This is a genomic window from Proteiniphilum sp. LBM24028 (assembly GCF_056629195.1).
Window position 1 is genome coordinate 1,845,488 of the sequence record NZ_CM152817.1, and the last position, 57,671, is coordinate 1,903,158.

34 protein-coding genes (2 of these 34 running past the window's edge) are annotated in these 57,671 nt (G+C 41.9%); 1 reads left to right on the plus strand and 33 read right to left on the minus strand.

Features of this window, described 5'->3' with window-relative positions; translation table 11 throughout:
• The 33 genes from AC1HCU_RS07225 to AC1HCU_RS07385 form a co-directional block, all read right to left on the minus strand.
• A protein-coding gene (locus AC1HCU_RS07225) for a sulfatase family protein (RefSeq protein WP_480370870.1) crosses the window boundary here: on the minus strand, positions 1-438 show its 5' portion. The gene continues 939 nt to the left of window position 1, outside the view; only the first 438 of its 1,377 coding nucleotides appear in the window; it begins with the start codon at positions 436-438; its stop codon lies beyond the left edge, outside the window.
• Positions 439-566: 128 nt separating this feature from the next.
• Positions 567-2,711: a glycoside hydrolase family 2 protein gene (locus tag AC1HCU_RS07230; RefSeq protein WP_480370873.1), complete on the minus strand. Its 2,145-nt coding sequence runs from the start codon at positions 2,709-2,711 to the stop codon at positions 567-569.
• 226 nt (positions 2,712-2,937) lie between these two features.
• Complete coding sequence (locus tag AC1HCU_RS07235; protein WP_286860858.1) at positions 2,938-3,873, minus strand: BT_3987 domain-containing protein; 936 nt, start codon at positions 3,871-3,873, stop codon at positions 2,938-2,940.
• Positions 3,874-3,925: 52 nt separating this feature from the next.
• Complete coding sequence (locus AC1HCU_RS07240; RefSeq protein WP_480370876.1) at positions 3,926-5,728, minus strand: RagB/SusD family nutrient uptake outer membrane protein; 1,803 nt, start codon at positions 5,726-5,728, stop codon at positions 3,926-3,928.
• Positions 5,729-5,743: 15 nt separating this feature from the next.
• Positions 5,744-8,746, minus strand: coding sequence for a SusC/RagA family TonB-linked outer membrane protein (locus tag AC1HCU_RS07245; RefSeq protein WP_480370879.1), 3,003 nt, complete (start codon positions 8,744-8,746; stop codon positions 5,744-5,746).
• 30 nt (positions 8,747-8,776) lie between these two features.
• Positions 8,777-10,552, minus strand: a complete 1,776-nt coding sequence (locus AC1HCU_RS07250) for a RagB/SusD family nutrient uptake outer membrane protein (protein ID WP_286860866.1) — start codon at positions 10,550-10,552, stop codon at positions 8,777-8,779.
• A gap of 24 nt (positions 10,553-10,576) precedes the next feature.
• Positions 10,577-13,723 (minus strand): SusC/RagA family TonB-linked outer membrane protein, encoded by a 3,147-nt coding sequence (locus AC1HCU_RS07255; protein WP_286860869.1) that lies wholly within the window; start codon positions 13,721-13,723, stop codon positions 10,577-10,579.
• Positions 13,724-14,281: 558 nt separating this feature from the next.
• Entirely contained in the window at positions 14,282-15,802 is a 1,521-nt protein-coding gene (locus AC1HCU_RS07260; protein ID WP_480370884.1) for a sulfatase, read from the minus strand.
• Between the two features lie 64 nt (positions 15,803-15,866).
• Entirely contained in the window at positions 15,867-17,420 is a 1,554-nt protein-coding gene (locus tag AC1HCU_RS07265) for a sulfatase family protein (RefSeq protein ID WP_286860872.1), read from the minus strand.
• 14 nt (positions 17,421-17,434) lie between these two features.
• Positions 17,435-18,880, minus strand: a complete 1,446-nt coding sequence (locus tag AC1HCU_RS07270; protein ID WP_480370887.1) for a sulfatase — start codon at positions 18,878-18,880, stop codon at positions 17,435-17,437.
• Between the two features lie 15 nt (positions 18,881-18,895).
• Positions 18,896-19,969 carry a glycoside hydrolase family 43 protein gene (locus tag AC1HCU_RS07275; RefSeq protein WP_480370890.1) on the minus strand — a complete coding sequence of 358 codons (1,074 nt, stop codon included), beginning with the start codon at positions 19,967-19,969 and terminating at the stop codon, positions 18,896-18,898.
• Positions 19,970-20,005: 36 nt separating this feature from the next.
• A complete protein-coding gene (locus AC1HCU_RS07280; protein WP_480370892.1) occupies positions 20,006-20,944 on the minus strand; it encodes a glycoside hydrolase family 43 protein in 939 nt (312 codons plus the stop codon).
• A gap of 457 nt (positions 20,945-21,401) precedes the next feature.
• Positions 21,402-22,982: a calcineurin-like phosphoesterase C-terminal domain-containing protein gene (locus AC1HCU_RS07285; RefSeq protein WP_480370895.1), complete on the minus strand. Its 1,581-nt coding sequence runs from the start codon at positions 22,980-22,982 to the stop codon at positions 21,402-21,404.
• Positions 22,983-23,008: 26 nt separating this feature from the next.
• Entirely contained in the window at positions 23,009-24,433 is a 1,425-nt protein-coding gene (locus AC1HCU_RS07290; protein ID WP_480370898.1) for an arylsulfatase B, read from the minus strand.
• Between the two features lie 41 nt (positions 24,434-24,474).
• Positions 24,475-26,163, minus strand: a complete 1,689-nt coding sequence (locus tag AC1HCU_RS07295; RefSeq protein ID WP_480370901.1) for an arylsulfatase — start codon at positions 26,161-26,163, stop codon at positions 24,475-24,477.
• A 25-nt stretch (positions 26,164-26,188) separates the two neighbouring features.
• The gene (locus AC1HCU_RS07300) at positions 26,189-27,550 is read right to left on the minus strand and encodes a sulfatase family protein (RefSeq protein WP_480370903.1); all 1,362 of its coding nucleotides are present in this window, start codon (positions 27,548-27,550) and stop codon (positions 26,189-26,191) included.
• A 206-nt stretch (positions 27,551-27,756) separates the two neighbouring features.
• A complete protein-coding gene (locus tag AC1HCU_RS07305) occupies positions 27,757-29,163 on the minus strand; it encodes a sulfatase (RefSeq protein ID WP_480370906.1) in 1,407 nt (468 codons plus the stop codon).
• Positions 29,164-29,243: 80 nt separating this feature from the next.
• Positions 29,244-30,860: a sulfatase gene (locus tag AC1HCU_RS07310; protein ID WP_480370909.1), complete on the minus strand. Its 1,617-nt coding sequence runs from the start codon at positions 30,858-30,860 to the stop codon at positions 29,244-29,246.
• A 214-nt stretch (positions 30,861-31,074) separates the two neighbouring features.
• The gene (gene lacZ, locus AC1HCU_RS07315) at positions 31,075-34,194 is read right to left on the minus strand and encodes a beta-galactosidase, LacZ type (protein WP_480370912.1); all 3,120 of its coding nucleotides are present in this window, start codon (positions 34,192-34,194) and stop codon (positions 31,075-31,077) included.
• A 249-nt stretch (positions 34,195-34,443) separates the two neighbouring features.
• Positions 34,444-35,610, minus strand: coding sequence for a purple acid phosphatase family protein (locus AC1HCU_RS07320; RefSeq protein WP_286860903.1), 1,167 nt, complete (start codon positions 35,608-35,610; stop codon positions 34,444-34,446).
• A 40-nt stretch (positions 35,611-35,650) separates the two neighbouring features.
• The gene (locus AC1HCU_RS07325) at positions 35,651-39,103 is read right to left on the minus strand and encodes a glycoside hydrolase family 2 TIM barrel-domain containing protein (RefSeq protein ID WP_480370915.1); all 3,453 of its coding nucleotides are present in this window, start codon (positions 39,101-39,103) and stop codon (positions 35,651-35,653) included.
• A 273-nt stretch (positions 39,104-39,376) separates the two neighbouring features.
• Positions 39,377-40,804 (minus strand): hypothetical protein, encoded by a 1,428-nt coding sequence (locus AC1HCU_RS07330; protein WP_286860909.1) that lies wholly within the window; start codon positions 40,802-40,804, stop codon positions 39,377-39,379.
• A 5-nt stretch (positions 40,805-40,809) separates the two neighbouring features.
• Positions 40,810-43,785 (minus strand): family 43 glycosylhydrolase, encoded by a 2,976-nt coding sequence (locus tag AC1HCU_RS07335; protein WP_480370919.1) that lies wholly within the window; start codon positions 43,783-43,785, stop codon positions 40,810-40,812.
• 116 nt (positions 43,786-43,901) lie between these two features.
• On the minus strand, positions 43,902-46,442 hold the full coding sequence (locus tag AC1HCU_RS07340) for an outer membrane beta-barrel protein (protein ID WP_321722057.1): 2,541 nt from the start codon (positions 46,440-46,442) through the stop codon (positions 43,902-43,904).
• A 40-nt stretch (positions 46,443-46,482) separates the two neighbouring features.
• On the minus strand, positions 46,483-47,703 hold the full coding sequence (locus AC1HCU_RS07345) for an anaerobic sulfatase-maturation protein (protein ID WP_480370922.1): 1,221 nt from the start codon (positions 47,701-47,703) through the stop codon (positions 46,483-46,485).
• A gap of 350 nt (positions 47,704-48,053) precedes the next feature.
• Positions 48,054-50,243 (minus strand): DUF349 domain-containing protein, encoded by a 2,190-nt coding sequence (locus AC1HCU_RS07350; RefSeq protein WP_286860923.1) that lies wholly within the window; start codon positions 50,241-50,243, stop codon positions 48,054-48,056.
• Positions 50,244-50,452: 209 nt separating this feature from the next.
• Entirely contained in the window at positions 50,453-51,766 is a 1,314-nt protein-coding gene (gene der, locus AC1HCU_RS07355) for a ribosome biogenesis GTPase Der (RefSeq protein ID WP_286860925.1), read from the minus strand.
• A gap of 50 nt (positions 51,767-51,816) precedes the next feature.
• The gene (gene era, locus AC1HCU_RS07360; RefSeq protein WP_286860927.1) at positions 51,817-52,710 is read right to left on the minus strand and encodes a GTPase Era; all 894 of its coding nucleotides are present in this window, start codon (positions 52,708-52,710) and stop codon (positions 51,817-51,819) included.
• Between the two features lie 11 nt (positions 52,711-52,721).
• The gene (locus tag AC1HCU_RS07365) at positions 52,722-53,726 is read right to left on the minus strand and encodes a beta-ketoacyl-ACP synthase III (protein ID WP_286860928.1); all 1,005 of its coding nucleotides are present in this window, start codon (positions 53,724-53,726) and stop codon (positions 52,722-52,724) included.
• Between the two features lie 91 nt (positions 53,727-53,817).
• Complete coding sequence (rpmF, locus tag AC1HCU_RS07370; RefSeq protein ID WP_286853978.1) at positions 53,818-54,003, minus strand: 50S ribosomal protein L32; 186 nt, start codon at positions 54,001-54,003, stop codon at positions 53,818-53,820.
• A 28-nt stretch (positions 54,004-54,031) separates the two neighbouring features.
• Positions 54,032-54,613, minus strand: a complete 582-nt coding sequence (locus AC1HCU_RS07375; RefSeq protein ID WP_286860931.1) for a YceD family protein — start codon at positions 54,611-54,613, stop codon at positions 54,032-54,034.
• Between the two features lie 85 nt (positions 54,614-54,698).
• The gene (locus AC1HCU_RS07380; protein WP_480370928.1) at positions 54,699-55,799 is read right to left on the minus strand and encodes a phosphotransferase enzyme family protein; all 1,101 of its coding nucleotides are present in this window, start codon (positions 55,797-55,799) and stop codon (positions 54,699-54,701) included.
• Between the two features lie 59 nt (positions 55,800-55,858).
• Positions 55,859-56,506, minus strand: a complete 648-nt coding sequence (locus AC1HCU_RS07385; protein WP_480370931.1) for a carbohydrate-binding family 9-like protein — start codon at positions 56,504-56,506, stop codon at positions 55,859-55,861.
• 493 nt (positions 56,507-56,999) lie between these two features.
• Between AC1HCU_RS07385 and AC1HCU_RS07390 the strand changes: the two genes are divergently transcribed.
• Positions 57,000-57,671 carry the beginning of an IS1634 family transposase gene (locus AC1HCU_RS07390; protein ID WP_480366937.1) on the plus strand. 1,110 nt of this gene lie beyond the right edge of the window, so 672 of the gene's 1,782 nt are visible here — the first part of the coding sequence; it begins with the start codon at positions 57,000-57,002; its stop codon lies off the right edge, out of view.

Genomic DNA, 57,671 nt, shown 5'->3' on the forward strand with positions numbered 1-57,671 from the left:
AAAACCAGGTATTTCTTCAAAGTCATAAACTGATTTAGGCGTGGTGTGTTGCTTACCGGTTCTGCCCACTCTGTATCCTATATCTGGTAAATAGTGCGTCACACTTTTGATATTGGAATACGACGTCTTATGATTCTGAAAAGAACCATGTCTGGCAGGATATAGTCCGGTATATAGTGATGCACGTATGGGCACACTCATTGTTGCAGAGGCATAATTATTTCCCAACAAAATACCCTCGTTGGCAAGCCTGTCAATATTTGTAGTTTTAACATTCTTCCCGCCATAGCAACTCAACTCATTTGTAGCCAGGTCATCGGCCATGATTACTACAATATTGGGTTTCTTTTGAATATCATTTTCCGCTTTGGTCACCTCACACGAAAAAGTCAAAGGAACGCCTGGTATTAACAGAGATAAAAATTTTATTGACTTCATTGTACTTTTATTTAAGGGATTATACACCTATTAATTATAAAATTTTAAATTTGCAGATAAGCAATATAAGTTGCCTATCTGCAAATTAAAAATCCAGTTATCTTAAATAGATAATACTAGGCTATCTGCTAATAGCCAAATAATCCATAATCAAATACGGCATTTTGTTCAAAAGGACCACACTCTACCGCAAGAGTATTCTCTCCCTGTCTCAACAACGAGACAAATTCACTTATATTGATATCTTCATAGTGTCTTTTGCCTATTATCTTTTTATCTACCACCAGGCTACCGTTGAGATAAACCTTTACATCACCATAGGCAAGAATATGAAGGTAAATTCCTTCAGGGAGGTCATTCAGAGTAAAATGGCTTAGCGAGTATACCGGTTTCTCTTTGAGCACACTTACAGGACCATTTACTTTTTGAAACTTATTTGCATTTCGGCTCGTTTGCCAGTTATCTTCGGGTTGAACATGAGAAATATAGAGCTGTTGAGCATCAATTTCCGAATCAGCAATAAGTTTCTTCACGTCTCTTGTATCTGTTCCGTACAAAGGATGATGCAATATTCTTAATAGCTCAGGATCTATTTTGATCACTTTTCTGTCGTAAGTTAAAAGTCCGTTTACCTCACCTTCCACGTCTGTAGTCTGAGTATATACGGCGGCTGACAATCCATTATATCTTAATGGATACAGATTATGCATTAATTTTGTATACTCTTTTATCAGATCCGGAGAATTTGTATATGTCCGGTATCCCCAGTTTCGCATGGAAGGATCCCACAAATGATTTTCCACAGGAAGTCCTAATCCTCCGAATTCACCCAGCACAACCACACGACCGGGGTTCTGGGCAGCAGGTTCCATACCGGGACCCGGATATTGATGAGAGTCGATCATATGACCGCATTTTCTGTCTGTCCAGCCGCTAACGCCGTTAATTATTCGTGTTTTATCATATTGCATACTCCAGTCCACAACCCGTTTTGTATCGTATTGTCCCCATCCTTCATTGAAAATTACCCAGGTAACAATACTTGGAAAAAATTTCAACTGGTCGATCATTGTTTTCAATTCGTACTCGAACTGCACGGCAGATTCATGAGGTCGGTTCCAATCGTGCGGGGCATCCCAGTTTACATGTTGCTCCGATCTTTTGGCTGTTTCAAAACCTGAGACCATATCTTGCCAGAGAAGTATTCCAAGAGAATCGGCATAATAATAATAAAGCCATGGCTCTACTTTTATGTGTTTCCTCAACATATTGAAGCCCATATCCTTTAGTACTTCCATATCATAACGCATGGCTTCTGCAGAAGGTGGAGTCAGTAATCCATCAGGCCACCAGCCCTGATCCAGTGTTCCATATTGAAATAATGTCTTATTGTTAAGCTGTATTCTTTGATATCCTTGTTGATCTTTTACAATTGAAACCTTACGCATGGCAAAATATGAATCCACCACATCAAAGATCTTGTTATTTTTCTGTAATGACACCTCTAACCTGTAAAGGTCGGGTGATTCTGGTGTCCACAATTTCGGTTCCGCAATATTTAGTACAATTTCCTCAGAAGCAGAATAATTCTTATTCAACACCAACCGGTCACCGTCAAAAACTTTTACAGAGAGCATCTCACCCCCTTTTGTCCCGATCAGGTCAGTATTTAATATAACCTGGCTTTTATCAATATCCGAGACAGGATATAAAGAATTTATACGGATTTTATTCACAGGTTCAAGCCAAACAGTTTGCCAGATTCCACTAACAGGCGTATACCAGATTCCACGTGGGTCGAGCACCTGTTTTCCTCTTGCCTGACTATCCGTATCTGTAGGATCCCAGACCGATACAACTACTTCCTGTACACCCTTTCCCAGGTATTTTGTAATATCATATGAAAAAGCAGTGGAGCCTCCTTTGTGTATGCCAATTTGCTTTCCATTGACCCATACCGTTGTTTCCCAGTCTACAGCCTGAAAATGCAATAAAATATTTTGTCCGTTCCACTCTTTGGGTAACTCAAAAGTTTTTCTATACCATATCTTCTGATCGGGCTGAAGAATTTTCCCTACGCCGGACAAGGCGGATTCAACTGCAAAAGGAACTAATATTTCCCCCTGGAAATCCTTAGGTCTTGCCGCCTCTTTAGAAACGATAGCATAGTCCCACATACCGTTTAGATTTTTCCACTCACCTCTTTTTAATTGTGGGCGGGGGTATTCGGTCCATGCATTTTCAGGGGTAACCTTTTCTCCCCAGGTTGTCATAATTTTACCTTTTACAGGCTCATAAGACCGGGCCTCAAGATGAGCACTTATACCCAGTACTATTCCTAACAAAATTAGAGTAACTCTTCTATACATTTTAATAATTTATTTTGAATTGTTTAATTTCTTTCAACAATCTATATCGAATTTCACTTTCTTTATTCAGGATTTGTTATCCTGACCCTTCTAATTTTAAAGGGTAGCTGAGGTAAAAAATCTCTGAGTTTCACCACCGCCATTCATTTATATATAATCCATTGTCCTGTACATCACGAATTCTGTTCCGGAAAATGAGGTCTTCCAATACTTCACATACCGTTCCATCGGGCAAAGTATACTTGTATGACAGATGAAAAGTTCTGTTTTCAGCATCGTAGGTACAGTCGCCATTAGAGTGTACTGCAACGGGCGAATCCGGATGTGGCGAAATTGTTACGGCACCACTGCCGTTCGTCGGGACTTGCAGTAAAAAGATAAAATCTTTTGCCGGATCCGCACTATTCTTTTGGTCGTAGCGCACTGCGAAAGAGGTAGGCCCGTATGTCTGTAAAAAGCGAATACTATTTGTTTCAGTAGAAATGTTTTTGTAATTCACCACGTCATCTGTTGTACCATTTTTCCGCTTGGTAACACTCCCTGAGTAGTTGTAATATCCATGCTGTTTGGCAAAGTAGCTGACAGAGATACGAATATGGTTGGTAGCTTCAGGAATTGAATCCACATCGGGAGATGAAATGATTCGGAGTGGTAATATATATTCCCCTGTCAGCGATTTAGGATCTTTCAGAAAGGCAGTCGAGTCAATGATAATAGGCAGGTAACCTTTTAATTTACCTTTGGGTATCACAATTTGCGAAGCATGTCCAAGAGTGTAATATGAAGGGGGCAATACCGATTTATTGCTTGAGGTTACCAGCGAAGGGTCTACTACATATTCCACAATCCGGTCTTTCTTATTGTCGATCATACCAGCAAAAGTAATGCCTGCTTCAATTTGCAAACCTTCCCCTACTACTATGTTCCGGTTATAGTCCTGATAGACGAACAATGCCGAAGTATATGGGTAAATATCTTCTCCATCCTCAAAGCTGCAGGATACCAGAAATAAAATGGCAAAAGTGACAGCAATACCGTAAAGGGCTGAAAAATAAAGATTTTTCATATTTCTCATCTGTTTATATTTATTCAATTTTCAAGTAATTCAAATCGTAAACTTATTCCCATCCCGCATTTTGTACCAGCGAGGCATTGTATAACTCCATGTATGGGATTGGTTGCCAAGGGGACTTGAAATCTCTCTTTTCAAGTAAAATACGTTCATAAGAGAAAGTTCCGTCATTATTTTTTGTTATTTTCGTGCCATATATCTCTACATTGAGGGCATCAGGTTTTCCGTCGGGTATCCAGCGACGCAGATCATAATATCGATGTTCTTCAAAACTCAGATCCAACCGCCTCTCGTTGCGTATATAATCCCGGAACTTATTCTGATCGTTTCCGATAACATTATTTAAATATTGATTGCCAGCCCCATATTTCAGATGTAGTTTCTCGAGTACTGCTTTGGCTGTGAAACCAAATTGATGAGGATCTCCAGTCACTCCCCATGCTTCATTGGCTGCTTCCGCAAAGTTGAGATACAACTCAGGTTTGCCAAGGATAATGCGTGTCCGCTGGGTGGCTGCCGCCGTTGCTCCAGGTATCAGTGATACAGTTTTCGGACGCAATAACTTACGCAGGTAATACGAAGTGCGGGATGTATTTCTCAAGGGACTGTAAGCATCAGTCCCGCTTGTATGGCTTTCTATAGTATAATAATTGCCAGGTCCCATTTTAGAACCATTAAAAGCAACATACAGCGCCAATCTGGGATCTCTGTTGTCATAAGGTTTATTTTCATCATAGACTGAACTTTCTGTGATTGGATAACCATTTTTATCTGGAAAAGCATCTACAAAGTTCTGAGAAGGATTGTTAAGTGCGGCGCCATACATAGATGGAGGATAGTTCTCGTTTTCATATAGTTTGTTTCCGGTCAATACAGCGGCCCGGAAAAATAAATCTCGTCCGTTACTATTCCAGTCCTTATTTTGTAACTGACTAAAATAATATGCATTACCAATATCTTCCGTAGCACTGGAGACAGGTGCATTCACAAGATTCTGAAAACCTCCCTCTACTGATCTGATGGCTTCACCAGCAGCAATAGCAGCATCTTCCCACAGTTTGACATCGTTTACCGGATTAAAAGCAGGGCTGGCTGCATACAGCAATACCCTAGCCTTTAACGCCCGTGCACTGATGCCAGAGGCTCGTCCATTCATACTGGCACCAATTACGCGATCGGTACCTTTGTATTCAACCGGCAGATATTTTATCGCGGTGTCGCAGTCATTGATAATGGCTTTAACGCAATCGGCATATGACGCACGAGGAATTTTCAAATCATCGGTCACTTCCAACACACGGTCACCTACAAGAGGAATACCAAGTATCTCGTTATTCGCGGTTGTTCCTCCGAAATTTCTCAATAATTCAGAATAATAATAGGCACGCAGAAAAAAAGTTTCCCCATAGAGTCTCCAATATTCCCGTACATTGTCAATACTATCTTGTCTGGTAGCAATTTTGTAGAAGCGCACAGGCGTGGGGATAGCAGCTTCAGGATTAAACTCCATTTTTGAAAGGAATTGGTTCAAACGACGGATCTGTCTATAACCATCCACCCAATTATTTAATGGATTACGATCAGGGCTTAGAGCACCTGTCGCGCAGAGATAGTAATCACCGGAAAGATTACGGGACACTGAATTGTCGGTCATATTGTCCATTGCAATATCATAACTGTCCGTCAACGCATCATAAGCGTCCATCAGCGGTCCGCAAAAATAGGCGGCATTAGCAAACACAGCGTCTTCACTCATCGTATTGTCTGTCTGAGGTTCCAAAAAGTCGGAACAGGAATACAAACAGATCATCATTGCCGATAAAACTGATAAATATCTATTTTTCATCATTCTGCTTTTAAAAGATTAAAAAGATACGGATACTCCTCCGGTTATTGTTTTTCCCAGGGGAAAATTTCCTACTCCAGCGTCCAGGTTTTCAGGGTCAAGATCTTTTATTCTCGAGATGGTAAAAAGGTTGGTACCTCTGACAAACACTTTCACCTTCCCGATATTGATTCTTTCCGTAAGCATGTAAGGCAGGGTATAACCCAATTCCACATTTCTCAATTTGAAGTAACTTCCATCCACTACCCAATAGTCAGAGGTAATAAAATTATTGTTCCTGTATTCAGGACTAAGTACCGGGTGGGGATTTCCGTTAGGTAATCCGTCAATCAACACATTGGAGTATTTTCGATCACCATAAATTTGATAATATTTATTGTCCAATATACGATCGAAACCACTCAAGCCGTACCCTAACACATCTAGATTGAAGCCTTTATATTCAACACCGAAAGTAATACCATATTCCATAGATGGCGTAGTATTTCCAATCACTTCTCGGTCACCGCTATTCACCGTGCCATCTTTATTTGTGTCAACATATTTGAGGTCTCCGACATTCACACGACCAAAACTCTGTCTTGGCGAATTACTAATATCCGAGGGATCTGTGAAAACTCCAGAATACCGATATCCAAGCACATCTCCCACTCTCTTGATTTTACGCAATCCCTTCAATTCTTCAGGATAATCGGGTTCGGCTTCGATTAGTATTTCGCTTGTTCCATAAGTGAGATTGGCGCCGGCAGAAAATTTTAAATCTCCCACTCTTCTTTCATACATCGCTTCGGCCTCCCATCCCGTACTTTTATATTTCTTAAAATTTTGCATCATCAGTACGGCGTTTTTTCCGCTAACACCCGGCGTCATGTCGGAAAGATTTGACAATACGCCATCGAGCGTTTTTGCAAAATAACCCACAGATGCCCTGACTGAACGAAATAACAGAAAATCAATACCGGCGTTCAGTTCATATGTTTTTTGAAAACCTACATTTGGATTACCTGTTTGGATTTCTCTGGCAATATTATTGAAGCCAGATACTCCATTATATGATCCTCCTGGTTCCCACAAATCGCGGTAAAGATAGGTGGAAAACAAACCATCAGAGTTATAAGAGGTAGAGCCCAAAATACCATAGGAAGTCCTTAATTTCAAATAATCCAGCCAGGTTATTTCACGCATAAACGGTTCTTCACTCATAATCCAACCAGCTCCGAAGGTTGGGAAAATACCAAATCGTTTTGATGGAGCAAACGAAGCAACGCCCACACGGTTTAAACTGACTTCGGCTGTATACCGATCATTGTACATATAGTTCACCATTCCACCCAAATTCAACCGTTTCAGATCCTGGGCCTGCGTATTGTATTCTTTCCGTTGCTGGAAATACACCAAATGCGAATTGATGTCATGTTTTCCGAATATCCTGTTGTAAGTAGCCACCACATTGAAAGCATAGTTTCGGTTCGTGTTAGCGCCACTCCGCGACATGCTTGTAGCCCGTGTTTCCTGCCCCCAGGAGGTATAGGATACCGGATAATCAGAATTTCCGGTCGCCAGCGGCTCCCATACCACATACGTTGCGTCCTGTGTGGATGTGAAGTAATTATACATGTCAAATGTAAACATGGGTTTTATAGACAATCCTTGTATCCATTTATTCAGATCGATGTTCAACATGAAATCGCTTTGGATATAAGAATATTCACGTTCAGCATAACCACCATTCATTAATGCTCCGTAGGGATTGTTGCGATTAATGGAGGTGCCGCCCAGCACATATTCTTTTTCAGGTTGTCCAATATTTTCACCCGGAATAAAAATGGGAAATTCATTCGGACGTGTATCGGACAGCATATTAAAAAATCTCTGGGTAGACAGATTGGGCCATGATTTATTTTGTAAGGCAGCATTAAATCCGGCAGAGAAAGTGATAAAATTCAAAATCTCATTATCCACGTTGCCTCTGATGGTGAACACCCTGTCGCGGTTAGGATAATTGGTATATTTTTCCAGGCCGCCATTGGTCTGGTAACCTACATGTGTAAAAAATCTCGTTTTTTCATTTCCTCCTGAATACTGCATGTTGGCACGAGTAATGGTCATTTGTCGGTTGAGGAACATGTCATAAAAATCAATGTTGGGATAAAGAATCGCATCCTCGCCAGTTCTGTATTTTTCTATGTCATGAAACAGAGGATCCATTCCGTTAGCCACTGCTGCAGCATTGTACATGGTTGCATAGTCGTACGCATCAAGATATTTAGGCAGACGGGACGGTTGTTGAATACCAGATTGAACATTAACGCGAGCGCTGTTCTCAAAGGCTTTTCCCCGGCGTGTGCGAATCATGAGTATACCACTGGCATCTATACCTCCATAAAGTGATTTCAGCGAGGCATCTTTCAACAGCTCTACACTTTCAATTGTCTCAGGTTCAATATAGTCCAATGAACGTTCTACCCCATCCACCATGACTAACAGATCACCTTGTTGACTTCTGAGCCATGTGTTGGCATTCGTAAAACCTGGTACCAACGTGTTGTCCATAGTGAATAAACCGTTGAGTCTCCCGCCGAGTGAATTAAGAAGAAACATGGTAGGGTTTTTTTCCAAATCGCTACCATCTACTTTTGACCATGAACCCACGGTGCGACGCTCCGTTGTCTTTCCAAAGAGAGTATAAAGGGTATTTTCTTCTCCGTTGAAATCTAACTCCTTTCTGAGAGTGACTTTACTGGCCTTATCAACGGAGCGAATCTCTGTTGCGTAACCTTTGGCCGACACTTTCAACATGTCGTCAGAAGGCAATTGCAAAGTGATCCGTCCGTTTTTTCCGGTTGTGTATATATTCCGTTTTTTTGAGGACGAGACAACAGCAAACGGTATGGCGTTACCTGATTCGTCAATGACTTCTATCTCTACTGTTGCGTAAGAATTACTTTTTTGTGCAACAGCAGGTATTGATCCCAACGTAATAAGAAAGAGGAGAATTAACAATATTTTTGATTCATTCATTTTCTATCAATTTTAGATATTATACTCATGTTACCAACCAGGGTTCTGTTTAAAGTTTGGTCCGATACGGGTATCGTCGAGTTTAATAACAAACAGGTTGTGTCGGTTTTCATAAATCCGTCTCATATACAATTGTTTTTCGAATTTGAATCCCGTGGGATAGAGAGTTGTACTGTAACCGGGTGCCAATTTGGTAATTTTCATCATCCAAATGTCCCTATTTTCAGGTTGCGTTCCGATAAGCCAACGTCTCAGATCGAAAAGCCGATGCTCTTCAAAGCAAAATTCTACACGACGCTCATTGCGAACCCTTGTCCTGAAATCATTCTGATTCAAGAATTTTGCATTCACATCGGGCATTTTGGCCCGGGAACGCACCACGTTGACCGCTCCTGCAGCAGAATATCGGCTTTGCCCGTGTATTGAGCCTGGACTGCCCCAGGCTTCGTTGGCAGCTTCTGCAAAGTTCAGGTATACCTCAGCTAACCGTATATAGGACCACACCTGCGGCAATACTGCATTCCATGTCTTACCCATCCATTTCCGGGCGTAGTATCCGGTCTGGGTATAACCCATATCGGGAATCCCTTGAGCAGTAATTTTACAGTCGGTACTACCTGTTATGCCCTTTCCTTCTTCTTCCTGCCATATCTTTAATGTTCGGTTCATTACGCTGGCGTTGTTGTACAGGATATTGAAATAAAAACGCGGATCACGACCGACATAAGGATTCTGTTCCAAATGTCCTGATGCAGGATCACTGATGGGCAAACCAGTAGATTGCATTTCGAAACAGTCTACCAGTTGCTGACTGGCGGCTACACCGTATTTTCCCGACAAAGTTCCGGGAGGACGAACAGTGTTAGTATAGGCATCGGAACCCCAGTTTATTTGTGCCCTCCGTCCCAAAAGAATTTCGGTAAGATATTTAGTGGGATCATTGTCTTTGAAGAGGTAATGATAACCATCATCACCATTTAGGGATGCACCCCATTCCACCAACGAGTACCCTGCATCTTCAGCCGCCTTAAGTGCTTCATCAGAAGCGATAGCTGCTTCTTCCCAAAGGTTTTTACCATTACCGTTTTCAGTTCGGGCCTGGTCACTGGCCGCATAAAGAAGAATACGTGACTTGAGAGATAGTGCGGCTATGCGCGTAGGATGTTGGAATTCTGTTTCGGGAATGACATTTTTTAAAAACATAGCCGCTGAATCACAATCCTTTGCTGCCAAAATATAGGTTTCTTGCATGGAAGGTCGTGGCAGGTCCATATTGGCGGAAGCATCGAGGGGTTCAAAGAGATAAGGCATCCCACCCCAACGGCGCGTCAAATCCATATAGGCCAAAGCGCGATAGAAATAACACATTCCAAGTATTTTATTTCTGCTCGTCTCACTCCCCGGATAATGGCTGATATTCCGAATACCGGTGTTGGCCACACGGATGTGTTTCCACATCTGTTCCCACGTAGCATTGTTAGCCATGGGTGCATCACCGTTATTACGCAGAGAATAATAATTGCCCTGTTGTGCCTGTACTGAAGGTACACCCGAAAAAGTGGGTGTCGATATTGAATTATCGGTAATATCGTCCCAACTACCAAAAGGCTTTACTCCGTTCTGCAAGTGGAGAAAAAACGGGTTAACGACCAAATACTCACAATAGTTCAGATAGTTAGTAGAATCCTTAAACACCTTGTCAAAATCGTACCCGTCAGCCTCGGGCATCTTATCAAGATAGTTGCTCTCGCATGCCGTGATGATTAACATCAATACAGCAAGCATCTTCGTATATTGTCCTTTCATAAAATTTTCTCAATTTATATTTGATTAGAAAGAAATTTGTAATCCCAATGAAAATCTCCTCAGGAGAGGATAATATCCGTACACAAGCCGTCCATTGCTTCCATCGCTTCCCTCCGGATCTGCCAACGGATAATTGGGAGCCCATGTGAAAATATTGTTTCCGCGTAGATAAACAGACAGTTTATCAAGACTCATTTCACTTACCCATTTTTTCGGCACAGTATATGTCAAACCTATTGATTTTAGACGGATGTAGGAAGCGTCAAATATATTGGTACTTCTGGTCGCTCCGTCACTTATATTATTGTGTGTTCGATTGGCATCGAAATGATAGGCAGGAAAAAAGGCGTCCCGATTGCCAGGAGACCAAACATCGGTCTGGTATTCAAAAACGTGATTGGTTAGCCTATGAAGTGGCCATGAGTACGCATCTACCACTACCTTACTGAAATGGCTGACACCCTGGAGAAGAAAATCGAAATCGAAGTTATGAAAACTGAAACCACCGCCCAAACTATAATTGTATAACGGATAGTTGGTAGAGTAACCCAATGCCACTCTGTCATTTTCGTCAATAACTCCATCACCGTTGAAATCTACCCACTGAGAATCACCCAATCCCATTAATCCTCCACCGAAGCGGGCACTGTTCATTTGTTCATTCACATTTTGTATCATGCCGGTGGAAACGTATCCAAATTCCGTAAAAATACGATGTCCGGCCTGTTTTTGGTAGCTTGGCTTGTAGATAGGTTCGTCACGTGAAATTATGCGGTTGTCACTGAAACTCACAGATGGTTTCACCCAATAGAAGAAATCACCCGTAGTACGCTGATATTTCAATTCTACCTCATACCCATGAGTTTTGGTTTGACCAAGGTTCTGTTGTTTCATTCCCACACCAAACCAAGCCGGCACCGACTGTCTGTCCAACAATATCTGGTCACGGTTTTCCTTAAAAAAATCGACAGTAAGGACAAACATATTGTTTTTCAAAAAAGACATTTCCATGCCAATATCCTGTTTGACTGCTCTTTCCCACTTTGCGTTAATATTGGCTGCATTTTCCTCAATAATTGGAGTATTGTACGCATTGTTGGTATTCAGACCAGGCCAGTATTTATCATTGCCGTAAACGGATTTTTGATTGACGTAAGAGGAAGTATACAGCCAGCGATTGGAAGAAGCGTCGCTACCTACTTCGCCATACGAAGCTCTTATTTTGAATCTGTTCATCACCGGTTTGAAAAAAGTGAAAAAATCCTCATTGTGTAGATTCCATCCCAAGGCATAGGATGGAAAGAGACCATAACGGTTTTCGGGTGCGAACTGTTCCGAGCCATTATAGGCAAGGTTTACCTCCATCAGATAACGGGAGGCATAGTCGTAAGTAACACGGCCAATAAGGCCTTCTTCGAAACGGGGATACTCCACATTGCCCTGTCTTTTTCGGCGCTGTCCCAACACCAGTCCAGTCACGGAATGTTTGTCGAAAGTGCGCGCATAGTCGACCGACGCCTCAAAGTACCAACTTCTGAAGGGGGTACCATTGACTGATTCTCCCAAATAATTGACTGGCGTAGCGGCCTCTTCCGAATCAATCGTGCCTCCACGACCCTTGTAGCGTGTCCACGTGGCATCGGTGTTCAGATACCAGGTAATCGCATCATACGACCATTCCCTAACATATGCCATGTTATGTGTATAAGCTACTTTTGCATTTGCCGAAAGTCCTTTTGTAAGGAAGTCCAACTTCTGTTTCAGGTGAATCGTAGCATTCAGGTCTGTTTGTTTCACGGTACGTTGTCCGCTGTAATTATTGGCTACCATTGGGTTCTCGGAATTAGGGAAACCTGTTCCGGCTATTCTGTAACCCACTTCATCAGGACGGGCAAAATCGGGATATTGTTCTAAAACTTCAGCTGGATATTCGGCAGGTGACACCATTGGGCCCAACATATAAATGGGTCTGTACAAACGTTGAGCACTTGTTTCATAGGGACTGTTCCTAACGCCTATAAAGCCTCCTGCATCTAACGAAAGAACTGTAGATTTTGTCAGATCCGTATCAATATTGAAACGATAGTTATATCGGTTAAATCTCCATGTCGGATCATAAGTTGGCTGTTTTTTTGTCTTGATAATATCGTCATCATATAAATAACTTATTGATGCGAAGACTCTTGCAAAATCGGTACCACCCGTGATATTTACGTTATATTTATTGGAAAACCCAACATCTTTAAGCATCAATTCCTGCCAGTTGGTATTTGGATAAATATACGGCATATCCTGTGTACGGTAATGCTCGGTTATTTCGTTGGAAAGCAGATTTCCCCAATTGTTGTCGTTTTTATAGGCTTCGTTCATTACCAATGCAGTTGCATAACTACTCAACGGCGCAATGACATTGATCGGCTGTTTTGCAATTACTTCAGCGCTTGCACTCACTTTGACATCTCCCTTTGTACCTCGCTTGGTAGTAATGAGGATTACTCCGTTTGCACCTCTCACTCCGAAGACCGCCGTGGCTGAGGCATCTTTTAATACCGAAAGGGTCTCAATTTCATTTGGATCAATATTATTGAAATCCCTTTCAACACCATCGACCAACACCAAAGGGTCACTCTGTACCCAGGAGGATATGCCCCGAATGTATATTTTCCCGGCTTCCGCTCCGGGCTGACCCGAATTTTGCACGATACTGACACCCGGAACCTGCCCTGCCAGCGCATTGGTAACATTCGAAGAAGTCATCTTCAACATATCGTCGCCTTTCACCTGCGAGATCGCAGCTACCGCACTTTCCTTCGTTTGAATACCATACCCCACCACAACTACTTCTTCCAGTAAATTTTCATTTTCAGACATTACCACATCAACAACTTTTCTGTTGCCGACAGCAATTTCCTGTGTTACAAATCCTATATAGGAAAATACCAGCGTTGAATTTGGAGGTATATTACTCAGAGAAAAACCGCCATTGATATCCGTCACCGTACCGGCCGAAATTCCCTTGATTTGGATAGTAACCCCGATAAGAGGTTCTCCTTTATCGTCTCTCACAGTTCCGCTCACAGCAATACTCTGAGCAAAAATTCCAATGGAAAATACCCATAGACAAACGGGTAATAATCCTTTCCAAAATTTAAATAAAATTTTACTTTTCATTCTTAAGTATACATTTAAAGGACATTGCGGTTGATTTTTTTAAAAAAAGTCGTTCATTTTTCTCTTCTTTCAATATACTTACCAACATCCTTCATTTTTTTCAATTGTGTTTTTAATTCTCCGTTTGTTGACAAGAATATCATAATTTTCATATTTAAGACTATTTCTATTATTTTTAATTGTTTGTTAAATTTATAATGATCATTGGTTTTTTCAGGAATACAAATAAAATCAAAAACTATAATGCGATTAATTCAAAAATAAAACTGATCCATGATTATTATACGTAGTTTTTCTTAATAATAATTAGTTCAAAGTAATTGAATTTAGTCCGCAAGAAATACTATTTTCATCTCAAAATATAATAAAAATTTATCAAATTATTTTCATATTCACTTATCTATTCGTCTTCCAATTTTAAAGAGTCTCCAAGCAATAATATTCCAACTTATTATACCAAATAAGACATTTCATTTATGAATCCGACATATCTATCTAAGCCATTATTTCCACTTAATCAGAAATAATAGGAAACAGATACAAATATGGTCATACAATTTACCTTACAGGTGGTCTTTTGGCTTCCGGATGTCTTGCAAGGATCTTTTTAAGTTGTTCAACAATTTTGGGTTGGGTGTTGGCAATATTTTTTGTTTCGAGCGGATCCACGTCATAATCATACAACTCATACACTACATCGGCATTATCATTCCAGTTTTTCCACTCTACCAACCTGTATCTTTCTGTTCGGATAGCTCGTCCGATATATCCTCCATGGGGGTAGGTGTGATATGCATGGTCCCTGATTTTTTTGTCGGGATCTTTCAAAACAGGCAATAAACTTATTCCATCGATAGGTTGAGAAACTGCTGGTTCACCAAGCCCTGCCAGTGCTGTCAGAGTGGGATAAATATCTACCGTCTCTGTCAATTGACCGGTAGAGCTGCCCGGTTTACCAATTCCCGGTGCAACAACGATAAGAGGTATGGTGTTGGCTTGTTCATAGTTCGTATGTTTCGTCCAGTATCCATGATCTCCCAAATGCCATCCATGATCTCCCCAAAGGACAATGATTGTGTTTTCAAACATATCCAATCGTTTCAGTTCATCAATTACTCTTCCCAACTGAGCATCCATGTAGCTCATTGAGGCATAATAACCATGAATGAGTTTACGGGTCAATGAATCGGGGAAAACATACTGTCCTGCCGGTATAGGTTTGAATTGATCTATTTCTCCTCCTCTCTTAATAGCCATCTTTGGTGCATTTTCGGGATCTTTTTCATACTGAGGCATAGGAAGGTTATCCGGATTGTACATATCCCAATATTTTTTTGGAGCACAAAATGGAAGATGCGGCCTTGCAAATCCCAAAGCCATAAAAAAGGGCTGATTCGGATTCTTATTCAGTTCCCGTAATCTGTCGATCGCATGCGTAGCGATTCTTCCATCACCATATGCCTCGTCGAGGACATCGGGTGATTCCCATGCTGCACCCCGGGGTAACTCTCTGTTAGGTGGCAGCTGGGGAACATGCATTCGGGTATTTTCAAAAAAAGCTTCCTCACGGGTTAACTCACGACCGGTACTTTCAGGCAAAAGGTATTCCACAATTTTTTCTGCATGATGGGGAATACTCCATGAAGCCTTATCATTTGTATTGCCGTGTCCCACATGAAAAACCTTACCGATGGCTTCTGTGTGATAGCCTGCATTCATAAAAAACTGCGGCAAAGTTGTTGCGTCAGGATACACATCCCGAAATTCAAATCCAAAGTTATATAATCCTGAAGTAGTGGAACGTACACCGGTCAATAGATTGTAACGTGAAGCGACACTCACAGCCTGATTACAATAGGCTCTACTAAATCTGACTCCTTCATCGGCCAATCTGTCAATATTCGGACTTATGGCAACATTGTCTCCATAACATCCCAGATTAGGTTTTAAATCGTCAACTAAAATCATCAGGATATTTTTCGGCTTTTCCTGACTGTTCTGTTGTGCCTTTAGCATGCCTGAACTTATTCCTACCCCACTGATGAGGAATGCAACATTGATTCGTTTTAAATAATTCATTATATCTAAAAATGTGGTTTATATGAATTTAGCAGTTAAATATCGCTTCATATTCAACAATTTTTCACATGTCGTTAAACATATAATTGTGTTCATTCTTCTTAAAATGATATCTCCTGCGTGGAAGAGGCAAAGGATCTCCTGTTGCAATCTCCCATTTCAGCAACTCCTGAAGCAGATTGGTCTTTGTTTGACTATATTTCTTTATTTCAAATAGATTTTTCAGTTCCAGAGGATCTCTTCTTAAATTGTAAAGCTGACCGTTACCTTCCATATCAAAAATAAGCTTCCAATCTCCTTTACGTACCATTTTAGTAAACCCGCTTTGAGTCCAGCTGTTCAGCTCATCAAAAAAATACTTGTTTTTTGTAATCGCTCCTTCAGTCAGGTAATCCGTGTCATCTTTTTTTGTATAGAACTGCCCCCCATATCCATGCTCCACATAAATACTTTCAAACTCCTTTTCAGGATAGGGTTTACCCTGTAACAGGGGCCACAAGCTCCTGCCCTGTGCTCCTGCGGGGATAGGCACATTAATAATCTCGCAAATTGTCGGAAAAATATCCACCATGGAGACGTGTGCATTGTGAGGTCTGCCCGAGGTTTTTATACCCGGGCCACTCCACTGCATAGGAATGCGGGAAGCTATTTCATCTAATCCGGCTCCTTTTTTCATGAGGCCATATTCACCCACATAGTCTCCATGATCGGAAATAAAAATAAATATCGTATTATCATACAAATCCTGGTTTTTCAGGTTGTCCGTAAAACGTCTTATCTGATCATCAATCATGCGCATCATTCCCAGATAAATTGAATGTAGTTCGTCCAGCTGCTGCGAATAACCCACGTGACCAAGCTCCATCATTTCGGCAAGTGTTTCATAACGTTCTCCCTTCATTCTGCGATCTTTTGCAGATGTTTGAAGTGACGGCAACTTATCTCTGAACATAGAAAAATAGGGTTCACAGGTCTGGTAAGGATTATGAGGTTCGGCAAACGACAACCAGAGCATGAAAGGCTGGCCTTTTACATGCTTAATCCATTCAGTGGCTTCATCCACCATACGGTAAACCGGTTGGCTCTCTATTCCACCCGGTGCAGGTTCGAAAGAGGCATACAGTTGTGTTTCCTTCAGGAATCTGTCAAATGCATCCCCTTTTTCAGTTCCCGAGCTGCCCACCTTTCCTCCGTGATTGTATTCAGACCAATAGTCAAGCCTGTCACTTCTCAGATAAGAGTGATTTTTGCCGACAAGTGCCGTAGCATAGCCCTTCTCTTCAAGAACATGAAACATATCTTTTTCAAAGTAGGCATCCACTTCGTTCTGATTGTTCCTCACATGGGTGGCTTTAGGAAACCTTCCCGTCAGTAAAGAGGTACGTGCCGGTACGCTTGCAGGACTGGATGTGTAAGCCTTATTAAACCATGTTCCGTTTGAAGCCAGTTCATCAACAAAAGGCATTGTATCAATCGGATATCCTTCTCTAGCGAGAAAATCGGCTCTTTGCTGATCGGTCATGATAAGCACAATATTGGGACTCTTTTCTTTTGCCTGGAGAGATGAGATTGCTATACAGGTACCTACACAATAGGGAAAAATAGTTCTGTGTTTCATTCTTTATTAATTTTTCAGTTCTGCTCCTGTGGAACAACAGCGCCTACGTCTTCACGCCATGCATCCAGCTTCTTTAAAAGCTGGTCTGTAATATCGGGATATTGAGTAACAAGATTGTCAGACTCCCCTATATCTTTTTTTAAATTATACAATTCAAGTGTGCGCGAATCATAAAATTGAATGAGTTTCCAATCACCTGAACGTATTGCAGCCGAAGACCGTCCACCCAGAAAATGGGGTTTATCGAGTGGATAATGCCAATATAATGCACGTTCTTGCACCCTGTTCGTTTTACCGGTCCAGAGAGACCAGAGCGAGACTCCGTCAGGTTTCTGGAAAAGTTCATTTTCATCTGCATTCAGCATTTCACAAAAGGTGGGAAGATAGTCGTAGGTGACCACACTCTCATCAATTACCTTACCTCTTGGGATTTCAGGAGGATAATAAACGATCTTGGCAATTCGCAGGCCGCCTTCGTATTGTGAGCTCTTTCCATCACGCAAGGGAGCGTTCGAAGTAACATTGGTTTCACCCCCATTATCACTGGTGAAGACAATCAGTGTATTGTTCAACAATCCCTTTTCTTTTAATTTCCTGATAATATTGCCTACACCCTCATCCACTTCACGCAATTGTGCTGCCAGATGCGGATTATTGCTGTTTGCCCGGTAATCGGCAGGCCATTTTTTATAGGGATCATTATCAGGGTTATCTTTTGATGGAGCACTTGTCCCTGCTCCCGGTTTACTTCTGAAATAGTCCACATCCTCCGGTTTACCTTGCAACTGGGTGTGCACCGCATAATGGCTCAGATATAAGAAAAAGGGCTCATTATCGTTCTGCCTGTCTATAAAACGTATTGCTTCTTCGTTCATTCGGTCTACAAGGAACTCTCTGTCTCCTTCAAGTAACTTTTCAATATCCTTATTAAAATGATATGGATGAAACCAGGTTCCATTGGCAATTCCTTCATTTTCCGACATGATCACTTCGTCAAAGCCATGCTTGTCGGGTGATGACTCGTATGGTGCGCCTGCCCGGCTATATCCTGTCTGGTGCCACTTTCCGATGATGGCTGTGTGATATCCCTGACTTTTGAACATTTCAGCCATAGTTGTATATTCTTCATTGAGATGCTTTGTATCATCGGGCCTCAAATAATCGATGATACCGGTACGTGGCGGATACAATCCTGTCATAAGCGCTGCACGCGTAGGAGAACTAACTGTTTGTGCTGCATAGGCATTCGTAAACCGTATACCATTTCTTGCAAGCTCATCAATATTGGGTGTTTCATTGAAGGTGTTCCCGTAACACCCCAATTCAGAATACCCCAGGTCATCTGCCAATATAAAAATAACATTCGGTTTTTTCTGATCAGTCTCACAGGATGTCATTAAAATGGAACCCATGCTGAATACAGTAAATGACATCATTAATTCTTTCGTCGAAACTTTCATAATTATATAGATATTTTATTTATGAATTTCGGAAGAAGGTACCACAAGATCTTCAGAGACAGCTTCCGGCCGACCAAACACAGGAAAACCATCAGATGTCCATACAAATTTCTGAATTCTTGGACTTCTTTTTCCACCACAACCATCTCCGGAATTATCATTGGCATGATAAAGCAACCAATCTTCCTTCCCATCGGGAGATTTAAAAAAACCATTATACCCTGGGGCATAAACCCCATTCTCTATGTTTTTTGTAAACACAGGGGTGTTATGCTTTGTCCATGCGTCGGGATTCAACGGATTGGCATTCTCTTTAAGGGTCAGCAGTCCAAGCTTGTATTCATCCGTCCAGCATCCGCTTGCAGAATAAACCAGAAAAATCTTTCCTTGTTTGTTCTTTAAAATTACGGGTCCTTCATTCACCAACCCATTTTTCTCCCATTCATATGTGGGTTCTGAAATCATGACCCGTTCTCCTTCCAATGACCATGGATTCACCATTTTTGCAATATACAACTGCTGCCTCCCTGTATTGGACTTGTGATCAAAGGTGCGCCATCCGGACCAGATAAAATACTTGTTTTCACCCATATCAAGTACCGTACCATCAATAGCCCAATGATCGGTTGCATCGGCAATTTTACCTTTCAGTACCCAGTTTTGATTCATTGGTGATGAAGATTTATTCTCCAACACAAACATACGCCGATTCTCATTCAGGCTATTTTCTTTTCCAGAATCAAATGTGGCAGCAAAATAGAGATACCACTTTCCATCAAGAAAATGCAGCTCAGGAGCCCATATTTGTTTGGAGTAGTCCTGATTCTCCACAGGTTGCCAAACTATGAGCGGATTGGATGAAGAGAGATCTTCCATCTTTTGTGTCGACCGCAGTTCAATATTTCTCCCATTTGTTTGTGTATAGTAATAAAATCCATCTTTTTGTAAAACCCACGGATCCGCACCTTTTGAGAGAATCGGATTATTAAATGTTTTTGCTTCTTCAGGCTGTTTTGCCTCTTCAGTGGCGGGTGTGTTTTGCACACAGGCAAGCAATGAAAGTGAGATCAAATAAAGAAATGTAGACATACTCTTCATTATAAAAAATCGCAATTGAATTTCGGTTTATTTTACTATTTGTGGCGTGGTTGTTGGCCCATAAACTACAAATTTATCAGATTTATCTTTGCCGTCACTTTCAAATCCGCACCTGTCGAGGCATGTTGTTCTTGGTTGCACTGATTCGCCACTTTTATGCGAATGATACACGATATACATTTGTCCCGATGCAGCTTTAAAAAAGGAATGATGCCCCGTGCCAAATATATTTTTCCCATCTCCTACCAGCACTGGATTCCCTTTATGCTTCTGGAATGGCCCCAAAGGAGATTTGGATAGAGCATAACCCACTGCATAATCTTTGCTCTGGTAATGGTTGGCCGAATAAAACAGATAATACATACCATTGTGTTTGAGCATAAAAGGTCCTTCCGCTACTCTGGCAACAGGTTCGCTTTTAGTTTTTTCCCAATCTTCGGTAACACCAAAACATTTCACAAGAGTCTCTTCCTTTATTCCTGAAAGATCATCCTTCATTTCGGCAGCCCATATCTCATTTCCTCCTGTAAAACGGACAAAAAAAAGATATTTCCTCCCATCTTCATCGATAAACAGGTGCGGATCTATTTCCGGCGTAGCGGGATGCAACGGTTTCTTCTCCTTCTGAATAAAAGGACCGAGAGGCGAATCACTTTCCGCGATGGCTATCCGGCTTTCAACTGTATAAAACATTACAAATTTACCATCGAGAAAATAAACCTCCGGAGCCCAGAAACCCTTATTCCCCCATACATTAGACGAGTCAAGCGCAAATCCACCGGTTGCGCCTACAGCCTTTGACCATTCCGCCAGATTATCTGACTGATAAACCCTTATACCTCTGTTTGCCCCTCCTGTACCATATAAATAGTAAGTATCGTTGTGAAACAATATATAAGGATCCGCACAATCGGGCACCAAACCTTTGGAATTATCAAAGTACAATTGCCGGGAATCATCCTTCATTGATACCTGGTTATTATACACAGCCGGTTCAGCGGAAACTCCATGATTACCACATCGAGCAGTCAGCAAAAATATGAATATGCAAGTCAAATATTTTATCAAATTATTCATATGATTATTTTATTGTTTTATTTCGGTATATGGAACCTTTGATGTTAAAAAAATCATTCCCTTCGAATTTTTAATGATCACTTTAATCATGTCGGTCTCATATGATTAAAATGTTTTTTCCAATGGTGTCATATGAAACTCGCTTCAGTCATGATCTCGTGTGATAATGATTTTGACAAAGTCGATTACTTCGTAATTCAGGCTCGTTTCATACAATTATTTTGTTTTCTTTTTATCTATGCAGAGAACTCGCTTTAATCGTGATTTTTGTGTGTAAATGGATCTCGGACACATATCATTGTTTATCTTTTTAATGTTTTACCTAAACAGTAAAACAAAATAGGATTCAAGGAAGAGCTATCCGATATGCACTCTTTCCGTAATGAAGATTTCCAAACATATCTTTAACTTTAATTTCAACAGAATGCTCCCCAATATCTAAGTCAGAAGGTAAAAGAGCTTTCCACAAATGACTACATTGCCTTGCTTCAACCGGGCGCCTTCCCGGAATTACTTTATTTGTAAAATCCCATTGATGTAGCAGATGCAAGTAACTGGGATCAAACTCGATGGTATAGCTCATTGGAATCCATTCATTTTTATCCACACGAAACATAACCTCGTCATTTTCATTACCCATAAAAAAATTAACGTATATATTTGAAAGTGACTTTTTTGCATGCCCCATAACTTTTGGATGGTAAATATTCATTTGATAATCCATATCATGCCCTGCGGCTTTATATGTAATATTGTATCGATTATTATCAATCCGGAGTAAAGCATAACCTTGAGGAGTTCCATCTGCCATAACTGAGAAGGGTATGCCCAAGCTATCTAACTCTCCCCGATACCAAGAGCCACACGTTGTACCAATATTAAAATGATGGTGGGGCTTGTCTTGAGTCCATCCATGCTCTTTATTCATTAACTTATTATTCTGAATATGAGAATGTGCTGATATGCTTAACGTATAAGGATAATCCTCTAGTAATGAAAAAAGTCGTTCTCTGTCCGCATCACGAAAGATATCCCGGTCAACATATCCCTCCCAGATAGGAATATGAAAGGATAAAACTATCAAATGATCTTCAGGTACATATTTTAAATCATTTTCAACAAAAGTGAACTGTTTTTCGGTGAAACCTCCCCAGTAGCCTTTGTTCGCAGGATTACGCGGATCAGGTCTGAGGATATTCTTGAGTATAATAAAATGTGCCTTCCCCATGTTAAACGAATAGGAAGAAGGACCAAAAACGCGTTCAAAAGATTCATCGGAAAGTGAATCTGCGCTCACATCAAAATTCATATCGTGATTGCCAATCACATTATACCATGGAATACCCACATTACGAATGATTTCGTTATATGGTTCAAACAAATCGGGATTATCTCCCGATAAATCTCCCATACTTATTCCAAACGAAAAGTTTGTAGCACTAGAAAGTTCCGAGACTATTCGTTGGTCAAAAAACTCCAGTTCTTCTTTACTATATGGCTGAGGATCACCGAATAATAAAACATCAAATTGGTTAACTCTAGGCACAGGGTATAATGCAAAGTCGACTGATTCAGGAATCATACCCGTAGGATCAACCCCTCTGTAATTTAATCCCGGCGATCCCAAAGGTTTATGAATATAGTAAAATAAGGGAAGATTCTGTTCATTAAATGGTGTAGAATAGCCTGCAGGTTTTATTACAAAGATTATATCATCTTGCGAAAGAGGTAATGTATATTCTCCATTCTCATCTGTAAGAACAACATCTGCTCCATTGGAGACAGGAACCTGAAAAATACCCGGTTCATCTTTGTCTCTCATTTGATTTCCATTCAGATCATTATATACAACCCCTTTTACGAAATCCTGAGAGGAAATAGATATTCCTGCGGAAAAGAATAAAAATAAAATTAACAGCGACTTCATATTTTTTATATTTATTGCTAATCCAATCAATCCTCGGTCACTTTCCACTCTTTGGGTGTAACAAAGCCTTCCTGTCCATAACCATAATCCGGCAATGGACGTGGGGGTTGAATGGTATCATATGCCTGCACAAAACTTTTAAGTCCCGCTGCTTTTTCCTTGTTTGCATCTATTACATTCGTTTGCTCAAAAGGGTCCGTATCAATTCTGAAAAGCATATCCGAGTCCATTTTCATTTTAGGATTATGCCCTTTTTCAATAAATTTCCACTCGTTAGATACCACGGCACCCAATCCCAGATATAAATTTCTCTCGATAGTCTTTTTCTCCCCCGTTAAAACAGGTAGCATGCTTATACCATCAAATTCTGCCGTGGACTGTTGCTTCAAAATATCCATAATGGTCGGCATTACATCCACGTAACCCATTGCCTGATCAATGGTTCTCTGTCCTGTCAGTTTTGCAGGCCAGCTCAAAAGAGCAGGTACCCGGACTCCACCTTCAAATTCTAGAAACTTTCTTCCTCTCAATTCCCCGCTAGACCCAACATCCGGACCATTGTCACTAAAGAACAGAAAAAGAGTGTTATCAAATTCACCTGTATCTTTCAGCGTTTGAATTATTTGTCCTATACCTCTGTCCAAAGCCGTAACCATGGCAGCGAAGGTCTGTTCCTGGTTGTTTCCCCGTCCTGTTTTGTCACCTTTTCCAAAGCGCGGTTTCGACGGATCAAAACCATATAGCAATAAATCCTCATCTTTGGCTTGTAAAGGTGCATGAGGCGCATTAAACGCCACGTACATAAAAAAGGGATTGTCTTCACTGGCATAATCCTTTATACACTCAACAGCATGTCCTGCGATCAGATCCGTACTGTATCCCTTGTCATAGGAAGACTCCCAGTCGTTATGCCAATCGAGCTCCCCTTCTCTTTCATGTGAAAAATAATCAATGGCACCATTCAGATGACCATAGAAATGCGTAAAACCTTTATTCAGCGGGTAATATTTTTTCCGGGAATGTCCAAGATGCCATTTACCAATGACTGTACGATGCTTATATCCGGCTCTTTCCAATTCCTGCGGTAAAAATATTTCGTTTGGTTCAATACCATAATCCCGCCAGGGAGGAATTACCACATGCCGCACTCCCATTCTGTTCGGATATCTGCCCGTTAGCGTCCCTGCCCGGGTAGGCGTTGAAACAGGAGCAACGTAAAATCTGTTTAATGTAATAGCTGCATCTGCCAACTTATCCAGATTGGGCGTCTTGATGGAGCTTCCATGAAATCCTACATCTCCCCAACCCAAATCATCAGCAAGAATAATTACAATGTTGGGATGCTTGATGCTATCTGTCGTCTTTCCCGAGCAACTCACTGTCACAGTTGTAAAAAGCGCCACAGATGCGGATATTTTCAATGAGCTATTCAAACATGTATTTAAAATCATAAGTTATATAAATTACTAAAGTTTGAAGTATGATATTTATTCTACTGTTTAGATTGCAGCTTCTGATTGTCGATCCTTCTCTTTTGCCAGATATGTTCCTCATTCTTTCTGCTGGCTCGTGCACGGACACCATACTCACGGGCATCCAAAGGAAATACCTGAATTCGATTTGCCCATACCATCCATTGATCAAACATTTTCTTTGTCAATTCAGGATATTGTGCCGAAAGGTCATTGGTTTCAGAACGATCGGCTTCGATATCATACAATTCCAATTTTCCAATAGAGGGGTCGTTGCCTTCTTTTGTCTTCGCGACCAATTTCCATTTCCCATCACGCATTCCTATATTTGCCTCATGTTCCCAATAAATAGGTTTCCTCCGGTTATCCAACAGCTGAAAAGTAGGTACCAGACTTTGTCCCTCCAACGGTTGTATCTTTTTATTCCTGTTTATCAATTTGGCATAATCAGCCTTACCCAATTCCACCGCCGTAGCCATCACGTCGACAAGATGAGCCGGTTTACGGTAAAATTTACCATTATACTTACTATCGATACCATTGGGCCAGTGTACCACAAAGGGGGTGGCTATTCCTCCTTCATGAATCCAGTGTTTAAACATTTGAAAAGGAGTATTGCTTGCGTTTGCCCAGGCCAGTCCGTAAGACTCAAAGGAAGCATCGGTACCCCCTATTTCTCCAGTCTTGTCGTCATGGGATATCATTTCGGCACAAGCCCCATTGTCAGATAAAAACATGATTACTGTATTTTCCAACTGATGGGTCCTTTCAAGCTCTGCAATGATTCTACCAATACCCTGATCCATTATATCAATTTGAGCAGCATACACCTCCATGCGGCGGGCTAATTCCGGCCTCAACCTTTTCGGTATGGTATACCAGGCAGCTGCGTCTTCATTGCGTTCTGTTAAAACCGTGTTTTCCGGAATGATTCCCAACTTTTTCATTCGCTCGTATCTCTCCTGTCGCAGTGCATCCCAACCTTTATCATATTTACCCTTATATTTGGCAATATCTTTCTCTAAAGCGTGTAGAGGCCAGTGCGGGGCAGTATAGGCAACATACAAAAAGAAAGGTCGGCCCTCTTTCTCCGTTTGATTTTCGCGGATAAAATTTACTGCCGAGTCACTGATTGCATTCGTATAATAGAAGGGTTGTTCGGGTTTAATAATTTTATTTCCTACAGTCAGACCATGCGTGGTAAAAAAGCTTCCTCCACCCGGTATGGTACCGAAAAAACGATCGAATCCGCGTTGCAATGGCCAGTTATGTTTATCAGCGCTCTGCGTTTCATCATAATCCCTCGTCAAATGCCACTTTCCACTCATATAGGTATTATATCCGGCTGTCTTCAATACTTCGGCGATTGTGAGGCTACGGTCATTCAACTCTCCCTGATATTGGGGAGTACCCAAGTTGGCCACGGTCATCCATCCCATTCCTGCCTGATGAGGGTAAAGACCTGTCATTAAAGACGCCCTTGTTGGACAACTCCTACCCGCGTTATAGAACTGGGTATACCTGATTCCATGATTGGCCAGACGGTCGATGTTCGGGGTTTCGATCTCTCCACCGTAACAACCGATATCGGAGTAACCCATATCGTCTGCCATAATGAGGATTATATTGGGTTTTTCACCCGATTGGGCCAGCATGGGTAATGTACAGATGCCGGAGAGGGTGATCGGTATGTATCTGCTGATTTTCATATTATTACACTGTTATATTTCAATTTCATTTGTTTATATTGGCGAATTCTCTAAAGGAATGGCTAAACCATCTCAAAGCTTCAAATTTAAGCCGCTCTGCCGTGTTTTTATATTGATCTGCAACATTATTTTGTTCCAGAGGATCGTCTTCCATGTTATACAATTCAACCTCCGATCCATCAATAAATACCAGTAGTTTCCATTCCTGCCAGCGGACAGCAACCTGCGGCATAGGACCATTCTCCTTGCCGGTGGCTGTTTGTTTTCTGCGTGAAAATTCCCAGAAAACCGGCTTATTTCTTTCTGAATTTTTATTTTTCAGAATCACATCGCTCCTATCCTCTCCATCTTGCGGAAAATCAGTAGAGATTCTTGATTTCGTAATGCTGCAGAGAGTCGGGAATATATCTACGGAAGCGAGCACTGAATTCTCATTTACCTGATTGGGAGTAATCACCGATGGCCAGCGAACAATGAATGGCATTCGTATTCCTCCTTCATACAAAGTTCCTTTCTTTCCCCTTAGACCTTTTGTCCGTTCTACGCCGTAGCTGGGATTTGGTCCGTTGTCGCTTGAAAATATGATCAAAGTATTGTTATCCACGCCCAATGATTTCAGTCCTTGCATCAAACGGCCTATTTGCTTGTCATACTCTTTCAGGACAAACCGGAATGATTCAACTTTCTCCCAATCGTTCTTATCCGTACTCAATTGTTGAGGGTTTGGAACAAAAGGGGTGTGTACATCATCGGGCCATAAATTTATATAACAAGGTTTATCTCTGTTCTTTTTGAGGAATTCGAGTGTTTTATCGACATAATATGCAGTTCTGTTCCATCGCTTTATGCTGTCCTGATCGCTCCATATCCAGTTGGATGCCGTGATCATTTTATCCGGATCGGGACTCTCCCAGGTAGATACGTACTCATCGAAACCGTAATTATAAATGGATGGGGCATTGTCCACATCGCGTCCACCTCCCATGTGCCATTTTCCAAAATGGGCAGTCCTGTATCCGTTGTCACGTAAAGTTCTTGCCAAAGATGGGGCACGATCCGATAAAAAATCATTTTGAATATTCTTTCGGTTTCCCTCTCTTGTCTGCAAAAAGGAACGTATTCCCCAACGAGTGGGATACATGCCCGTAGTGATGCCTACCCGTGAGGGGGAACTTATGGGCGCCGCAGTATAATATTGGGTAAATCTGATTCCTTCTTCGGCAAGCCTGTCTATATTTTCGGTTTTTACAAAATCTCCTCCGTAGCACGACAAATCTGCATATCCCATATCATCCGTATATATAATGATGATATTGGGCTTCTCCTGTGCCATCGATAAAAAAGTCCCTCCCAGCAAAAGCGACATTGTAACCGGGTAATGCTTCATGATTGAATTTCTTATTAAATTACTGACAATTATAATCTACGCTCCTAAAGGGGAGTCAGTGCATACGATTTAAAATAACCATACTGCAAATTAATAAAAAAGTATCAAAGATGAGTACCAAAAACATGTCAAAAAATAACACGAATTACTCAAAAGTCATTCCTTGATAAAATGAAAACTCATTTTCGTTTAACAGGTAGCGGCGTTTATTTTTTGACAGGCATCTGGGCATTCACACGCAATTTCCACGCTTCAAGATTTTTAATGAGTTTCTTTGTCAACGCTGGATGAATGGCCGACAAATTATTACTTTCACCGAGATCGTCTTTTAAATTGTAAAGTTCATATGTATTCGATTCAATAATATGAACCAGCTTCCAGTCACCCTGACGCACAGCGCTATAAGGGGTCGCACCTTCCGAATGATAGTGTGGATAATGCCAATATAACGACCTGGGTTTTAGCTTTTTCTTGTTATTCACCAGAATGGGTTTCAAACTCGCTCCGTCGAAAGATTTCGAGACAGATTTTTCGACTTTCACTCCTGCCAGTTCGGTCAAAGTAGGGAAAAGATCAATCGACATGATGGGAGTGTCATTTGTTGTACCGGAAAGTTGCTGTTTCAGATTTTTGATGATAAAGGGCACCCTGACCCCACCTTCATACATATTGCCCTTGCCTTTGCGTAAGGGACTGTTATTCGTGATTTTTCGGAGACCCTTTCCTATCAATCCGCCATTATCAGAAGTAAAAACAACGATTGTATTGTCGTAAAGGCCCAATTGTTTCAACTTATTTATTATCTTCCCCACAGCATCATCCACATGTTCCACCATTGCAGCGTATACAGGATTATTTTGTAATCTGGTACTGTCGGCCAGGGACTGATACCTGTTCACTTTTTCCTGTTTTGCCATAAGAGGCGTGTGCACATTATAAAACCAGAGATTCAGGAAAAAGGGTTTACTCTCATTTTCTGCAATAAAATTACAAGCTTCCTCAGCCAGCCGTTCTGTGAGATATTCACCCTCAGGACCGTCTTTTAAACGGGGATTTCCGTAAGGTGAAAAGTATCCGTTCGAACCTTTTGAGCTTTTAGCTTTATTCAGATTGGGTGATCCTTTTGCCCATCCGCCTACATTTATATCGAATCCCTGATTTTCTGGCCAGTATTTTTCATCCTCGCCCAGATGCCATTTCCCGACGTGCGCAGTTGCATAACCTGCATTTTTGAACACCTCCGCCATTGTTGTCTCTTCCAAAGGCAAAAACATCTTCCAGTCGGGGATCTGTAACTTTGCATCCGGAAACTTCCAACCTTCAATCCAGTCAGTCAAGTGCAGCCGTGCCGGATACTTGCCAGTCATGATACTTGCCCTGGTAGGCGACGAAACGGTGCAGGCTGCATAGCCATTGGTGAAGCGTATCCCGTCTTGTGCGAAGCGATCGATTTGAGGCGTTTGATAATAATCGCTACCATACACACCCAGGTCCTTCCATCCCATGTCATCAATTAAAATTAAAACTATGTTGGGATGAGATACTGTCTGAGCAGGCGAAGGGATTGCCAATGCTGAAAGCAGAGGCAGTGAAAACCGGTTTATTTTATTCATAATGTTTGCTTTTTTGTCAAAGATAGACGACTGACTGACGAGGAATAATGGACAAATGACTATTGACTGTAAAGTGTAGATTATTTAACGGTAATGCGTTTTGGCAGTTCAACTTTCTTTCCATCGGCAACATAATACATCGGAAGTGGATTTGTACTGCTGATCCATCGATTCAGATCCGTCAACAACCTATTCCCGATCTTAAGATCCTGTTTGGAAGGTTTTCCGGCAAGCAGATTCACTTTCTCGCCAATATCATCCGTGAGGTTATACAACTCATGGGTATCGTATTCGTAGCAATAACGGTATTTATAACGTGCATTACCCACGCGTTTATTAATCACGGAAGCAGGAATACCTCTTTCGTCCATATAACCCGGAAAATGCCAGAAAAGCCGGTCACGTTTCAGGGTCTTGATTTTACCTGTCAGCAAAGGGAACAATGATTCTCCATCCAGCACATGTGTATGGCCGGAATATTTGATTCCTGCCAAATCAAGGAAGGTCGGCAATAAATCGATCACGTGAACCGGTTCATTCGTCACGCTGTTTGGTTTCACCATTTTCGGATAACGTACCAGCATCGGAACACGTATACCACCTTCGTACAGTGTGCCTTTTGCATGACGCAGAGGAGCATTCGAGTGATTCCCTCCATGTACACCGCCATTGTCGGACATAAAAATCACCACGGTATTGTCGCTTATCGAATCTGAATTGTCACCATCGCCATTCGGATCTTCCAGTGCAGCAAGTATTCTTCCTACAGTCTGGTCCAATTGTTCCGTCAATGCGGCATACTTGAAATTCTCATGCCGTTCATCTATGTCCCCACGGTTTTTATATTTTGCATTCAGGTCGTCCCGTCCCACGATAGCCGAATGGATGGCATGAAAAGCCACCCACATGGAAAAAGGTTTTTCCTTATCCGCTTTTCCGATCTGATCGATTACCATATCACCGATAGCGTCGGTGAAATGTTTCTTTGTCCCGACCAGCATCATTGGATTGTTTCCATTTGCAAAAGGAAGGAGATTTCTCCGGACGTATTTTTCGGTATAGGGTTGAGCAAAATGATTATACAACGGATTATCAAATATCCAATTTCCATCGCCTGTTTTCAAGGCAAAATAATTTGAATCATCTTTATTATCTCCTTTTACTCTTTTGCTGCATTCGAAATTGTACGTGAAACCGCAATCATCTTCGTTCGTAAGACGAAAACCGTGCACCTTTCCAAAGATATACGTTTGGTAACCTGCATCTTTTAAGAGCCGGGCATAGGTGAGGGTGCCAGGCTCAATCGATTCCTTTTTCTGGTTCGCCGGAATAATGCGTGCATCTTCTTTCCTGATTCCCGCTTTTTCATCCGTCGCAAACCGATCCAGGCCAAAAACGTTGTACACATGGGTACGATTGGCATACTGTCCGGTGAGCAGTGCAGCCCTGGTGGGAGCACTGTTCTGTTGTGTGTAGGCGCTCGTAAAAGCCATTCCCTGTGTAGCCAGCTTGTCAATATGGGGCGTTTGGTGGTTTTTTGATCCATTTCCCAAAGTGGTAATCGGCGAGGAAATATCGTTCCAACCCAAATCATCTGCAAAAAGCAAGATGATATTGGGTTGTTTGTTGATTTGTGCTGATAGGGAAGGAATCAGAAAACTTGTACTACATAAAGAAATAAATAAATTACATTTCATACGATTAAAATTATTTATTTTCAAATGTATCGTATGGAACTCGCTTTAATCATCTACTTGTATGATAATGATTTTGACAAAGTCGATTACTTCGTAATTCGTGCTCGTTTTATACTACAATACGATCAATTGTTCGCCAAGTATAATCCAATCCATCCCCAGGAAGAGGATGTGGGGTGTATTACTTTTAGACTTTTCAAAATCGTCTTCCTATTCACTGTTGTACGATTGTTAGTTTATAACTGAAATCATAATCCTTATTTTGGTAGCGATATTTCTCAAGCGGTAATTGTCCCCAGGAATTGGTGCCGCCAATACCGCGCTGAAACAGATCGATGCTCAGAACTACCTCTTTACGAGGATAGATATCGTTGAAGTGCTGATGTTTTTTTGTCATTCCCGGATCGAAATCTTCGGAAGCATTATGTAAAGCCGTCACACCTACTGGTTGAAATGCTTCTATCTTCAGACCAAACCCCACATCATCCGTAAGTGTCAACCAGCGTACATCTGTCTTGTTACCGTTTTCCTGCGGACGCAGGTAAGCCACATATTGATCCTTCACCTTACTTTGGTAAATACCCAGCATGGCTCCGGCACAACGGTCTATATAATTTTCCTGCGGTCCGCGGCCGTAATACTGATAATTATCCAATTCAACAGGAAGTGTAATCACATTCCCGAACCGTGGTATTTCCGTGATATCATTATTTGCTGTTTTGTACTGAACATGTACAGTAATAGCTCCATCACCATCCATCAGGTAGGATTGAATGTAGTCTGCCGACACGTCGGTCAACCGATATTGATAAATTACCGCTACGGAATTATTTTCTTCTTTTACCTCTACAGATTTGAGAAGTCGATTATCCCCTGCAGCCCGCCACACATTGAGTTTTCTTTGTATGTCAGCCCCGAAATCATTGTCGATGGGAGCCCTCCAGAAATTAGGTTTCACCGGCTGCTTGAGCACCTCTTTTCCTTCTTTCTGATAACTCTTTAATCCGGTCTCTTTTGAACGATGGTTGGCCGCATCAAAAATAGCAACCACATCGCCTGCTTTCACCACAATCTCATTGTTTTTCCTTGTCACGGAAGGCTTCACCGATGATTTATCCAATGCTCCGGTTGCAAAATAATCATTCTTATCAAATGCCAGCTGTTCATAGGCAACGATGTGTCCGGCCGGGACCAGATCCGTACTTTTCCCGGTGATGGCATACAAGTTCAGCAAATACTCCTCCCCCTCTTTCACATCCACTTTCGGAAGATTCAACAGCACATCCTTTTTGCTCAAAGGAGCCAATGTGACGGAAAATACACCTTCGCCTGTTTTCATACCATTTTTCAACAACTCCCAACGGAACTGGTAAGCATCCAGATTCGTGAAGGTAAACTCATTGACAATCGTTATCATACCTTTCTCCAGATCCTTTTTTTGAAAAAGAATATCCTGATATACTTTTTTCACTTCAAAAAGCTGCGGATTAGGAGTTCTGTCGGGCCACACGACACCGTTCATACAGAAATTTTCCTGATGTGGATAATGTTTGGCACCAAAATCACCTCCATAGGCATAATATTTATTCCCATTTTCGTCCCGTGTAAGAATACCCTGGTCTACCCAATCCCAGATGAATCCGCCCTGCAGAGCACGATGTTCCCTGATAGTTTCCCAGTATTCCTTAATGTTTCCGGAACTGTTACCCATTGCGTGCGAATACTCACATAAAATCAATGGTCGGTAAATATCTGATTTCCGGGCATATTCAGCTATATTATCAATGGTTGCATACATGGGACAAACAATATCCGTTGCCTCTGTTTCTTTTGCCTGCTCGTATTGTACCGGGCGGGTTTTATCTCTCTCCTTGATCCATTTATAGGTCTTTTGGAACACGTCACCGTTGCTCGACTCATTTCCTAACGACCAGATAATAACGGAGGGATGGTTCTTATCTCTTTCCACCAAACTATAGGTTCTTTCCAAGTGGGCTGCATCCCACGCCGGATCGAAAGCCATATTTTCTTTTCCATAACCCATTCCGTGTGATTCGATGTTGGCTTCATCCACCAGATAGATGCCGTATTCATCGCACAACTTATACCACAATGTGGATTGGGGATAATGGCTTGTACGGACAGCATTCACATTGAATTGCTTCATCAGTTTCAAATCGGAAATCATTGTTTCCCTATCAACCACATGGCCGTTTATCGGATGATGCTCATGAAGATTCACTCCTTTCAAATACACATACTTGCCATTAACCAGCAGCACACCGTCTTTAATCTCCACGCTTCTGAAGCCTATGCGATGTGACACATATTCGATGATGTTCTTCTGATCGTCGGACAAGCTCAGTAACAATGTGTAAAGATTCGGATGCTCGGCACTCCAGAGAGCCGGGCTATTTATCTTTTGCGTGATCACCTGTTGATTGGCCTGATTGGCTTTCAGGTTCACCCAAAGTCCTTTTGAAACTACTGTTTTTCCCGATTGGTCCAGTAATTCCATTTCCAGGAATGTATTGCGGTCTTTGTTTTCGAAATTATCCAGTTTGATTTCCACCTTTAATTCACCGCTTTTGTAATTTGCATCCAGTTGGGGTTGAGCAAAAAAATCTGTAATTCGCACCTTATCGGTACTGTAAAGATAAATACCCCTGTCAAAACCGGACAATCTCCAGAAATCCTGATCTTCCAGATAAGAACCGTCGCTCCAGCGATAACCTTCAATGGCAATTTTATTTTTCCCTTTGCGGACGAAAGGTGTAATATCAAACTCTACAGGATTTTTCATTCCCTCACTATAACCCACCTTTTCACCATTTACCCATAGATACATCGCAGCCATGCCAGCCTCAAAATGAATGAAGGTCTTGCGGTTTTCCCACCCATCGGGCAATTGAAATTCTTTTATATAAGAACCCACCGGATTATCAAGATGAGGGATAAAAGGTGGATTTTTGGGGAACGGATACACTATGTTGGAATAAATGGGGGTTCCGTGTCCCTGAATTTCCCAGTTACCCGGAACGGATATTTCTCCCCAGAGGCTATGATCATAACCGGTTTTATAAAAATCCACAGGGCGATCGGCAGGTTTCGTCACCCATTTAAACTTCCACTTACCCGATAAATTGAAATAATAGGGCGAGCGGTAATAATTATCCTGAATGGCCGCATCCCTTTCCGGATAGTTCATAAAGGTAGCCCGGGCCGGTAACCTGTTAATCTGAAAAACTGCCGGATCCTCCCAGTCATTTGCTATTACCTCAACGAGGAAAGACGAGAGCACACATAGCACAAAGGACAAAATACTTCTATACATGTTATTTTAATTTTTATTGATAATATTTTCAGGTAAAACAAACCTCCTTCAGGAAGATTCCCCAATTCATTGCCGGAAACATTGCGCTTTGGCTTGGTATTGAGATATGCAAAAATAACTGTTATTATTAAAAAAAAAATGAATATCTCTTTTCAATAAGGGATGAAATTAATAAACAATGTGAAAATGCATCATTACATTATTTTTTCTTAGGAAAATGGATACTTATAATGGGACATGAAGTAAGATTTACATTTTTAACTCTATCTCGAATTCCGGTTTGTTTTCTTCATTGAGTGATTTTACAACCAAACCTTTATCGGAAACATCTACCCTTGTTTTATTTTTGTAAGTATTAATCAACACCGGGAAGTCTGTACCACCTGTTCCATCTTTATAATAAGCATGCCGGTGTATATGCCCGCATAGCATCAGGTCGATACCAGTACCGTTTAATACAGGAACAAAAAGTTCTTTGATATGCCACGGGCCGTGCCACGCATTTTCATTTCCCGGTGGTATATGCATAATCACAATCTTATGTCTTGCTGCTTTGAAGGGCTCGCTTTGCACTACTTTTTTCAACCATTGTTGTTCTTCTATTCTGAACTGATCATAGGCTGCCAGTCCTCCATATTCAATATCGCTGTCAGGTTTATCTTCTCCTCCATCCATTACGATAAAAAATGTATTCCCGTGTTCCAGAGTAAAATAAGGCTTTCCTGTGGGAGTAGGAAAATAATCCATAAATCTCCCTGCAGTCAGTCCCCTTGTCTCATGATTTCCACGGGCAATATAAAAAGGGATTTCGGAAGCAAACATTTCAACGGATAAATTCAAAAAGCCATTTAAAATCTTTTCTGGTGTTTGCATATTATTAACCATGTCACCATTGAAGAAAACAAAATCAACATTCTCATTTTTGACATTTCTCAAAAGTGATTTCAGCAAATCATTGTTTTCATGAATATCATTTACCGTCAGAAATGAAAAGGAGGTTTTGTCCTTGTCCAGTGTTTGAAAAAGGAAAGGATTGGCTTTGAATATTTTACTGGCGGCAATTTTTCCATACAGCACATCGGAAGCATTTTCTTCCAGAACTTCCTGAGAATAAATCCTGTAACGGTATTTTATTCCAGGCTCCAGATTCTGAATTCGAACAGCATGAATCGTTCCGATAAGTTTTTTCCCAAGGGAAAGGTTATAATAACGAGGTCGGGGTGCATGGTAAAAATGAGTAGAATCATCGGGTGCCAGTTCTACCCACGACACTGCCTGCCTGTTTGTCGTCCAGACAACGGTAGCTTCAGTGTCGGTGACACTTTGCAGATAAGGGCCGCTGACAATCTGAAAGCTTTCCTGCGAAAAAGCTTGCAATGAAAAAACTAGAATTAAAAATAGGAATATTTTCTTCATGATTTATTATTATTTTGTATTTGTCTCAACCATCTCCCGGTTATGCTACGACAATCAAACGGAGTCTCTTTTTTTGTAAGCCTGGCGATGTAATACCCACCTCGATAAATCCGGTTTTATCCGTGGCCTGCAACATCAACAAGCACTTTCCTCTGAATGCCTTCTTTGATTTTACCCTATAGGGTGATAGTTCGATCGGATCACCATTGTCGATGGCTAAAATTCTTGCCGCGCCGCTTAATTCTACCTGAATCAGATTATCAGCCATGGGACAGAAGTTTCCTGCCGCATCGACGATATCAATTTCCACATGAATCACATCTTTCTGGTTGGCTTTTATTCTTTGCTTATCGGAAGTAACTTTAAAACCGGCTGCTTTACCTGCTGTTTTATAGCTTTTTTCAGCCATTGATTGACTTCCATTATACGCAATAACTTTTAAATCGCCTGCCTGATAAGGTACATGCCACACCAACTGTTCCCCCACATATGCTTTTTTCCCGAGTGACTGACCATTCAGGAATAACTCGGCAGATTCGCAGTTTGTATATACCACCACCGGAATTTCAATCCCTTCTTTTCCAGGATGTGTCCAGTGCGGCAACAGATGGACCATTGGTTTATCACTCCATAAACTTTGGTAAAGATAGTAATGATCTTTTGGGAAACCGCAGATATCGATAATTCCAAAATTACCGCAACGTTGTGGCCATTCTGCTTCTCCCAGATAATCAAAACTTCCCCACCGGTACTCACCCATCAGGAAGGGGAAAGAGCTTGTTCTCCGCCAGGAATGACGGGCGCTAATACGTACCGAAGCATTGTCGTAGGATGACTGATAGTACTTGTTTTCACTTTCTTCGGGAAAAACCTCTGTTTCTGAAAGATCTGGGATATCGAAAACCCTACTTTTGAATTTATCCCAGGGAATAAAGTTCTTCAATTCCCATGGAGCAGGGAAGTCACGGCGGCGCCAGGTTGTTTTTGTACGATACACACCCCGTGTCTGATAGGTATGAGGAACTTCCGTTCCCACTGCAGGGCGACCCGGATTCATTTCTTGAAATCTCTCAAATTCTCCCACCTCTTCTCCGTTACCGTTAAACCCTACAACATCCAGATATTGAAAATTCTTTTCATAATCGGCTGTCATGCCTCTGGTAGGATCAGTACCTCCCTGTGTCACAAGCCGGGTGGGGTCCAATGCATGGATAAAATCAACCAATTTCTTTTGAGTGGCGGGAGTGGCAGCGCTCACTTCGTTACCAATACTCCACATATACACCGACGGGTGATTCCTGTCTCTTTTGATGAAGGCAGTAAGGTCGGTTTTCCACCATTCTTCAAAATAATTACCGTAATCATCCCTGGCTTTTGCTTTCTCCCACCCGTCAAAAGCTTCGTTCATCACCAAAAAACCCAAAGTATCACACATGGCATAAAAGCTGGGTGCATAAGGATTATGGGCAGTCCGTATAGAATTGCAACCCATCTCTTTCAGAATTTTCAGCCGGCGGTACATCACATCATCGGGAACGGCAGCACCTACCGCCCCGGCCGAATGGTGATCGCAAACACCTTTGATCTTCATGGGCACATCATTGAGCTTGAATCCTTCTGAAGCTGAAAATTCCAGCTTGCGAAACCCCACGAGCTGGGAAAACTCGTCGATAATCCTTCCTTCTGCCTCTATTGCACATATCAGACGATACACATAAGGAGTGTCTGTAGACCATAAATTGGGATTCGCAACCGTACCTGTTAATGTCACTGATTGTTTTCCCCGTTCAGTGTGGCTTGTCTTCTGTTCACTCCGCGCTACGGTTTTTCCCTTATGATCCACCAGCCTGGCTGAGACGACCACCGATTTTTTCTGCATGAGCTGATACTCAATATCAACTTTAAAATCAGCCTTTTTCCTATTTACTTCAGGTGTCTGGAAAAATACCCCCCAGGGCTCGATATATGTTTTCGGGTGCACCACCAGATGAACCGAACGATATAGTCCTGACCCGGTATACCATCTCCCCGAAAGAGGTTTGCTGTGATCAATCTTTACGGCTATGACGTTGTTCTTCTCCTTCAGATAGGGAGTCAGGTCATAATAGAAACTCACATATCCATTGGGGCGATGTCCCAGATGATGCCCATTGATCCATACATCACTGTTCAGGTATGCACCTTCAAATAATACCTGAACTTGCTTGTTTTTCCAGGATGTATTCAAATCAAAAGTTTTTCGATACCAACCGATCCCGGCAGGTAAATAACCACTCTGCCAGTCCGTTCCGTTTTCCCTCTCCTTATATTCTCCTTCTATACTCCAGTCGTGTGGAAGGTTCAGTACCCGCCAGGCTTTATCGTTATATGCAGGATCTTCTGCATCCCTGACATCCTGTAACGTAAACTTCCAGTTTAAATCAAAGTTAATTTTCTCTGACGTGTTTGTTTCTTTCACTTTCCATCCTGTATTTTCAAAAACAGATTTGGCAAAGGCATACATCTTCACCATCACATCTTCATACTTATCTGATTTTCCTTTGTTAAAAAAACCATGCACGTAATAATTATAAATGTACTTTTCCGCATGCCCGCCTTTACTTGATATCGAATCGCATAATGCTGCGGATTGCAGATAAGAAATGGTATAATCGGCAGTACCGTGAAAAACAGCCACCGAGGGGATGTTGACCGGATCCCCGGGAATATGATTGATAGCCGATATCACACGTCGGCTGGCTGTAGTGGGATAATTCAATAAGTAATTTGAGGATCCGCTTGCGAACGTACCCGCAAGGTTGTGTTGAAAATCATATATGCCATTACAACCCATGTACAATTTACAGCCATTTCCATTGTGTTTCATCGCAGCCAGAGAAGCCAACGGTGTTCCGGCAGAACCCGCGGCATATCCGAAACGGGTTGTATCGAGATTCCATTCTGTGGCGTGTTTCTGAATAAATTCCAAAGCATCCGCCAGCTCCTGCATTCCCAAATCGAAATTTCCTTTTTGTGAGATCAACGAATAAGTAATCCGTACTCCGGCAATTCCACGTGACGCTAAATATCGGGACTGATTCAAAAAAGCCGATGTTCCCCCCTTTGCCCATCCGCCACCATGCACCCAAATAATAAAAGGATGGGGTGCGGTGGATAGTTTGGGGATATCAACTTCCAGGGTCAACGAATGGGTCGGATATGTTTTGAAGTTATATTTCAGGGTGTTACACTGTTGATAATCATTGTCGCTGATGATCTCGGGCTGATAACCGGCATATGCTTCATAAGCATCGGCAGGTAAAATGGTGCAACCGCCAGGAATAATAGGGCAGATACTGGAAGCGTCTGTCAATGTATAGCTGCCAACTTCACCAGATAATGCCATGCCATATTTGTTATTTTGGGCAGAAAGAGTAGAGACACAGCCACAGCATGAAATTATGGCAATTACCAGTAATTGTGAGTATAGCGTTTGAAAATCATGTTTCATCATTCCCTCCGTATATTTAGATATGAGAGTAATATTTAATAGACAATAACAATTAAAGCACGTATATGTGAAATGACCCGTATTGCAAAATTACAATTAATTTCAATCACCGGGCAGGCATACATTGATTTGAATAATATGCAACCACCATTTGAATAATATGTGATACAATGAACAAATGAAATATCCATTCACCCGTAGTCTGGTCAACAGCACAAACAAGAAGAATTACAGACAACAATTGTAGGAGAGATTGTCACTTCGTACTTATACCCGTTATAAATAGGTGACCACTATAAATGAATCCGGCAAAAGGGTGACCCTGACAATATCATTATTCACACTGGGTGTAAGAACCTCACTTTGTATGGTAACTGTCCGTTTATCTGTTGATTTACTGGTGTAACGGGTGGCCGATACTTTTTTCGTGCCATAGAGATTCGGTATTTCAATCATCACATCGGTTTCATTTTCCAATGAGCTACCGGTCAATACAACGGTTATCTGGTTCTCCGAAACGGAAGCAAATGTATTGAAGTTTTCAGTGACGCTACAGCTCACCATGTTACCTCTGAGTTGTTTACTCAACAGTTGCAAGATTTGATAAGGATACTGTGGCTCAATGGATTGGAGAGAGAACATGGAACGATGTTCCATCCCACCGATACGCGTGGGCCAGAAGTTTGTCACATCAAACCCGAAATTCAGGAATTTACAGACTCCTTCAGCAAATCCCAACACTCTCTCAGCATCATTATCAGTATTACAGTTATATTCGGTCATGCCCCACTTGTACTGCTTTCCCTGCATCTTTTCTGTAACAAATCCTTTCAGCTCATTTAATTTCAAATCAATATTTTTGGTGATATTTTTATGAAAGTACCAATGAATGGAAATCATGTCGATATGATTGCCACACACATCCAACACATCATTCCACCATTTCTCCTCCCCTTTGGTGATATTTTTTTCCACGAGCATTTCCTTGCCTTCTTTCATCAGCTTTGCCTGTTCTTTCTCATCGGCAGTTTTGATGAGTTCAAAGAATTTTGCAAGAAATTGCTTGTCGGTCCTTTCTTTTGTTCCCACCATATTGACGTCCCAATGACCATTGGCACTGATGATGATATCCGGATCCACTTTTTTCATTGCTTCAGAATATTTCACCACCAAAGCCCCATATTCACGTGCCGTCATCACAGGGTGCCAATAAGTTTCATTGCCAATTTCCCAATAACGTACAGTGTAACCTTTCTCCTTACAGTATTTCACCCAGTCGGCAGCGTACTTTGCACCCTCATCCACTTTTCCCTTCAGGAACCAGGATTGTGTGTTCACTACCAGCATCGGTTCTGCACCCGCTTTTTTACAAAAAGCCATAAACTCTTCGAAATTCGATTCAGACTCTCCACTTTCGAATGGAAACATGTTCACATTATCCAGCGTTGCTGTTTTCCAATGGAAATTATCGGCAACCGTTCCTCCGGGATAACGGAGAATGGCGCAGGGCATTTCTTTCAGAAGGTAAGCCAGCTTGTCATTTGCCAGCGACTTATCATCCTCTATCCAATAAAGAAAGTTGGAACCCCAGAAATCATGGCTGATCTTTGATAAAGGTTTACTTGTATCAACAATCACTTTTTCTTGCGAAAACAGTGAGAGGGAAATCAGCATAAACAGTTTTATCCATAGTATTTTCTTCATCTTGTTTATTTATTCAGCAGATCCTCATATTGTAATTCCTTTTCCCTTGTTTCCGGCAACTCATAAAACAGCATTCCATTAAAAACAGCTTGTTGGTTGCCGGTGAACAGACCCACTTTTGATTTACTCCAGTTTCCATTTAAAGCCCCCAGATAGGTATCATTCACGAGCAGATGCAATGCACTATGCTCTCTCCTGCAACGCAAGAAATATCCTGCGGTTACATCTTCGGTAAACCAGGCCGAAAAAGCCCTTGAAAACTTACCGGAATGGTTTTCCACTACCATCTTAATCGCAGTAGTCTTGACAGGGGGGAATGAGTACTTATTGAGGCAGGAAAACTTTAATTCGCCTTCCAACTCTGCATCAAGCAACTTCCACACCCCTTCTTGCAAGGCAAAAAAACGAACAGTGCGCGGCAAATCAAACGTCTGCTCCAGATAAGGATAATCTCCTTCAAACCAGAGAATGTCTATTCCTGATATGATCGATTCATTTCTAAGATCATATTGAAAAACAGAGGAAGGATGAGCAGAAAAGGTATAATGTCTCAGCACTTTCTTCTGGAGAGGAAAAAACTGCTTGTCAATCGGTCTTCCCTCCTCTTTGCCTTCAACTACAATTGCTTTTGTTGCATAATCAACAGAAGCCTTTACGAAGTTATCCTCGTCCACGTATAACGGATAATACCCTGCTTCCCCCTTATCCGGTAGACGATCATTCCTGAAATAGGTAGAGAACTCATAGTTCCACGCCGGATCTCCTTTAAATATAGTTGCATTTTCAACAGAGGGATCCAATTGCGTAAGTCCCTCTCCGGAAACCAACCATTCGCCGGTTTTTTTCTGCCATCCGGAAATATACTCATCGTATTCATCCCACCCCGCTGTATATTGCACTGCATCGAAATCCACCTCATCGGAAGATGCCAGCAGTCCGACATGCCCCCGGCCCGAAAACGGTGTAGCAATATCTCCGTGAAGCGTCAGATTAAACTGATCAAGCTCTACCCTGAACCTGTTTGCGTTCTTATATATGGTAAAAACATGCCAGGGATGCTCATAATGAGCCACCAGGGAATTGTTCTCTAAAAAAGCGAATTTATCGGGAAGCTTCATTGTTTTTATTTCACTCACACCCTCGATACAGGTAGTCGTTTGCCACGTATTATCTTTTCCAATATCAATCTTGAGCCAGTTTTTCCGATCCTGATAAAAAGCGTATACTCCCGCACGAGCAGCATCTGATTTTAACCTGAATGGCATTTCAAACCGATAATGGGTGTCATCTTTTTCACGGATAAGCAGTTCTCCTCCTTTTTTCTCCAATGGAGATAAGACACCTTCGGAGATCTTCCATTTGCTGTTATGTAACAGTTGCAAGGGAGTAAAATCCGGTTTATCGAAATCAAGAAACAACTCAGGAAGGGAAGGGCTTCTTCTGAAGCCCGTACTGTTCTTTACCGTGCTACTTTCCACAACCACCTCCTTGTTGTAGAAATGAATCCTGTCGATCCCCTGTTCCTGTCTGTTGTCAAAATACGCTTTATACATCATCCATCTTTCAAATCCGTTCGGCCCCACTACAAAATTGGGTTGAGCCGGCCCAACCACTATATCCTCAGCGTCCCTATTACCTGTATCATATAAGCCAAAATCTATAAACTGCTGACAAGAGGCATTGTTACACGGGCTTGTTGCTTCTATGGCAATGATGTTCTCCCCTATCACAAACAAACCGGGATCAAGTTGAAGAAACCCGTAGGTATTGTTACGGACATTGAGATTTATCTTATTTCCATTTATATAGAAAGCTGCATCAGCAAATATCCAATATTTCAAGGCAATTTTCTGTGGGATCTCCTTTAAACTAAATCTCCTCCGAATAAATATTTTTTCAGAATTCCAGACAGTTTTCCTTGATCTTATCTTCGCATTGGTAAAACGGGTACCGGCAAACAAATCGTATTCCTGCCGTCCGAATCCACCCTGACCTGTCGTCCAGGCGTTATCATCATACGATTTTCCAGTCCAATCTCCTGAAGGGGAGAGTATGAGGTATTTAGCATTCCATCCTCCGTGTTCGGCACTATGAAGGATAACTTTGTACTCCTGCAGGTGCTGCTCGGTGTTTCTGCCCAACACGGGATGGGGATATTTCTTGGAATTATCAAAATTCATGGGTTTGTCACTCTCGGCCACACCAATCTGATACATGCCTGAGCGGGGACCCATCCTGTTGGATGCATAGAAAAGATAGTATCGGCCCCGATATTTGGCCAGTTCGGGTCCTTCAAAGTTGTGGTGATTGACACTGGTGGGGTGTCCGCGTTGATTTGTCAACTGTACACTTCCTTCCGTAATATCCCATCTTGTGAACGGAGATACCATTCTGAATATCCAGAGCTCCGGGCCATCAATCGTGGATTTTTCATTTGTAAGGGGATGCGGATCTCCTTCGTTGCGTTTTTTCACCCAGTAAATTTCACCATCCTCATCTTGAAAAGCTTGCACGTCGATACCATAATCATCAAAAGGTTCGGTAATGGAACCCTCTTTATATGGTCCTAAAGGAAACGGGGAATAGGCATGCCCTACCCCATTCCAGTAGGTATGAAAAACACCATTCCGATAGATCAAATCAGCGGCCTGGAAATCGTTATATGTGTATGATTGTGCCCATTTGGGGTCATTCAGCCAGGTAGCTTCATGCATGGTAACTCCCAAAACCGGCTTCGACCAGTTTATTAAATCTTTTGAACTGTAAATATTACCGCCGGTGGCCTCGCCGGTAGCATAATACTTTCCCATAAACCTTTCAACCGCTCCGTCGCGCATAGGCAAAATTGGATTTGTCCATACAACAGCAGCTTCGTTGTCGGTGATACTTTGCAGATAAGGACCGTTGATAATCTGAGAGCTTCCCTGCAAAAATGCCTGCAATGAAAAAACGAGAATTAGAAGCAGGAATATTTTCTTCATTATATATTATTTTGTGTTTACCGTACATGTCATGAAAACCACGTGATTCGGCAAATCCGTATGGAGCGGCAACTCATTGTTGCTTCTATAATACATATGGAAAATAAAATGTCAATTTAAAATTGTTCTTTTCCGAAGGTACTGTCTAACTTTTTAGCACTTTTCCCCTTGTTGTTAAAGGTATAGTTTATCCCTGCCTCAAAAATACCACCTTTTCTGAAATAATCTGTTTCCTGATAGAATATTTCGTCGCCGTTTTTATTGAAAGCCCTGGTATCCAAACCCTCTACATTTGATCCAAGTATATCGAGTACACGAAGGGAAAAATCCCATCCTTTCCATTTTCTCGGAACATAATTCAATGCTGCATTAGTTAAGTAGAGCAGATCATTCTGCCCCTGGGCAGTAATTGTAGCAGATTTAAGATTAAAATCGAGATTAAATTTAAGCTCGCTCGATAAATTCAGATTCATATTTGATTTTACACTCCAGTTTAAACTGCTGTTATCCACCATATACCCAAAAATATCTCCCTGGACCATATAATTATAGAGAGAACCTCCAATAAAGAATTTCGCATATTTGCCCGCATCAATATTAAAGTTTAACTCCGCACCCAAAGATTTAGAGTTTCCGGCATTGGTATAACTTCGAATGAGCACATCTTCCCCTATCACATCAAAGACTGCCGGATTTTCATTGGTTACCGTGTTGACCCTGAATACAGCATTGTCTACTCCACGATAAAATCCTGTTAAAGAAATATTTTGTTTACCTATCCTTCTACCGTAAGAAAGCTCAAAATTCATCAGATACTCGGGTTGTAGTTCCGGATCACCCACCTCATATACCTCCAGATGACGGCGATAAAGAAATGGCGTCATATTCTTCAGCGGCGGACGACTTACTCTTCTGCTTGTTGCAAAAGTAAATTTATCCTTGTCGGTGGGTTCCCAACTCAGGTGAAGGGTATGAAACAAATCCATCTTGTTGCTGTGATAGTTTGATTGTTTATCTCCGTCGAACAATGAAAAGTAATCAGCAGAGAGGATGTCTACATTCTGGTCGGTATATTCCATCCGTAAACCCACAATATAATTCAATCGATTGATACTACCGGCATAACTTGCATAACCGGCAAGAATGCCACGCGCCAGTTCAATTTCATTTTCGAGAGCAGAGTACGGAAGAAGATTTCCGGTTGAAACGTTTAATGTATCATAATTGAAAGCACCTTGAATACCCATATATTGCGGCTGGAAACCCACCGATAATTTTGAGCCGTCAGCAAACTGACTGGAATAGTCTACCGATAAACGGAAGCCATCTAAAGGAGTATCATCATATTGCCGGTATTTGAGTTCTATATCCCCAACATCACTTGTTTGCTTGTTGTAGCTGTAGTTTTCATTGACTAATTGACGCTCAAGATTTGAATGCTCATAGAGTGCCGAAACCCTCAATTCGGATGTTTTACTGAAATTATGTACAAAATCGATATTTGCATTTTGAAATTGGCCCAAGCGATCATCAGTGTTGGGATTATAAATCCATCTGTCTTCACGGTCCACACCATTGACGGTTTGTCTATTTTTATCAGCAAAAAAATTATTATAAAGATAGAATGCAGACCGGCCTTCTTTTCTGGTCCCATAAAAATAGGAACCTGACAAGACCGACTTATCCGACAATAAAAATTCAACACCCAGATTGGCTGTTCCACTTTGGTACCATTCGGGCCGCTCCCCGGTTGCTATCATATGCCGATAGACGTTGTCTCCGACCAGAATGCGTGCATCTCCTGTCCGGCTGCCATTCACGTTCCTTCGGTTAAAATTTATTCCTCCAAATAACGAAATCCTATCCTTGAAATAGATTGCATTCACACCCGCCCCGTACCGATTGTCATTTTGATTGAATCCACTGAACTCGTCTTTCAGGTTGTTCCATGGGCCCCCACCAATCAATCCGTTGGCAGTCACAGTTAATCCTTGCATTCCTGTCCTTTTTGTGATGATATTGATAATACCACCTTTTCCCTGTGCGTCAAAATCGGAAGTAGGAATAGATATTACCTCCACATTGTCAATCTGATTGCTGGAAATTTGTCCGAGTAAAACAGTAGGATCAATCTGGGTAGGTTTACCATTCAAGTAAACCATAAAGTCCGATGTGCCCCGCACGTTTACTGTCCCGTCCGGGTCTACCGATACCGATGGAAGTTTACTCAATAAATCAGTGGCAGAGCCTCCTTCAGCGGTTTGAAAATCAGATGCGCGATAAGTGAAACGATCTATTTTTTGAGATGACGTTCGATAATTAGCATTCACCAATACCTCTTCCAATTCCATTGACATGGGAGTCAACGATATGACATTCAATTGAATATTTTCATTTTTAAATTCATGTAACGGTATATTCTTCTCGGCATAACCTAAATAACTTATTCTCAAATGCTTATTTCCTTCGGGCACATTTAACACAAAAGAGCCGTCAAGGTCACTGACGACACCTTCTTTTGTTTCCTGGGCAAAAATTGTTGCACCGATTAAGGGTTCATCAGTTATTGCATCTACCACAGTGCCGGTTATACTGATTTGTGCAAACAGAGAGTATGAATTAACCGCTATAAATAAAAGTAAAATATGATATTTCATTGCTGGATTTTTAAAATGAATCTGAACTGATTATATCAAACTATCTTTGTTTCACCCATTCCATCACATTGGCTGGTGGCCTTTTGGCAAGAAGTTCTTTTTTCATGAAATCCATGTAAGGCATTACATGATGAAAAAATTTGTAATATCCCTTACACAGATAATTCAAACCATCGTTACCATATTTGTCTTTAATAAACCGGTTCTTCGGACATTCACCATAACAGGCAAACAGCACATCACATTCACGGCATTGTTGTGGCAGTTTATCGAATTTATCGTTTCCGAACTTAAGTTGTTCCTCGGAATACATCATGGATGTTAACGGTTTGGAGTATATATTTCCCAGGCGGTATTCAGGGAATACGAAATGGTCGCATGAATAAACATCACCGTTGAACTCCATTACTCCGGCATGTCCGCATGTTTTGGCCATGGTACAGACACTCGGCTGTTCACCTACCCAGTTGGCCAATGTAGAGTCAAATATCTGAATATACATCTTCCCCACATCCTGCTTGACCCACTCATCGAAAATAGCACATAGAAAACTACCCCACTTCTCGGCAGAAACAGAAAAGGGAGCCAATTCCACCTCCTGTTCAGTTTCCTTCGCCGTGGCCAATTTTAAAGGAGATTTATTCTTGCGGAGACGTTCAACGATGGGAGTAAACTGTACATACTGGCAATCTATTTCTTTGAAGAAACGGTAAAATTCCAACGGATAATCCGCATTGTAATCATTTACTACCGCCATACAATTGAATTCTACACCGTGCTTCTTCAAAAGTTCAATACCCTTCATTACACGATGAAACGAAGGCCTTCCCATTTTGTCACGCCGGTATTCGTCGTGAAATTCCTGCGGTCCGTCAATTGAAATACCTACAAGAAAATTATTTTCCTTGAAGAAGGCACACCACTCATCGTTCAGGAGTGTTCCGTTTGTTTGTATAGAGTTATCTATCTGTCTCCCCCGGGCATACTTATTCTGCAATTCCAATGCTTTTTTATAAAATGAGATTGGACGCATAAGCGTTTCGCCACCATGCCAGGTGAACATCACCTGTGGCATTGTCTGTGAATTTATGTATTGTTCGATAAATCTTTCAAGGAGCTCATCGCTCATTACTTGATTTTTATTGCTATATAGATTTGCCTTTTCCAGATAATAACAGTAGTCGCAATCGAGATTGCATTTTGAACCTACCGGCTTTAGCATTACATACATCGGCTTGGCAAACGGAGCATATGTTGACATAATTATTTAATTTAAAATATTAAACATAATTATTTACTTCTCCAAATTGTTTAAAAAAGCAAATTCTGGAGATAACTGTGATTGATTTATAATCTCTGAATCTATTTATATTTTTTTGATAACGAAAAACAAATTAGCTATTCGTAACATAATAGGAAAAAGTCACTTGAAATTCGCTGTACAAATATTAAACAATAATTTCCACAAAGTTTCAAAGTAACATAAAAATAAACCACCCGGGCAAAATCCCAATATTAAAAAACATTAAAAATGAATAATAATAAAAATGCCATGGCTCCGGGGTATTCAAAATCGGAAAGTGGAGTATTAAAATAAAGAAGGTAAATTGCTTACAACTCCGCATCCAACGCTTCAACCTTCTTCACAATCAGCTGCAGTTCCGATTTTATTTTTTCCATTTTCTGGTTCATATCGTCCAGAAGATAATTGCCTTTCTTGGAAGAAATGGAAAGGAAGCCAATATTGTTTTGGTAGGTTTGCAGTTCACCCTTCATCCGTTCATATTGCCGCATCAATTTTTCGCGTTCACGCAGTAGCTGATTCTTTGCGTTGTCAGATTTGGCCATATCGGAGATGCTGGTTTTAAAGCTTTCAAGCTTCCTGTCGGCCTTATCAACATTTAGCCTGTCGAACTGAGCCTCGGTTGCTTCGTAAAAATCACGATATACGCGATCTTTCAATTTATAAGGTACATGACCCGCCGCATACCATTCATCCATTAGATCATGCAGTTGAGACAATGCTTCTTCGGTACTGAGAGAGGTATCCAGCTCTTCAATGGCTGCGACCACATTTTTCTTGATCTCCAGATTTTTTGTTTCTTCATCATATTGTGAAGAAGTATGAATCTTTTTTTGTTCGAAAAAGTAATCACACGCAGTGATAAACCGTTTCCAGATGCTGTCCACATATTTGTGCGGAACAATACCGATGGTTTTCCATTCTTTCTGTATATCGATCATGTCACGAGTAGTATTCTTCCAGTCCTGACTATCTTTGAGAGCTTCTGCACGTTCGCAGAGAGCCATTTTTTTCCTCAGGTTCTCTTCCATCTCTTCGCGAAGCGATTTGTAGAAATCGTTCTTGGTTTTGAAAAACAGGTCACAGGCAGTCCGATAACGTTTGTAAATTTTTGTATTCCATTTCCTTGGAACATAACCAATCTGACGCCATTGTGTCTGTATATCGAGTACCTCCTTTACCTTGCTGTTCCACTCTTTGACAGTAGTAAGCCTGCTGTAGTCGATTGCCTCAAGCTTCTCACAAAGTGCTGTCTTAAGTTCAAGATTTTCATCTTCCTTTCCCCTCAGGTTCTCAAAGTGAGTCTGATATTTTTTATTGATGTTGGCAGAAGCTTCTTTAAACCGATTCCATATCTCCTCTCTGTCCTTTCTGGAGACTGGCCCTATTTCTCTCCATTCCTGATGCAGATTTTGCAGTTGATGAAAAGCCGAGATCACATCCGTTTCATTGTCGAGCCTTTCAGCAGCTTCGCAAAGATCGGTTTTCTGTTCCAGATTTTTCTTGAAATCATATTCCCTGAATTCATTGTTAATACGCACCAGGTCGTAGAACTTCTCCACGTAACGCTGATATGACTTCCACAACTCGTTTACCTTGGCCTGGGGAACTTGTTTGATGTCGTTCCATTCCTGCTGAAGGGATTTAAACTCCTGATATGATTTATTGAAATCTTCCTGTCCCTGCGCTTCAGTCAAGAGTTTTATCTGTTCAATGATAGCCAGTTTCCGGGCCACATTTTTCTCTTTCTCCGCCTCTTCCTGTGCAGCGATAACTGATCGTTTTTCCTTAATTTTCTGAAGCAGCTCCTTCCCTTCTGTAAATAATTCTGATTCATTTGCTACGAAATCTATTTCCTCTCCGCCTTCAGCCAGAAAAACTTGCTTCTGCCCTTCGGTTTCGTTCCGCAGGGAACGGTAGAATTGATTCTTATATTCATCTACATCCTTACGTTTCGGATTATTCGATTGCAATAAATTACGAAGGTGCTGAACAATTTCATCTATCGGAAGCAAGGTGGCTCCCGCCTCGTCCTGAGGGAGATCGTCGCCATCCGGCTCCTCTTCTTCAGATTCCTCTTCACTGGCAATCTCCAGGTCGTAATCAATGGGTGCAGACTCTTTTATTTCCTCAGGAACCGTTTCGTCGGGTGCAGAATCTGAAATTTCCGTATCAACGACTTGCTCTTCAGCAACCAATACCACTTCGGCTTCCGCAGGTACCACTTCATCCGGAACAGGGTCAACGGCCTTCTTCTCAACGACAGATTCATCTGTTGAGTCAACCTCTGCCTCTTCAGAAATAATTCCTTCCGCTGCGGGTTCAGGAGTTGAAGCCAATTCGGCATCGTCCTGCGGTGGATAGATCGGCAGCTCATTTTCCGTCGTCTGAGACTCCTCCCTTTCTACCATTTGCGGTTCCTTGGTCGTTTTTTCTTCGTTTACGGGTTGTTTGTCGTTCTCCGGATTGTTTTTCGTATTCATCAGTAGTCCCTTCATTTAGCCCGGTGAGTTTTCCGGGGCGTTGCCATACATTTTTTTCTTTTTTAAAACACGATAGCAGTTTTTATCACCCGCCAATCTTGTCAAAAGTTGTACAAATTAACGCAATATTTTTGGTATTTCATCGATTTTTGGTATTTTATTTATGGCACACGGAATAATGAGCCGGATTACGGGTATATTTAGAGTCATCCATACTCGGGATATTATTTCTCCCGGAAAAAAATATTGACGGGTGTACCGGAAAAATTCCAATTCTCGCGCATTCTGTTTTCAATGAATCGTTTATAAGGTTCTTTGATCCATTGGGGAAGATTGCAGAAAAAGGCAAAAGAAGGAATCTGCGTATTTGGTAACTGCGTAATATACTTTATCTTGATATATTTTCCTTTGTTGGCCGGAGGAGGTGTCTTTTCAATGATGGGCAACATGATCTCATTGAGTTTGCTGGTAGGTATTTTCCGTTTCCGGTTCACATATACCTCTTTAGCCGTATCCATCACTTTGAGAATGCGTTGTTTGGTTAGCGCCGAGCCGAAGATAATGGGAAAATCGGTAAAGGGTGACAATCGCTGGCGGATTGCATTCTCGAACGTTTTGATTACCACATTGTCCTTTTCTTCCACGGTATCCCACTTATTCACAAAAACGACCAGTCCCTTTCGGTTCTTCTGAATGAGCGAGAAGATGTTCAGATCCTGGCTTTCTATTCCCCGTGTGGCATCGAGCATCAGTACACAGACATCGGCATTTTCGATCACCCTGATGGAACGAATCACCGAGAAATACTCCAGATCTTCCGTCACTTTTCCTCTTTTTCGAATACCGGCCGTATCGATCAGGTAGAAATCCATGCCGAACTTATTATAACGCATGTAAATGGAGTCGCGTGTCGTACCGGCAATGTCGGTCACGATACTTCTCTCCTCCCCGATCAATGCATTGATGATGGACGATTTACCGGCATTGGGACGTCCCACGACGGCAAATTTGGGAATATCTTCCAGAATTTCTTCCTCATTATCTCTGGAGAATAACGTCAGAATGTGGTCCAGCAGATCGCCTGTTCCTGATCCGTTAACGGCCGACACACTGTATGGATCACCCAGGCCGAGCGAATAAAATTCGGCAGCCTGATGTCCGATATCGAAATTATCCGATTTATTGGCCACCACCACCACGGGTTTGCCTGAGCGGCGCAGCATCTGTGCCACACCCGTATCGAGATCGGCAAGACCGTTCATCACATCAACCACAAAAAGAATCACATCGGCTTCTTCAATGGCAATACGCACCTGTTTGTTAATCTCATCCTCCATGACATCATCGGAATTCACGACCCATCCGCCAGTGTCGACCAGAGAAAACTCCTGCCCGTTCCAGTTTACTTTCCCGTATTGACGATCACGGGTTGTACCGGAAACCTCCGTCACAATGGCCTGACGCGTCTGTGTCAGGCGGTTAAACAGGGTGGACTTCCCCACGTTGGGCCGTCCTACTATTGCTACCAAATTCTGCATATTTTTTTCTTTCTTTTAGGGTCTCATTGCCACATTGGCATATTGACATATTAATCCAACTTATAGCCGAAAGTCTTCAGCATGTTGTCTCTGTTGCGCCAGTCTTTCTCCACCTTCACGTATAGCTGCAGGAAGATTTTTTTCTCAAAAAAACGCTCAATGTCCTTGCGTGCCATGGTTCCCAGTTTCTTCAGTGCCTCACCTTTGTGGCCTATGACAATCCCTTTCTGGGTATCTCTTTCCACCAGGATAATTGCCCTGATCCTGATGATGTCATTTTCCTCTTTAAACTCTTCCACACCCACTTCTATAGAGTAAGGGATTTCTTTCTGATAAAACAGCAAAGCTTTTTCGCGGATGATTTCCGCCACAAAGAAACGAGCCGGTTTATCGGTGAGTGCATCTTTCTCAAAATAGGGTGGCGACTCGGGCAGGATTTCCAGGATGCGCTTTTGCACCCTGTCAATAGCAAAGTTATTCAGCGCGGAGATCGGATAAATCTCCGCTCTCGGCAACAGCGTGCTCCATTGTGCCACCAGTGCCTCCAGTGCGGCCTGATTGGTTTGATCAATTTTATTGATCAACAGTATTACAGGCAGATCAAGTTGCTGCACCTTCGCAAGGAAATTGTCATTTTTATCAATTTTCTCCACCACATCGGTCACGTAGAGCAGCACATCGGCATCCTGCAATGCAGAAAGCGAGAAGTTGAGCATCTGCTCCTGCAGCTTATAATTGGGTTGCAGTACTCCCGGCGTATCGGAATACACGATCTGGTAATCAGGGTTATTTACAATTCCGATGATTCGATGCCGTGTAGTCTGCGCCTTGGCCGTGATAATTGATATCTTTTCACCCACCAGCCGGTTCATTAACGTAGATTTCCCCACATTAGGGTTACCCACGATATTTACGAAACCGGAACGGTGATTTTGTGACTGCATTTCGTCGGTTTTTAGGATTCTTTATAATCGTATCCCCACTTCAGGTAGACACTGCCCCATGAAAAGCCGGCTCCAAAGGCTGTAAGTATCACTTTATCCCCTTTGCGCAGTTTGGCTTCCCATTCCCACAGGCAAAGAGGAATGGTTCCGGCACTGGTATTGCCATATCGTTCAATATTTATCATGACTTTTTCACGAGACAAGCCGGTACGTTCTATGGCAGCATCAATAATCCTCAGGTTTGCCTGATGAGGGACAAGCCAGTCTACATCATCAACAGTCAGGTTATTCCTTTTCATGATGGATTCGGAAACTTCCGCCATGCGTGATACTGCATATTTGAAAACAATCCGTCCATCCTGATAAACGGTATGTTCGGCATTATCTATCGTTTCGTGCGAGGCGGGATATTTACTTCCTCCGGCTTTCAGTTGCAAGGGTTTGTAGCCGATTCCGTCGGAATGAAGTTCAGCGTCGATGATTCCAAGATTCTCTTCCGTGGGCTCGATAAGTACAGCACCTGCCGCGTCACCAAAGAGCGGACAGGTTGTCCTGTCTTTATAATTGGTGATGGAAGACATTTTGTCGCCGGCCAGCAATATTATTTTTTTATACTTCCCGGTTTTTATTAATCCGTTGCATATCTCCAGACCATAGACAAATCCGGAACAGGCTACCTCCATATCGAAACAGAACGCATTCTTGATCCCTGCATTCTCGGCAACAATAGATGCAGCCGACGGAAAGATATGATCGGGAGTGGATGTTGCAAATATAACGGCATCGATTTCCTCGGGAGGAGTTTTGGTTTTCTTCAATAACTCCATCACGGCCTGTGTACCCAGGACAGAAATGCCTTGCTGTTCCCCTTTCAGGATACGTCGCTCTTTAATCCCCACACGGGTCATAATCCACTCGTCGGAAGTATCTACAATAGCGGAGAGTTCCTCATTGGTAAGAATATAATCCGGCACAGCTGCTGTTATTCCGGTTATTACGGCGTTTAATTGCTTCATCGCTGTCAATAATGTGAATAATGAGAAAAAACCCTGAAACACGATCAGGTCATTTCAGGGTTCTTGTTTCTATAAAATGAAAGGAAGAAGTTTATGCCGTAACCTCTTTTTCAATTGCCAATTTTCCTCTGTAGTACCCGCATTCGCCGCACACAGTATGATAAATATGCCAGGCGCCACAATTGGGGCAGATTGCCATGGTGGGCAGTTTAGCATGATCGTGTGACCTTCTTTTTCCTTGTCTTGCAGAAGACTGTCTTCTTTTTGGATGTGCCATTTATATGAAATTTTTACTGTTTATATTTTTAATTTTCGTCGATATTCAATCCTTTCAGGGCATCCCATCTAGGATCGTTTGCCGGCGTATCATCTTCGTCGCCAAATTCTTCATCATCGTCCATGTCCACCTCATCCTCTTCTCCATCCTCGGTGCTTACAGCACGATGCTTACGAAGTTTCGATGAGACCATCCTGTTACATTCACCGGCAGGATGTACATGTTTGATAGGAATAGTCAGTGCGATAAATTCATACAGAAACCACGCGATGTTAATCTCGCCCTCATCTTCAGGAATGATCACAATCTCATCACTCTCTTCCGAATATTCCTTTCCAAACTTTACAATAAGGCGGTTTTTTGTATCCACCTCCATATCCATATCGTCCAGGCAGCGCGTACATGGAATCTGTACCACACCCTTGATATCGAAATTGAACTCGAAGGTCGACGACGTTCTTTTTACCGTAACCGTCACCTTCACATTACCTTTCCTCACTTCGTCGCCGTCGATAGCGTCAAAATATTTCCGGTCCAGCGCATACTCGTACGTATGCAGTCCTGCAGAAAGGTTTTTTAGGGAAATATTGTACAAACTAAACTTTGCCACGTTTTCTCCTCAAAATAAAGCGGTGCAAAGATAATGATTTTTTCTTTGCGCCGACTGTTTTTACGATAATTATTTGTATTAGCTATCAGCGGCCTGCGGCATCGAGCACGATCCGCCGCATTTCTTCGAAATTTGCTTCAAGGCTTTGCAGCAATTTAAACTGGGCTTTTGTACGTACCAGGTTGTGATTGGGATAGGCAATCTTATAGTAGGTATCGCCATCGATATAATCGGTGAAGAAGCGTACCGTTTGCATATAGGTCAGCAACTTTGCGCCGAAAGCAAGATTCTCTATTTCTGTTTTCGTCAGAAATGATGCCGCTTTTTGCAGGTATCCCTTTGCATATCCTTCAAAGATGGCCAGGTCAACTGAGATATTGTCTAAATTTTCATCATCCTCAGCGCCGGTATTGGCACCGGTACGGATAAAATCACCGAAATCGGACAATACATATCCCGGCATCACCGTATCGAGATCCACCACGCAAAGGACCTGATCCTGTACATCGAAAAGGATGTTGTTTACTTTCGTATCACAATGGTTTGTACGCTTCGGAAGTTTTCCTTCCCTGTGTAATTGTTCTGCCTTACACATCTCCTTGGCACGGGCTTCTATCTCTTTAACAAGGTCAGCCACTTCACTATCACTTAACCTCCCCGCTTTGTTTGCCTTTACCGACGCGCGGAATGTTTCGAGACGTGATTCCATATTGTGAAAGCCGGGGATGGTTTCAAAAAGAGGTTCACCCGGCAAATCGGACAACATCTTTTGAAAATCGCCAAAAGCCATTCCTGCACGATATGCCAGTTCCGGATTTATCTCATCATAACTCTTGCTGTTGCTGATGAAATCCATCATCCGCCAGTAATCGCCATAACTATCATTGAAATAAAGTTTTCCATCACGCGCAGGTACCAGGGTGAGTACTTTTCTGTCGATATCTTCCACACCCTGCTCTCCGAGTTTTGCACGGATATGGCTCGTTACCCTGAAGATATTGTTCTGCAGTTCGGGGACATGTTGAAAAATATGGTGATTGATCCGCTGCAGTACATATTCGTTATTGGCTGATATCACCTTGTAAGAGTCGTTGATATGCCCTTTACCAAGAGGGTTAATCTGTACATTTTCATTCTGTCCGATAAATTGAAAGACGATTTCTTTCAGCCTGCCATGATCATTCATTCCCGCTGTTTTATAATTTGTTTATATGAAGATTATTTTCGTTTGTTTTTAATTCCTGCTTATTCCAACTCCAGGAGTCCGAAAAACCGGGGTACATGAAAATTGGGGGAAGGCAGATCGATAGAGTTCCAGCTGAGGAAATGAGGTTCGGGTGTCTTGTCGCCACACTTGTAAAAGTTAGCCCGTATTTTCTGTCCAGCAAGCGATTCATGTTCAGCAAACCCCATCACTTCTTTCGGTATCTCCAGATACATGGTCCAGTCGCTAACCTGTCTCCCCTCCTCATATCTGTGGCAGATGGTGCTATGCCTGAAAACCGACTGCACTTCACGAGTGAGCTGTACAGCTTTCTCTCTTGTTTCGTGTTGGGCTGCCAACAGAACACCCAGCACATTGCACTCGAAGTTACGGTATATCTTTTCGCCCTCACGTTGCATAAAAAACTCCACACAGCTATCTTCCCATACCGACCCGAAATCTTTTCTGTTTTCGGCACGGATCGCTTCCCCGGTCACGATATAATACAGGTAGAGCCTCTCCCCGTCGTGTGCCACACGTACTGTGACAGGAAGCGACTTAGGAAAATCACTTTTCCAGTTTACCTGATCAATGGCCGCTTCCACCCCCTCCTCGTGAAGCATTTTAATCCTGTCAAAAACCGTTTCCCATTGTGAAATATGCTGATTGGGTACTTGCAGTCGTTTCATATTTCTGAATAAATTTCCTCAAAGATATCCTTTTTAGACAAAACAGACAAAAAAATTTCCGTTATGTAACTTACTTTTTCATAGTGTAAGAGTTTGCTTGTTGAACAAAGTAAAAAGTGTATACTGCGTTTTAGGTTACCTTACTGCATGGGGTGATGAAGCCGTTCTTCTTTGTCATTTTGAAATTTAGTTTTGTCAAAAAGGTCTCTAAGATGATTTTTATCTGTCTATGAAATGCTTAATATCTGAATAATCTAGTACTTGCGCTCCTGTCACAATAAAAAAACAGATCCTGCACTTATCTTGCAGGATCTGTCCAAACTTCGTTTTTGTGTTTGAAAAACTAAAAAATATACTTGATACCAAACTGCATCGGGAGTTTGACACTTCTTTAGTTTGAAAATATTTGCAAATAATTGAAAGAGTTTTTGTTAAAACTCTTTTTTTTGTCAAACATTGTTTGTATATTTGTAGCTATATATAGCTATACATTATGAAACTGACAATAAGCAAATCGAAAAACGCAACACTTTATTATGTTCAGAAATCCTATCGCACGGATTCAGGCAAAAGCTCAACCCGAACCGTGGAACGACTAGGCACGATCGATGAAGTGAAGGCCCGCTTCGGGGAAGATAACACGATGGGGAATGTTCGAGAGTATATCAAAGGCCTGACACAAGCCGACAGGGAAGAAAACCGCGATGTCATGGTCAAGTTCTCCCAGAACAGGATCATCAAGAAAGACGATCAACGCTGTTATAACGGCGGATACTTGTTTCTTCAAAAGGTCTACTGCGAACTGGGACTGGATCGTATCTGCAAGGGCATAGAAAATAAGCACAGGAACGAGTATGACCTGAACGCCATTCTCTCGATGCTTCTCTACACCCGGATATTGTATCCCGGGTCCAAATTATCGTCCCTGGAAGATGCAAGGCGTTTTCTTGAGCATCCGCAAGCGGACATCCACCAGGTTTATCGGGCTCTGTCGCTGCTTGCTGAAGAATCGGACGTTATCCAGTCCAAAGTATACAAAAACAGCCTGAAACTTGGCAAGCGCCGTGACAAAGTCATCTACTATGACTGCACGAACTACTACTTCGAAACGGAAGAGGAGAACGGACTGCGACGGTATGGACACTCTAAAGAGAATCGGCCCAAT

Bases quoted from the DNA above. Each gene is read 5' to 3' on its own strand.
- AC1HCU_RS07230 (WP_480370873.1), bottom strand. From the start codon at position 2,711: ATGACAACCTGGGGAGAAAAGGTTACCCCTGAAAATGCATGGACCGAA.
- AC1HCU_RS07235 (WP_286860858.1), bottom strand. From the start codon at position 3,873: ATGAAAAATCTTTATTTTTCAGCCCTTTACGGTATTGCTGTCACTTTT.
- AC1HCU_RS07240 (WP_480370876.1), bottom strand. From the start codon at position 5,728: ATGATGAAAAATAGATATTTATCAGTTTTATCGGCAATGATGATCTGT.
- AC1HCU_RS07245 (WP_480370879.1), bottom strand. From the start codon at position 8,746: ATGAATGAATCAAAAATATTGTTAATTCTCCTCTTTCTTATTACGTTG.
- AC1HCU_RS07250 (WP_286860866.1), bottom strand. From the start codon at position 10,552: ATGAAAGGACAATATACGAAGATGCTTGCTGTATTGATGTTAATCATC.
- AC1HCU_RS07255 (WP_286860869.1), bottom strand. From the start codon at position 13,723: ATGAAAAGTAAAATTTTATTTAAATTTTGGAAAGGATTATTACCCGTT.
- AC1HCU_RS07260 (WP_480370884.1), bottom strand. From the start codon at position 15,802: ATGAATTATTTAAAACGAATCAATGTTGCATTCCTCATCAGTGGGGTA.
- AC1HCU_RS07265 (WP_286860872.1), bottom strand. From the start codon at position 17,420: ATGAAACACAGAACTATTTTTCCCTATTGTGTAGGTACCTGTATAGCA.
- AC1HCU_RS07270 (WP_480370887.1), bottom strand. From the start codon at position 18,880: ATGAAAGTTTCGACGAAAGAATTAATGATGTCATTTACTGTATTCAGC.
- AC1HCU_RS07275 (WP_480370890.1), bottom strand. From the start codon at position 19,969: ATGTCTACATTTCTTTATTTGATCTCACTTTCATTGCTTGCCTGTGTG.
- AC1HCU_RS07280 (WP_480370892.1), bottom strand. From the start codon at position 20,944: ATGAAGGATGATTCCCGGCAATTGTACTTTGATAATTCCAAAGGTTTG.
- AC1HCU_RS07285 (WP_480370895.1), bottom strand. From the start codon at position 22,982: ATGAAGTCGCTGTTAATTTTATTTTTATTCTTTTCCGCAGGAATATCT.
- AC1HCU_RS07290 (WP_480370898.1), bottom strand. From the start codon at position 24,433: ATGATTTTAAATACATGTTTGAATAGCTCATTGAAAATATCCGCATCT.
- AC1HCU_RS07295 (WP_480370901.1), bottom strand. From the start codon at position 26,163: ATGAAAATCAGCAGATACATACCGATCACCCTCTCCGGCATCTGTACA.
- AC1HCU_RS07300 (WP_480370903.1), bottom strand. From the start codon at position 27,550: ATGAAGCATTACCCGGTTACAATGTCGCTTTTGCTGGGAGGGACTTTT.
- AC1HCU_RS07305 (WP_480370906.1), bottom strand. From the start codon at position 29,163: ATGAATAAAATAAACCGGTTTTCACTGCCTCTGCTTTCAGCATTGGCA.
- AC1HCU_RS07310 (WP_480370909.1), bottom strand. From the start codon at position 30,860: ATGAAATGTAATTTATTTATTTCTTTATGTAGTACAAGTTTTCTGATT.
- lacZ (WP_480370912.1), bottom strand. From the start codon at position 34,194: ATGTATAGAAGTATTTTGTCCTTTGTGCTATGTGTGCTCTCGTCTTTC.
- AC1HCU_RS07320 (WP_286860903.1), bottom strand. From the start codon at position 35,610: ATGAAGAAAATATTCCTATTTTTAATTCTAGTTTTTTCATTGCAAGCT.
- AC1HCU_RS07325 (WP_480370915.1), bottom strand. From the start codon at position 39,103: ATGATGAAACATGATTTTCAAACGCTATACTCACAATTACTGGTAATT.
- AC1HCU_RS07330 (WP_286860909.1), bottom strand. From the start codon at position 40,804: ATGAAGAAAATACTATGGATAAAACTGTTTATGCTGATTTCCCTCTCA.
- AC1HCU_RS07335 (WP_480370919.1), bottom strand. From the start codon at position 43,785: ATGAAGAAAATATTCCTGCTTCTAATTCTCGTTTTTTCATTGCAGGCA.
- AC1HCU_RS07340 (WP_321722057.1), bottom strand. From the start codon at position 46,442: ATGAAATATCATATTTTACTTTTATTTATAGCGGTTAATTCATACTCT.
- AC1HCU_RS07345 (WP_480370922.1), bottom strand. From the start codon at position 47,703: ATGTCAACATATGCTCCGTTTGCCAAGCCGATGTATGTAATGCTAAAG.
- AC1HCU_RS07350 (WP_286860923.1), bottom strand. From the start codon at position 50,243: ATGAAGGGACTACTGATGAATACGAAAAACAATCCGGAGAACGACAAA.
- der (WP_286860925.1), bottom strand. From the start codon at position 51,766: ATGCAGAATTTGGTAGCAATAGTAGGACGGCCCAACGTGGGGAAGTCC.
- era (WP_286860927.1), bottom strand. From the start codon at position 52,710: ATGCAGTCACAAAATCACCGTTCCGGTTTCGTAAATATCGTGGGTAAC.
- AC1HCU_RS07365 (WP_286860928.1), bottom strand. From the start codon at position 53,726: ATGAAGCAATTAAACGCCGTAATAACCGGAATAACAGCAGCTGTGCCG.
- rpmF (WP_286853978.1), bottom strand. From the start codon at position 54,003: ATGGCACATCCAAAAAGAAGACAGTCTTCTGCAAGACAAGGAAAAAGA.
- AC1HCU_RS07380 (WP_480370928.1), bottom strand. From the start codon at position 55,799: ATGAATGATCATGGCAGGCTGAAAGAAATCGTCTTTCAATTTATCGGA.
- AC1HCU_RS07385 (WP_480370931.1), bottom strand. From the start codon at position 56,506: ATGAAACGACTGCAAGTACCCAATCAGCATATTTCACAATGGGAAACG.